49 protein-coding genes (2 of these 49 running past the window's edge) are annotated in these 57,671 nt (G+C 48.7%); 29 read left to right on the plus strand and 20 right to left on the minus strand.

The genetic code is table 11. The features are described from left to right. The 6 genes in view from MHM95_RS07120 to pelG are tightly spaced (at most 15 nt apart) and all read left to right on the plus strand, a layout consistent with a single transcriptional unit that may run on beyond the window. Positions 1-2,516 carry the 3' portion of a hypothetical protein gene (locus MHM95_RS07120; protein WP_239384868.1) on the plus strand. Its footprint begins 979 nt before the window's first position, so 2,516 of the gene's 3,495 nt are visible here — the last part of the coding sequence; its start codon lies beyond the left edge, outside the window; the stop codon is at positions 2,514-2,516. A gap of 15 nt (positions 2,517-2,531) precedes the next feature. Continuing rightward, positions 2,532-3,041 carry a hypothetical protein gene (locus MHM95_RS07125; protein ID WP_239384872.1) on the plus strand — a complete coding sequence of 170 codons (510 nt, stop codon included), beginning with the start codon at positions 2,532-2,534 and terminating at the stop codon, positions 3,039-3,041. A 7-nt stretch (positions 3,042-3,048) separates the two neighbouring features. Beyond that, complete coding sequence (locus MHM95_RS07130) at positions 3,049-4,416, plus strand: PelD GGDEF domain-containing protein (RefSeq protein WP_239384873.1); 1,368 nt, start codon at positions 3,049-3,051, stop codon at positions 4,414-4,416. Beyond that, positions 4,379-5,359, plus strand: coding sequence for a hypothetical protein (locus MHM95_RS07135; protein ID WP_138548389.1), 981 nt, complete (start codon positions 4,379-4,381; stop codon positions 5,357-5,359). Before MHM95_RS07130 ends, MHM95_RS07135 begins: the two co-directional genes overlap by 38 nt. Then, positions 5,346-6,851: a GT4 family glycosyltransferase PelF gene (gene pelF, locus MHM95_RS07140; protein WP_239384874.1), complete on the plus strand. Its 1,506-nt coding sequence runs from the start codon at positions 5,346-5,348 to the stop codon at positions 6,849-6,851. Before MHM95_RS07135 ends, pelF begins: the two co-directional genes overlap by 14 nt. After that, positions 6,839-8,206, plus strand: coding sequence for an exopolysaccharide Pel transporter PelG (gene pelG / locus MHM95_RS07145; RefSeq protein ID WP_239384875.1), 1,368 nt, complete (start codon positions 6,839-6,841; stop codon positions 8,204-8,206). The genes pelF and pelG overlap by 13 nt, the downstream gene beginning before the upstream one ends. A gap of 12 nt (positions 8,207-8,218) precedes the next feature. On the opposite strand, the gene MHM95_RS07150 is transcribed toward pelG, so the two are convergent. Next, positions 8,219-9,043 (minus strand): endo alpha-1,4 polygalactosaminidase, encoded by an 825-nt coding sequence (locus MHM95_RS07150; RefSeq protein ID WP_239384876.1) that lies wholly within the window; start codon positions 9,041-9,043, stop codon positions 8,219-8,221. A gap of 191 nt (positions 9,044-9,234) precedes the next feature. Here MHM95_RS07150 and glsB point away from each other — a divergent pair, with 191 nt between their 5' ends. Beyond that, positions 9,235-10,155 carry a glutaminase B gene (gene glsB, locus MHM95_RS07155; protein WP_022946966.1) on the plus strand — a complete coding sequence of 307 codons (921 nt, stop codon included), beginning with the start codon at positions 9,235-9,237 and terminating at the stop codon, positions 10,153-10,155. On the opposite strand, the gene MHM95_RS07160 is transcribed toward glsB, so the two are convergent. Both MHM95_RS07160 and MHM95_RS07165 read right to left on the minus strand, forming a co-directional pair. Beyond that, positions 10,152-12,086, minus strand: coding sequence for a methyl-accepting chemotaxis protein (locus tag MHM95_RS07160; protein ID WP_239384877.1), 1,935 nt, complete (start codon positions 12,084-12,086; stop codon positions 10,152-10,154). The genes glsB and MHM95_RS07160 overlap by 4 nt on opposite strands. A gap of 114 nt (positions 12,087-12,200) precedes the next feature. Then, positions 12,201-14,375, minus strand: a complete 2,175-nt coding sequence (locus tag MHM95_RS07165) for an EAL domain-containing protein (protein ID WP_239384878.1) — start codon at positions 14,373-14,375, stop codon at positions 12,201-12,203. 296 nt (positions 14,376-14,671) lie between these two features. Between MHM95_RS07165 and MHM95_RS07170 the strand changes: the two genes are divergently transcribed. Beyond that, positions 14,672-14,872, plus strand: coding sequence for a hypothetical protein (locus MHM95_RS07170; protein WP_045980600.1), 201 nt, complete (start codon positions 14,672-14,674; stop codon positions 14,870-14,872). Between the two features lie 2 nt (positions 14,873-14,874). Here MHM95_RS07170 and MHM95_RS07175 read toward each other — a convergent pair whose 3' ends face one another. Beyond that, entirely contained in the window at positions 14,875-16,419 is a 1,545-nt protein-coding gene (locus tag MHM95_RS07175) for a diguanylate cyclase (protein ID WP_239384879.1), read from the minus strand. A gap of 198 nt (positions 16,420-16,617) precedes the next feature. On the opposite strand from MHM95_RS07175, the gene MHM95_RS07180 reads away from it, so the two are divergent. From MHM95_RS07180 to dgt, 4 genes are all read left to right on the plus strand, one after another. Then, a complete protein-coding gene (locus MHM95_RS07180; protein WP_026111298.1) occupies positions 16,618-17,013 on the plus strand; it encodes a hypothetical protein in 396 nt (131 codons plus the stop codon). 130 nt (positions 17,014-17,143) lie between these two features. Then, entirely contained in the window at positions 17,144-19,273 is a 2,130-nt protein-coding gene (locus tag MHM95_RS07185) for a nuclease-related domain-containing protein (RefSeq protein WP_239384880.1), read from the plus strand. 195 nt (positions 19,274-19,468) lie between these two features. Beyond that, positions 19,469-19,981 carry a GAF domain-containing protein gene (locus tag MHM95_RS07190; protein ID WP_022946437.1) on the plus strand — a complete coding sequence of 171 codons (513 nt, stop codon included), beginning with the start codon at positions 19,469-19,471 and terminating at the stop codon, positions 19,979-19,981. A gap of 100 nt (positions 19,982-20,081) precedes the next feature. Continuing rightward, a complete protein-coding gene (gene dgt / locus MHM95_RS07195; protein WP_239384881.1) occupies positions 20,082-21,545 on the plus strand; it encodes a dGTPase in 1,464 nt (487 codons plus the stop codon). A 47-nt stretch (positions 21,546-21,592) separates the two neighbouring features. Here dgt and MHM95_RS07200 read toward each other — a convergent pair whose 3' ends face one another. Together MHM95_RS07200 and MHM95_RS07205 are read right to left on the minus strand one after the other, a co-directional pair. Continuing rightward, the gene (locus tag MHM95_RS07200) at positions 21,593-23,329 is read right to left on the minus strand and encodes a methyltransferase domain-containing protein (protein WP_239384882.1); all 1,737 of its coding nucleotides are present in this window, start codon (positions 23,327-23,329) and stop codon (positions 21,593-21,595) included. 107 nt (positions 23,330-23,436) lie between these two features. After that, positions 23,437-23,799 carry a hypothetical protein gene (locus tag MHM95_RS07205; protein ID WP_151173910.1) on the minus strand — a complete coding sequence of 121 codons (363 nt, stop codon included), beginning with the start codon at positions 23,797-23,799 and terminating at the stop codon, positions 23,437-23,439. A 249-nt stretch (positions 23,800-24,048) separates the two neighbouring features. Between MHM95_RS07205 and MHM95_RS07210 the strand changes: the two genes are divergently transcribed. The 6 genes from MHM95_RS07210 to MHM95_RS07235 all read left to right on the plus strand — a co-directional run bounded on the left by MHM95_RS07210 (position 24,049) and on the right by MHM95_RS07235 (position 29,782). Then, positions 24,049-25,998: a sensor domain-containing diguanylate cyclase gene (locus MHM95_RS07210; RefSeq protein WP_239384883.1), complete on the plus strand. Its 1,950-nt coding sequence runs from the start codon at positions 24,049-24,051 to the stop codon at positions 25,996-25,998. 81 nt (positions 25,999-26,079) lie between these two features. Then, a complete protein-coding gene (gene nudB / locus MHM95_RS07215; RefSeq protein ID WP_239384884.1) occupies positions 26,080-26,538 on the plus strand; it encodes a dihydroneopterin triphosphate diphosphatase in 459 nt (152 codons plus the stop codon). Between the two features lie 69 nt (positions 26,539-26,607). Next, entirely contained in the window at positions 26,608-27,165 is a 558-nt protein-coding gene (locus MHM95_RS07220; protein WP_239384885.1) for a diguanylate cyclase, read from the plus strand. A 1-nt stretch (position 27,166) separates the two neighbouring features. Continuing rightward, entirely contained in the window at positions 27,167-28,267 is a 1,101-nt protein-coding gene (locus MHM95_RS07225) for a beta-ketoacyl-ACP synthase III (RefSeq protein ID WP_239384886.1), read from the plus strand. Positions 28,268-28,269: 2 nt separating this feature from the next. Beyond that, entirely contained in the window at positions 28,270-28,950 is a 681-nt protein-coding gene (locus MHM95_RS07230) for an iron-containing redox enzyme family protein (RefSeq protein WP_053909584.1), read from the plus strand. Further along, entirely contained in the window at positions 28,943-29,782 is an 840-nt protein-coding gene (locus tag MHM95_RS07235) for a hypothetical protein (RefSeq protein ID WP_239384887.1), read from the plus strand. Before MHM95_RS07230 ends, MHM95_RS07235 begins: the two co-directional genes overlap by 8 nt. Before the next feature lie 29 nt (positions 29,783-29,811). Here MHM95_RS07235 and MHM95_RS07240 read toward each other — a convergent pair whose 3' ends face one another. Further along, positions 29,812-30,840 carry an NADP-dependent oxidoreductase gene (locus MHM95_RS07240; protein ID WP_239384888.1) on the minus strand — a complete coding sequence of 343 codons (1,029 nt, stop codon included), beginning with the start codon at positions 30,838-30,840 and terminating at the stop codon, positions 29,812-29,814. Between the two features lie 149 nt (positions 30,841-30,989). Here MHM95_RS07240 and MHM95_RS07245 point away from each other — a divergent pair, with 149 nt between their 5' ends. After that, positions 30,990-31,349, plus strand: coding sequence for a MerC domain-containing protein (locus MHM95_RS07245; protein WP_239384889.1), 360 nt, complete (start codon positions 30,990-30,992; stop codon positions 31,347-31,349). 50 nt (positions 31,350-31,399) lie between these two features. On the opposite strand, the gene MHM95_RS07250 is transcribed toward MHM95_RS07245, so the two are convergent. Further along, positions 31,400-33,673, minus strand: coding sequence for a TonB-dependent receptor (locus tag MHM95_RS07250; RefSeq protein WP_239384890.1), 2,274 nt, complete (start codon positions 33,671-33,673; stop codon positions 31,400-31,402). A 130-nt stretch (positions 33,674-33,803) separates the two neighbouring features. On the opposite strand from MHM95_RS07250, the gene MHM95_RS07255 reads away from it, so the two are divergent. Further along, a complete protein-coding gene (locus MHM95_RS07255) occupies positions 33,804-34,712 on the plus strand; it encodes a histone deacetylase (protein ID WP_239384891.1) in 909 nt (302 codons plus the stop codon). Positions 34,713-34,768: 56 nt separating this feature from the next. On the opposite strand, the gene cyoE is transcribed toward MHM95_RS07255, so the two are convergent. The 6 genes from cyoE to MHM95_RS07285 form a co-directional block, all read right to left on the minus strand. Then, the gene (gene cyoE / locus MHM95_RS07260; RefSeq protein ID WP_239384892.1) at positions 34,769-35,653 is read right to left on the minus strand and encodes a heme o synthase; all 885 of its coding nucleotides are present in this window, start codon (positions 35,651-35,653) and stop codon (positions 34,769-34,771) included. A 16-nt stretch (positions 35,654-35,669) separates the two neighbouring features. Next, positions 35,670-36,026, minus strand: coding sequence for a cytochrome o ubiquinol oxidase subunit IV (cyoD, locus tag MHM95_RS07265; protein WP_239384893.1), 357 nt, complete (start codon positions 36,024-36,026; stop codon positions 35,670-35,672). After that, the gene (gene cyoC / locus MHM95_RS07270; protein ID WP_239384894.1) at positions 36,023-36,652 is read right to left on the minus strand and encodes a cytochrome o ubiquinol oxidase subunit III; all 630 of its coding nucleotides are present in this window, start codon (positions 36,650-36,652) and stop codon (positions 36,023-36,025) included. The genes cyoD and cyoC overlap by 4 nt, the downstream gene beginning before the upstream one ends. After that, positions 36,649-38,637 (minus strand): cytochrome o ubiquinol oxidase subunit I, encoded by a 1,989-nt coding sequence (gene cyoB / locus MHM95_RS07275; RefSeq protein ID WP_239384895.1) that lies wholly within the window; start codon positions 38,635-38,637, stop codon positions 36,649-36,651. Before cyoB ends, cyoC begins: the two co-directional genes overlap by 4 nt. A 2-nt stretch (positions 38,638-38,639) precedes the next feature. Beyond that, complete coding sequence (gene cyoA / locus MHM95_RS07280) at positions 38,640-39,506, minus strand: ubiquinol oxidase subunit II (protein WP_239384932.1); 867 nt, start codon at positions 39,504-39,506, stop codon at positions 38,640-38,642. A 389-nt stretch (positions 39,507-39,895) separates the two neighbouring features. Next, on the minus strand, positions 39,896-40,294 hold the full coding sequence (locus MHM95_RS07285) for a hypothetical protein (RefSeq protein WP_239384896.1): 399 nt from the start codon (positions 40,292-40,294) through the stop codon (positions 39,896-39,898). Between the two features lie 421 nt (positions 40,295-40,715). Here MHM95_RS07285 and MHM95_RS07290 point away from each other — a divergent pair, with 421 nt between their 5' ends. From MHM95_RS07290 to MHM95_RS07315, 6 genes are all read left to right on the plus strand, one after another. Beyond that, on the plus strand, positions 40,716-42,158 hold the full coding sequence (locus MHM95_RS07290; protein WP_239384897.1) for a hypothetical protein: 1,443 nt from the start codon (positions 40,716-40,718) through the stop codon (positions 42,156-42,158). 4 nt (positions 42,159-42,162) lie between these two features. Next, on the plus strand, positions 42,163-42,639 hold the full coding sequence (locus tag MHM95_RS07295; RefSeq protein ID WP_152441865.1) for a hypothetical protein: 477 nt from the start codon (positions 42,163-42,165) through the stop codon (positions 42,637-42,639). Between the two features lie 145 nt (positions 42,640-42,784). Beyond that, a complete protein-coding gene (locus MHM95_RS07300; protein ID WP_239384898.1) occupies positions 42,785-43,060 on the plus strand; it encodes a hypothetical protein in 276 nt (91 codons plus the stop codon). Between the two features lie 149 nt (positions 43,061-43,209). After that, positions 43,210-43,521: a hypothetical protein gene (locus tag MHM95_RS07305; protein ID WP_239384899.1), complete on the plus strand. Its 312-nt coding sequence runs from the start codon at positions 43,210-43,212 to the stop codon at positions 43,519-43,521. 69 nt (positions 43,522-43,590) lie between these two features. Beyond that, positions 43,591-43,983 carry a hypothetical protein gene (locus MHM95_RS07310; RefSeq protein ID WP_239384900.1) on the plus strand — a complete coding sequence of 131 codons (393 nt, stop codon included), beginning with the start codon at positions 43,591-43,593 and terminating at the stop codon, positions 43,981-43,983. Between the two features lie 59 nt (positions 43,984-44,042). Beyond that, positions 44,043-44,435, plus strand: a complete 393-nt coding sequence (locus MHM95_RS07315; protein WP_239384901.1) for a hypothetical protein — start codon at positions 44,043-44,045, stop codon at positions 44,433-44,435. Positions 44,436-44,581: 146 nt separating this feature from the next. On the opposite strand, the gene MHM95_RS07320 is transcribed toward MHM95_RS07315, so the two are convergent. From MHM95_RS07320 to MHM95_RS07345, 6 genes are all read right to left on the minus strand, one after another. Next, a complete protein-coding gene (locus MHM95_RS07320; RefSeq protein WP_239384902.1) occupies positions 44,582-46,072 on the minus strand; it encodes an OmpA family protein in 1,491 nt (496 codons plus the stop codon). Positions 46,073-46,203: 131 nt separating this feature from the next. After that, positions 46,204-48,753, minus strand: a complete 2,550-nt coding sequence (locus tag MHM95_RS07325; RefSeq protein ID WP_239384903.1) for a family 20 glycosylhydrolase — start codon at positions 48,751-48,753, stop codon at positions 46,204-46,206. After that, entirely contained in the window at positions 48,746-49,612 is an 867-nt protein-coding gene (locus MHM95_RS07330) for an ROK family protein (RefSeq protein WP_239384904.1), read from the minus strand. The genes MHM95_RS07325 and MHM95_RS07330 overlap by 8 nt, the downstream gene beginning before the upstream one ends. Then, positions 49,609-50,877 (minus strand): MFS transporter, encoded by a 1,269-nt coding sequence (locus MHM95_RS07335; protein WP_239384905.1) that lies wholly within the window; start codon positions 50,875-50,877, stop codon positions 49,609-49,611. Before MHM95_RS07335 ends, MHM95_RS07330 begins: the two co-directional genes overlap by 4 nt. 196 nt (positions 50,878-51,073) lie before the next feature. After that, positions 51,074-52,531 (minus strand): tryptophan halogenase family protein, encoded by a 1,458-nt coding sequence (locus MHM95_RS07340; protein ID WP_239384906.1) that lies wholly within the window; start codon positions 52,529-52,531, stop codon positions 51,074-51,076. A gap of 39 nt (positions 52,532-52,570) precedes the next feature. Beyond that, complete coding sequence (locus MHM95_RS07345; RefSeq protein ID WP_239384907.1) at positions 52,571-55,234, minus strand: TonB-dependent receptor; 2,664 nt, start codon at positions 55,232-55,234, stop codon at positions 52,571-52,573. A 255-nt stretch (positions 55,235-55,489) separates the two neighbouring features. On the opposite strand from MHM95_RS07345, the gene MHM95_RS07350 reads away from it, so the two are divergent. The 3 genes from MHM95_RS07350 to MHM95_RS07360 all read left to right on the plus strand — a co-directional run. Continuing rightward, on the plus strand, positions 55,490-56,356 hold the full coding sequence (locus MHM95_RS07350) for an AraC family transcriptional regulator (RefSeq protein WP_022944671.1): 867 nt from the start codon (positions 55,490-55,492) through the stop codon (positions 56,354-56,356). A gap of 183 nt (positions 56,357-56,539) precedes the next feature. Next, the gene (locus MHM95_RS07355; RefSeq protein ID WP_239384908.1) at positions 56,540-57,280 is read left to right on the plus strand and encodes a ferredoxin--NADP reductase; all 741 of its coding nucleotides are present in this window, start codon (positions 56,540-56,542) and stop codon (positions 57,278-57,280) included. Between the two features lie 14 nt (positions 57,281-57,294). After that, on the plus strand, positions 57,295-57,671 hold the 5' portion of the coding sequence (locus MHM95_RS07360; protein ID WP_239384909.1) for a nuclear transport factor 2 family protein. 139 nt of this gene lie beyond the right edge of the window; 377 of the gene's 516 nt are visible here — the first part of the coding sequence; its start codon is at positions 57,295-57,297; the stop codon falls past the right edge of the window.

Genomic DNA, 57,671 nt, shown 5'->3' on the forward strand with positions numbered 1-57,671 from the left:
CGCTGGTACTTGCAAAGCAAATTATTGCCACGCAACCTGACAAAGCCCTTCTGTGGCAGGGTGTCAGTGAAGCTTTAGCAGAGAGTGACCTATTTGCTTTGAGCGACTTTTACTATCAGCTAGCACTCAAAGACGAGCTCGATGATAGCACCCTAAAACAATGGGTCGACTTCAGTGACAAAGCCCTAGGCGCACAAACGACCCTCACGCATTTGCAAACGCTGCATCAGCGCTTTCCAACTCGAGAGTTTTATTGGTTCCAACTCGCGCGTTTTTATAATTTTGTCGGCGCACCAAAGCAAGCCACGGCCTTGTGGGCAACTTTGCCGCTTGAGCCGACATACGATTACATCAACTTGAATTACTTTGCGCAAAGCTTTGTCGCGATTGGCGAGGTAGATAAGGCGCTGATGCTACTTTATCGATACAGCGATGAAGAAGCCTTAGATGTAGAGCAGCTTACCAACTTACAAGAGCTGGCGACCTATATCGCAAACAGGCCATTGCAACAGCGTTTTCAGCGTGCTCGTGTGTATCGAGGCGACACCAGTTTGGACCCCTACTTACTGATTGCCACCCACAATAAGCTAGACCAACAAAGCTTGGATACCTTGTGGCTTTATTATGCGCAAACAAAAAGCATTGTGGTGCTCAATCATCTCCTAGAATACGGCCTCAGCGAGCAAAATACAGCGCTGATAAACCGTGCCAGCGACGCCTTAACAGCCGATCACAGTGGCGACAAACGCTTATCCGTGCAGCTATTGCGCGTGCGTTTAGCCATGTATAAAAAACACCATACTCGCGCCAAAGAGCTGCTAAGTACATTACTCACCCAGTACCCGCGTAACCCGAACGTGCAACAAAGTGCATTTTGGCTGGCGATAGACAGTCAAGACACCCCATGGCTGCGTGAGCTGTACTGGTATTTAGCACCACACAACCAGCAGACTGCGTCTATGTATCAGGCTTTAGCTTATGCGGCGCAACAACTGGGCGAATATACTCATGCTGATAGCTGGTATCGCAAGTTAGATAACGCCGAGTTAAGCACCGCCGCTGATAAATTAGCCTGGGCTTCGCTGTTGCAAAATCAAGGTGCTTTAGCGCAGGCTCAACGCTTGCGCGTGCAAGTGCTGACACAATTAAGTGCTGAGCTTCGCGCCCTCCAGGACGGCGAAATCAGCTACGTATCATTGCTACGCACCTTAGTATCGCCCGCCTATGCCAGCGCACAGCTCAATTGGCATCTGCACCAAGGCAACGGTGGCGCCGATATCAATGCCTTGTTTAGCGACCCAACGCTTGGAGCCTTGCAAAAGATAGCCTTGTTAAAAGCCCATCAAGTCATCGCTTCCGAGCAGTTCAATGACAGCATTTTATTGTCTTTAGCGCTGGCACAGCACAACCACTCGCAAGCGCGTACTTTGGCTTACCAATCAACAACACTGACCGCCACTGAGCGGGCCACAGCACTCTCGCAATTAGGTGATAATTTTGCCGCATGGCAACTGGGCCAACAAGCCCTTAATAGTGGTGTCGCCAAACAAGATTTAGCACCATTGCAACGCTTTTTAGCAGCCCAACACGACCGCCATGCCCATGGCGTGCGTTTTGAACACAGCCTGCTTGACACGTGGCAGCTAAGCACAGAGCAGCTTAGCTATTATCGTCCTCTGGGCGATGGTCATATGGCGCTCTCTTATCAATATGATAGTGGCGACCCCGCCTCAACCCTAATCGATCATTACCAAGACCAGAGTGTGAATCTAGATTGGCGGATACGCGCTCGACCGCGTTGGCAAGACCTGCACTTTGGTATAGCCATTAGCGAGCGCGATACCAACACGGTATTTGGTCAGCACGCAAGCGCAACGTGGCAATCAGATAGACGTCTAAGCCACACCTTGAGTGTGCGTCACAGCATGCCCTCGCAGCAAAGTGAAAATCTCTACATGCTCGGCAATGAGGATAGGCTCGCCTATCAACTGAGTTGGCAGCCAACGCGCTACGAGCAAGTAAATATAAATATTTCGCGGGCGCTGTTTCATTCCGACTTTGGTGAGCCTATCGGTCAACAATGGCAAAGCAGCGTGCGTCTGAGTGAGCAATTCAACTTTACTCCGAGTTGGCAGGTGTATGCGCAGTATGACCACCAAGAAAACACCTTGGACGAGCGGCCATTACAGCGATTAACAGCACACTTGCAGCGCCCAGAGCCAGTTAGAGCTGTGGATTTTCTAACCCCTAAATACCGACGTTTAGCGTTGGGCCAATCGTTGCTGCGTGGTGAAGTCTCACAACCTGGGCGAAACACCCCAGGTATGCGCTATTGGCTTGATACGGCCGTGGGTTATAACTTTATTGAGCAACGCGTCGATTATTCGGCTAACGTTGGGCTGGGTGTGCAAGCATTTGGCAATGATGAATTTTTCATAAAGGGTGTGTGGCAAAGTGCCGACCAAAATGGCCGTGAGAGCTTAACACTCAACGTGGGATACTTTATCGACTTTTGATGTGAGGATAAAATGATGAAAACAATAATGGCATTGGCTTTGGCCTTCATACTCAGTGGTTGCGCAACGCACTATGCCGGTGAAAGCCCGACGCTCAGCGCCAATCAACAGGTTTATATTATGCCCTTGGCAAATCAGTCAAATATGCCCATGGCGCAGGCTCAGGCTGAGCAACTGCTGGCATCTGCACTTGCTGAGCAAGGGTTGAAGGTAACACTCTACCCCAAGCAACAAGTGGGTGATTTACAGGCGAGCCTTGAGCCTGCCCAGCGTAATCAAGAGGCGCAGCGGTGGCTAAGTGAACAACAGCCGGGCTATGTGGTATCTGGTTCAGTGCAAGAGTGGCAATATAAGTATGGCTTAGATGGTGAGCCGGCTGTAGGGCTGACACTGACCCTTGAAGATAGCAGTGGCAATGAGCTTTGGCGTGGTTCCACATCAAAAACAGGATGGGGCCGTGAGTCGCTCTCGCAGGTCGGTCTTGAGGCCATCGATACCCTGATTGATGAACTAGACTGGGATTAGTCGCGCTATGCCTCACAATAAACGTCGTGGCCTTAATGCCGTTATCAGGCGCCTGCTTTTTGGCAGTGACCACCAGCCTATCGCCTGGTTTGAACTGGTTTTTATCACCTTTATTGCCCTGAGCATCTGGGTGTATCAAGCCAGCCTCGCTCATGAACATGCCACTGATTACTTTTATTGGCCGATGTTGGGGCCCCTTGTCATCGCCCTGCGCTATGGGTTTGGTCGCGGAATGATGAGCTTCGTGCTGTTACTTGTGAGTGTCGGTGTGGTCGATAATTTTATCGCCACCGAAGTATCGATTAGCCTATCTGTGTCTGTGGGCACAGCAGTGGTGACCATGTTGGTGGGCGAATTTCGCGATCACTGGCATGATATCAATCAGCGCTTTGAGCTAAACCACCGCTATATGGAACAAAAGCTAAAAAGCTTTACGCAAAATTATCATTTATTGAAGATATCCCACGACCAGCTTGAGCAGCGCGCGGCTGGCAAACAAATGAGCCTACGCACTGGCATTCAGCTACTCCAACAAGCGGCCTCCGGCCATGCGGAAAATCGCCTTGCCAACCTGGCCCAAAAGAGCCTCCAAGTATTTGCTGATGTGATTACCATGTATCAAGCAGGTTTGTACGAAATACGTGACGGCAAGCTGGTGCCCGGCGCACTGGCCACCATTGGCAGTGAGCATGCCCTTATCGCCGATGATTTAATGCTACAAGATGTGTACACCTCTAAGGCTGTACTCTCTCCGGCGAACTTTATCGACAGCGATGAGTATAATCTCAATTATCAGTTGGTGATCCCCCTCGTTGATGTCAGCGGCGAGCTACAAGGGGTGGTGCTTGCAGAGAAGGTCAAGTTTGTGTCCCTCACGCAAAGTAATATTGCCCTGATTGCATTACTGGCCGGTTATATTGCCAACTTTATGTCACACCAGTTGTTCGCACCCATTCTCAAACCCGAACAACGCCAGCTGTTCCGCCAGTATTTGGAAAACCAACTGTGGTATAAGCGCCATTACGGTGCAGATAGCGCCATGGTAGTGTTTTACGACAACAGTGAAGCGCAACACCTCGATTTAAAGCATGTTACCGATTTTCGCCGTGGTGCCGATATTTACTGGTCTTGCGAGCGTGAAGATGGCCGCCAAGCATTGTGCGTGCTGTTACCGATGACCACAGTGATGGAAGCAGAGCAATTTGTGCAGCGGATCCGCAGCATCCTCGCCAATAATGCCCCCATTGCCGAAGGCGATTTAGACGTATTTGGTCCGCTGTTGGTATTTGAGCAATACCAGCAAGTAAATACCTTGCTCGAAGACTTAGGAGCGTTCGATGAAGATTTGGCTGATTCTTCAAACGATTCTCTTTGAGTCGGCAAGCCTTTACCTACTCGGCGAGCAAGACCTTAGTTTGCTCGGCTGGTTAAGTTATGCTGCTAGCCATGGCGCTGCTGCGGGAACCTTCACCTTAGTGTGTTGGCTGGCGCTGCCGCGACGCTACAAACAACCCGTTATCGGTGCTATTACCTTTATTTTTGTCATTGCGTTCAGTATGCCCATGGTCGGCATGCTGGGGTTGGCGACGATTTTTATCGTCGCCTTGTATTTCCCGAAGAAAAAGCAACCGGCACTATGGGAGCGCTCCGAAAGCTTGGAATTACCCCTGCACCCAGAGCAACTTGAACAAAGCCAGTTTGGTGCCGCCGCACTGAAAGATATTTTGTTGTTTAATCCCTCCGATGAGCGTCGCCTGATTGCGGTCAATGCCTGTCGCTTTTTACCAGAGCGCGTGGCGGTGCCGTTGCTTAAGTTAGCGCTCACCGATAAGGTCGATGACGTGCGTTTACTTGCCTACGCCGCCATCGAAAAAATAGAATTTGGTATCAACCGCAACATTGACGCATTGAAAAACAAACTAAGCGAAGGCGCACAAGCCTCGTTGCATTTTCAAATTGCTGAGCTGTATTGGGAGCTATGCTACCTTGGCATCGCTGAAGGGCCACTGCGCAATCACTATTTAGAGCAAGCGAAAAGTTACCTACTGCAAGCCGAGGCCCTCACCCCTTCACCGCGCAGTGAGTTACAACTCGGCCGGGTGCTGCTGGAATTACAAGAATATGATTTAGCCACGCAGTATTTAGAAAAAGCGCGTCATCGCGGCCTGTTATTAAAACAAGTGGCGCCCTATTTAGCCGAGGCCGCTTTTGCTCAGGGCGATTACGACCATGCCGCTTTATTAGTCAGCCACCTGCCCACCGAACCCGGTGATGCGCTAAATGAATTAAGGGAGTTTTGGCGCCGTGAAGCGTATTGATGTGTGTTTATTGTTAGAGGGCACGTACCCTTATGTGCGCGGCGGTGTATCAAGCTGGGTGCATCAGCTGATCAATGGCCTTAGCCACCTTAACTTTTACCTTGTATTTATAGGCGGAAGCCGCTCTTTTTATCAACAGCAACATTACACCTTGCCTGACAATGTGGTCGGCATGGAGACCCATTACTTGATGGATAAAGACGGCTTGCTGGCACCGCGCGCTCGACGCGGGAAAAAATCCGCCTTCAGTCTCTGGCAAAATGTCATCTCACGCTTTAAAAACCCGGAGCAAACCTTAGATGGTGAGCATTTACAAGGCTTGTTGGCTAACTTGGGTAAAAAACATGGCCTAAGTTATGATGACTTTTTATACAGCGAACGCTCTTGGGATGTGATTGTTGATTTGTATTTCCAACACGCACAAAACCAATCGTTTGTGGATTACTTTTGGACCTTTCGCAACATCTACAGCCCCTTATTCACCTTAGTCAAAGTGGCTGAAAACCTCCCCCCTGCGCGGCTATTTCACAGTATTTCGACCGGCTATGCGGGGTTTCTCGGCGCCTTGGCGAAACAAAAACAGCAGATGCCTTATTTATTAACCGAGCACGGTATTTATACCAAAGAGCGCAAAATCGATCTCACTCAAGCAAGCTGGATCAAAGACCGCCACAGTGCGCTGGACACCAGTATCCATAAAAAAATGGAGCAAACACGGCAAACCTGGATAGATTTTTTTGAGCAATTAGGGCGTACCGCCTACGACCAAGCAGATAGCATTGTCGCTTTGTATGAAGGCAATAGACAGCGGCAAATAAAAGACGGCGCACCGGCCGATAAAACTGGGGTGATTGTCAACGGTATCAGTATGGAGCGCTTCAGTGAGGCCTACGCCAAGCGACCGCAACAGGCGCCTAAAGTCGCGGGGTTAATTGGTCGCGTGGTGCCCATTAAGGATATTAAAACCTTTATTCGTGCTATTCGTGTGGCCCTTAATAGCGAACCAGAACTACAAGGGTGGATCATTGGCCCCACCGAGGAAGATCCAAGCTATGTTCGCGAGTGCGAACTGCTGGTTAATAGCTTAGGACTGCAAGACAACGTGCTGTTCTTGGGCATGCAAAATGTTGCCGAAATTCTTCCCAAACTTGGCGTGTGTATGCTCACCTCCATCAGTGAGGCACAACCTCTGGTACTACTTGAGGCCATGGCCGCAGGTATCCCCTGTGTGGCCTCAGAAGTTGGCTCATGCCGCGAAATTCTCGAAGGTATGAACGAACACGACCAGCAACTTGGGCGCTGTGGCTATGTAACAAATATAGCCGACCCCAACCAAGCCAGTGAAGCCTTGCTGGCGCTATTGGAAGATGACCAGCGCTGGCGACAAATGGGTGATAACGGCTACCGCCGAGTGCAAGCATATTATCAAGAACATACGATGTATGAGCGCTACCAAACGCTGTATGAGGAGCACTTAGCATGGCAGGAATAGGCTTTGAGCTACGCCGAATATTAAAGAAAAACACCCTGCTCTCTTACCTCGAAGCATACGGTTTGGCGGCAGTTGTGGGCTCAGGGCCCTGGGTGCTCTCCATTTTAGCGCTGATGATCATCGGTATGATAAGCATCGGTCGAGTGTTCCCCAACACTCTGATCATACAGTACCTAGTGCTAGTCACTTACATGATGGCTGGCTCACTGATCCTCAGTGGTATGTTCCAACTGCTACTAACACGGTTTATCTCCGACCGGCTATTTGAAGGCAAAGATCACAAGGTAACGCCAAATTTATTAGGCTGCATGTTACTTGTTTCGGCGCTTGGCACAGCCATTGGTATTGCGGTATTGGCCAATACATCGTTAGATGCAGCGGTGAAAATGGCGTTGTTATGCGGCTTTGTGGTGCTGTGCAACCTGTGGTTAATCATCGTATTCCTAAGCGGTATGAAGCAGTATTATCGGATTGTCGCCACCTTAGCGATTGGCTACACCCTGATGGTGCTGGCTTCATGGTCACTGCCACCTTACGGTATTTTGGGGCTATTGATGATCTTTGCCGCGTGTCAGGGGCTGATCACCTTTGTTTTGCTCTTTTTTATTTTACGCAATTACAGCGCTGGTTCGCTTATCGCCTTTCAGTTTTTAAACCGCAAGCAAGCTTTTTACTCATTAGCATTATGTGGGTTGCTTTATAACTTGGGAGTGTGGGTAGATAAATTCGTATTTTGGCTACACCCCGAGGTGTCTTTTGCCGTTATCGATATGTTCCGCGCCTCATATATTTATGATTTGCCAATCTTTATCGCGTACCTCGCCATTATTCCTGGCATGGCAGTGTTTATGCTGCATATGGAAACCGATTTTGCCGCCTCAAACGAGCGGTTTTACCAAACGGTGCGCGAAGGCGGCACCTTGGAGTCGGTGTACTTACTTAAAGATCAAATGGTATTGCACTGCAAAGACAGCTTATATCAAATTTTTAAAGTGCAAGGGATCACCCTCGCATTGCTGCTGTTGTGGAGTGAGGAAATTCTCACACTGCTGAAAATAGACCTCGCGTATCTACACTTACTGTATGTCGATTTAGTCGGCGTGTCTTTGCAAGTTATTTTGATGGCCATACTCAACGTCATGTTTTATTTAGATAAACGTTATCAGGCCACGGCCTTGGTGACGGTGATGACCCTCGCCAACTTGATGCTCACTGAGCTCTCCATTCAGCTTGGGCCTGAGGTCTATGGCTACGGTTTTGCTTTAGCCATGCTGATCAGCACCGTCTTGGGGTTAGTGATGCTAAATCGTCAGTTTAACCGCCTCGAATATGAGACCTTTATGCTGCAACGCTAATAAGTAAAGCGCTCATTGCTCGCTACAGCTAAAGCGATACGCGTCATTCAATGCCGTGGGCAGCACCAAGGTGGAAAAGCCCAGCGGCTCGGTTTGTGCACAGACTCGCTGCAGCTCACCGCTGCCGACTTCGGCTACTGACAAATATTCCACATGAAAAATCGCCTTTTTAGCATCAACAAAAGGGGCTAGGCGTGCACACTCATTAAAGCGAAAGCACGATTCATTGACCGCAAAATCAAAGTAAGGCTCCAAGGTTTGCGCCAAGCCAACATTGTTTTTAAGACCCACATACAAGCCGAGCGAGCGCGCATACTCAGCAATAAACTGGCTGTAATTAATGCTGTTCTCACGAGTGAGTGCAAAACCGGTGTTATTAATATGACCATCAACATTATCTGGCTCCACCGCATCACAGCCTTTGGCAGCGGCCAAATCCATCCGCGCGCGCATGATAGCGCGGACATTGCTACTGCGCGTGTCCAGCCAACGCTCGTTAGCAAAATTGGCCAAGGTATTACCAAGCTCGGAGTCTAAAAACTCGCCGGCATCCTCACGGTAAGATTCATAACTTCCGGCTGAAAAATAACAGATGACGAAGCGCCCTTGCTGTTGGAGGCTAGCAATGGTCTCGGCTGCGGTATTAAACAAATCAATGTCGTAAGCGAATACATCGTACTCGCTATTGAGCGCCCCCAATAATTGCCATTGCCATGTACTACCTTGCGGTGGATACGGCGGCGGCCCTGCAGGCGCTTGTGAGCCGGAGCTTGACCCACCGCAGCCCACCAACATACCCATACTTAGCAGCAATGCACTGCTTAACCGTCTTATCATTAATGACTCTCTTTTCTCTGCTTAGCAGTCCATTGCGCTGTTATTGTTTATTAATTGTGTGCCTCATGAGTCCATACCCTGAGGCCAAAGCACTTGGTTATCTAAAAGCGGCCATCATTTGGGGCAATGCTGCGCTTTCGTATAGGTGTTATATTCCGTATCATTGGGTTTTAGTCAAGTGAAAGAAGCGGATGAATATTCAACAGGTTATTGACGACATTAACACCGATGTACGTTCACGATTGTCGCAGTTCGAGGGCGCGGTGGCCAGTTATATTCCGGCTTTGGCTGAGGTCGATAGTGAGCAGTTTGCGATGGCGGTGCATACGGTGGATGGGCAAACCTTCAGCACCGGCGATGTGGACGTGCCTTTTACCATTCAATCGGTCTCCAAAGTACTCACTCTCACCTTAGCGCTGCAACGCTATGGCAACTCGTTGTGGCACCGCGTTGGCAAAGAGCCTTCGGGCACTGCGTTTAACTCGCTTACCCAGCTTGAATTTGAACAAGGCATTCCGCGCAACCCGTTTATTAACGCCGGCGCGATTGTTACCTGCGATGCGCTTTACTCCCGCTTAAGCGCACCCACTCACCACATGTTAGAAACGGTGCGCTGGCTCAGTGGTAATCCTCGGGTGTGTATCAACCAAACAGTATCCCGTTCAGAGTTTCAACACCGCCATCGTAACGCTGCCATGGCGCACTTAATGACCTCGTTTGGCAATTTTGAGAATGATGTGGAAGAAGTGCTCAAGGTTTATTTTGGCTTTTGCGCCATCGAAATGAACTGCCAAGAACTGGCGCGCACCTTTGGCTATCTCGCTAATCGTGGTGTCGACATCGCCTCGGGTGAGCGTATTCTGACTAGCAAACAAAACTCGCAATTGAACTCACTGCTCTTTACCAGTGGCCTTTATGACGCCGCTGGCGATTTTGCATATCGCGTTGGCATGCCCGGTAAATCCGGAGTAGGCGGTGCCATTGTTGCCGTTGTTCCAGGACAGTTTGCGGTCTCGGTGTGGTCACCCAAACTCAATGCCTTTGGCAACTCCAGCGCGGGTCTTTATGCACTGGAGCAGTTCGCCGATAGACTTTCGCTGCATCTGTTCTAAACCTTAAATTGACTTACCAAATCGCGCAGGTGCTGCGCCCGCGCTAACAAGCTTTGCGTTGCGCTTTGCTGCTGCTCGGCATAAGAGTGAATGCTGCTGGCACTGTCTGATATTTCATGGGCCGACTGGTTAATGTGCTCAACCACTGTGCCCTGCTCTTCGGTGGCGGCGGCAACCTGATGATTGCCTTGACTGATCTCCTCAAACTTTTGCTGAATCGCGCGCAGCGACGCCACCGCCGTTTGCGTGTGCTCAGTGACTTGGCGGCTACTTTCTGTGCCTCGTGCGATGGCCTCTTGTGATTGCGTCGAGGTGCTTTGCAAGCGCGCCACTTGATCGCGGATCTCTGAGGTAGACTTTTGCGTACGCTGCGCCAGTGAGCGCACCTCATCCGCAACCACAGCAAAACCGCGCCCTTGCTCACCAGCGCGAGCAGCTTCGATAGCGGCGTTCAAGGCTAATAAATTCGTTTGTTCGGAAATGGCATTGATCACTTCCACCACCGAGTTAATTTCTGCCGCCTGATTAGCAAACTCACCCACGCTGGTATCCACATTATTGAGAATATCGTTGAGTTCTTGCATGGTTTGCGCGGTGAGCGTCATATTGTCGTTGGTGGTGGTCGTTTCACGCACCGCTTCTTCGGTATCACTGGCGGTACGGTGGGCAATATCAGATACCTCGGTAATCGTTTGCCCCATTTCAGTGATCGCTGTCGCGACCTGATCCGTCTGTGAGCGCTGGCTTTCTGTGGCGCTGAAGGTTTTATCGGAAAAATCAGCCAGCTCAGCAATGCCCTCGCGCATCGCTTGTTCGGTGACACTGATTTCATCCACCAGCTCAGCGACTTTGGTAATAATGGCGTTAAAGCCCTTGGCCAGATGCCCCAACTCATTATCAACGCTATCATCAAGGCGCGTACTTAAATCGCCTCCTTGCCCAGACATGGCAAGGAGGTCATCACCCACGGTACGAATGCGGCTGCTTAGCCAATTGGCAAAATACATGGTTAGCACCAAGAACACCACTGCAAGTACCACGCTGGCAAGAACCGACGTCCAAATAACCGAATTAATTGCGCCGGAGATCTCATGCTCTGGCAGCACCGCGACCAGTTTCAACTCGGTGCCTTCAATGGGCATCACCGCACCATAAACCGCCTCGCCATCGAGCTCAGTTTCATTGAGTACAAAGCCACTGCCATTGCTAGAGAGAGCCGAGCTCAGTGGTGTTAATTGGTTAACATCGGCCACCGTTTTACCAATAAAGCGGCTGTTTTCATGAGCAATAATACGCTGTGTGTCATCAACCAGGAACAGATACCCTTGCTCACCGACTTTACGTGAGGTAACCATATTGGCAATTTTCGACACATCATAACCCAGTCCCGCGACTCCTGCGCGCTGGCCATCAATACTCACTAAGGTATTAACGTATAAAGTCAGTTGCCCACCTTGCTCACTGGCATCCAGCGCCAACTGTTGCTGTGCACTGCTGGAAATGAAATCAAAGAACCAGCTATCCCGTGATTCACTGCGCGATACCTGCTTAAACAGCCCACCCTCGGTGTAATAATTCAGACTTTCTCGGCTTACCCAAAATACCGATGTCGCACCGGATTTTTGCTGTAAGTCGCGAAAGTAATCAAGCACCAGTCCATGCTGAGCACTCCCTTGCTCGCCATCGCGCACCCATTGATGCAACATCGCGTTTTGCGACAGCGTTTTTGAAACCGTAGTGGGATACATCAGTTCAGCTCTAATTTCATTTGCTACTCGCCCAACAGTATCTGGTAATAACTGCGTTTCAGTTTGCCGATAATAAAGGCTGGAAAACTGCCCAGTATTAATGAGTGCGGTCACTAACGTAACCACAAACAGGGCGACAAACACAAAACCAATGAAAATGGTTTTGAGGGTGAGGTTCTGCATGGTGTAGCTCCTAAAACATCGGTCTTATTCACTATGGCACAAGATTGTTAAATTGCGATTAAAACGCTGCTAATCGCTTCATTTTTAACACTTTTTGAACCTATATTGGAAAATTCATTGGGGCCGTTGTACATCGCCATTATGCTTGGCTAACAGCACCATCGCCTCTTTTAAAGGAACTGCAGGAGAGTAATAATAACCTTGGCTAAAGTGACAACCATACTCACGCAATTGTTGCTGTTGCTGCTGTGTTTCCACGCCTTCGGCAATCACTTCCATATCCAGCTCTGAGGCAATACGAATAACGCTGGCAATCACCACTTGGTGTTTGTGTTCGCTGAGCATTTGCTGGGTAAAGCTCTTATCGATTTTAATATAATCAGCATGTAGGTCGATAAGGTGACTCAATGATGAATACCCTGTACAAAAGTCATCCAAGGCCACCATGACTCCTTTGCTGCGTAACTCATTAAGCACCCCTTCGGCTTGCTTTCGGGCATGAATGGCCACCGACTCGGTCACCTCAATGGTCAAACAGCTGGGCTTTAAGTTATAGTCAGCCAAGGTATCGAGCACCGTATCAACGGGATGCAATACATGGTTAAATTCTGAGGCTGAACGATTCACTGCCATGCTGATGTCGTTGTAGCCTTGGCTATGGATCCATGCCAAATCGGCCAGCGCTTTGCGCAGCACAAACTGACCCAAAATAGCCACAAGTCCGAACTCCTCAGCGATGGCGATAAACTCATCGGGACGGATCACCCCAAGCTCTTCATCGCGCCAGCGTGCTAGGGCTTCAAGCTTAACAATACGCCCGCTTTGGTTATCGATAACCGGTTGGTAGGCCACATCTAAGCCATCAAAGCGCAGTAGCTTATGGAGTTTGTCGCGCAGTTTTAGTTTACGCAGGTAAATGGCTTCAATCTCTTGGCTGTGTACGGCAATGCTATGAGACTGAGCGCGCTTAACACTCAACATGGCATGATTGGCGTTGCGAACGAGGACCGTGGCGCTATCGGTATCGCTATGCATGTGAGCAATGCCAATACTGCAACTTAGTTCAATGCTTAAATCACCCAAGCGTATGGGCTGGTGGATTCGCTCCAACACTTTCTCAGCGCAGCGGTGCGCGTGCCCAGGTTTGGCATCGGCAATCAAAATAGTGAATTCGTCACCGCCATAGCGGCTGATCACATCATGATTACGCACACAATTTTGCAGCCGCAACGCCACCGCAATCAGTACCTTATCGCCAATTTCTGGACCATATAAATCGTTGATATCTTTAAAGCGATCGAGGTTTAAAAACAGCACTGACGCGTGCTGCTCCTGAGCGCGAAACAACGAAATATGTTGCTCCACTTTCTCTAAAAAACTGCGACGATTAAAAAGCCCAGTTAAGGGTTCTTGACTGGCGTAAAACCGCAGTTGGCGCTCACTTTCTTTCCATTGGCTAATGTCACGAAACAAACCAATATAATGGGTAATTTGCCCATTAGCACCACGGTTAACAGTGATCGACAGCTCTTCTGGGTAAATTTCACCATTTTTACGACGATTATAAATCTCGCCTCGCCAATGGCCCATCTGCTCGAGCTGCCGCCACATTTCATGATAGAACTCTGGAGGATGCTGACCTGAGGAAAGCACTGCGGGTGAACGCCCTTTTAGTTCACTCTCACGATAACCAGTATACAACTCAAAGGCGGGGTTAACCCGTAGGATGCGGTTATTGTTATCGGTGATCATGATGGCTTCTTTGCTTTGCTCAAACACGATGTTACGCAGTGATAGCTCAGCTAACAGCTTATCCTTTCGCGCCAAATCAGCATCATGGCGAGCTTGAGCAGCAACGATAAATGCCAAGTCCTTGAACCACTGCTCATCAACTTGGTCAAACGTTCGCTGTTGTTCAAATAGCGCCACCAAAATACCAATGGGTTGGCGTGATACATCGCGTAGCGTCACACCGATGTAGGCTTCAATCCCCAGCTCTGCAAGCATGGTATCGTCAGGAAATAAATCAGCCACATTATCGCCAAAAGCACACACATCGACACTCTGTAATGCATCGGCGCACGGAGAGCCAGCCAGAGGATATTGGAAATTTGCGCGTACGGCACCGTCTTGATGGTAGGCCACAGTCTGTACTTCTGTCGCGTTGGCGCATAACTTACCAACAAAGCAATGGGCTGCGCCAAAAGCTTCATCAATCATACTCAATGCCAGCTCATAGGCTTGCTCGCTGCAGCTACATTGGTAAAGCGCGTTAAAAGACGATGTCATATGATTCTTGTAATTTTGTATACCATTTCATAAGAAGCTTAGCACAGTATCAGGAACAGGCTTTGAGGGAAATTCTGGTTATTGGTTAGCTGGCGAATGTATGATTCAAATCAATAAATTACAAGAGTTTAATTGTTACTTTCCAACAGTTTAACAGCTGTGATCGGCGCACATGCTAGCCGATGGTGAAACTTTGCTCATCGCATCTTGGATTCAGTCGTTAAGTTACAAAGTGAAGGATGATCAGCGCCCAGAAGTTGATATACTATCGGCAGTTTCTAAAACGGTAGGTGTGCATGACTAAACAGGCGAATAAACGCAAAAATACTTTACTGAGCATTTGTGTGTTTTGTTGCATTGTGCTGAGCCTAAGCTGGTTGTTTATTAATGACTCGGCGCTGCTATTGGTGATCACACTGCTGATGATTTTGCTGTTAGTATGGGGCATTGCGCAGCGCCTATTGTCGCTTTGGGATAAACAGCAACCACGTAAATAACTCTAGCCCAGCAACTCCACCTCGCAGCGATTGCGGCCTCGTTGTTTCGCCCGATACAGCGCATTATCAGCAGCTTTAAGTACCGCATCCACCGAGCAACCTGGCTGCCACAAACTCACGCCTAGAGACACCGTTACTTGCGGTACTGGTGTGAAATCATGAGCTTGGATAGCCACTCGCAAGCGCTCTGCCAGCTCTAACGCAATGTCTTTACCTATGCCCGGGAGAATAAGTAGGAACTCTTCGCCACCACTGCGACACACGCCATCGTACTCTCGACAACTGCTCTGCAATAGCTTCCCTAGCCCTTGTATAACGTCATCACCCACATCGTGGCCATAGTTATCATTGACACGCTTAAAGTGGTCAATATCCAAGGTGATCACCGCAAAGGCTTGTTCATCGGCGACCATAGATTGAATAAACACTTCCATATAACGACGGTTACCAATGCCGGTGAGCGGATCGGTTAAGCTTGCTTTATTCAAGTCATTAATACGCTGGTGCTGCTCATTGCTGTAAGTTCTCAGTGCATTGCGTAGCGTTTTCGCTTCAAAAAACCAGGTTGGCACATCATCATATTCTTTACTTGAATCAGCCACGCGTTGCGCAAGCTGTCGCAGCGGAGCACTAATTAAATTCGCTAAATACCAAATCACTAATAAGGTGATCACGGTCACTGGAGCAGCTTTGGCAAGCACATTCATGATGGTATTGCCGACACTCTCAACGACTTGGTCGCGCTCAGTCCCCACTAGCACCACCCAATTCGCTGCGCGCACAGGTGCATAGCCCACTAACATAGCGCCAACACCTTCGCTGCCACTTTGCATTTGCGCTTTGGCAAACGCAGGCCACAGTGGCGAAGCGGGCGTTATTTTGGAACCCACACGCTGGCGTTGAGAATGATAAATAACACTACCATTTGCGCTGAGCACCATAATATTGGCTTTATCGTTGTGAAAGTGCTGCCCGAGTAGCCGCGAGAGAATATTGTCGCCATGCAAATAAATGGTGCCAGCAATGTAGCCTTGATATTGCTCATCGGCGCTAAAAATGGGGTGTGAGGGGCTCACTATTAAATTGCTAGCCGGCGATACAAACGGTTGAGGAATAGTAGGTGCTTGTGCGCGCAAAGATTGCTTAGCACTGTCGCTTTCTAACCTCACACCTTTAACACCCAAGGTTAATGGCGCAGTGCTGGTAATAACGCCTTGCTCGTTCACCACCACCACAGAGTTGAAAGACGCGGTTTGCTCTAATAAGCGCAGCGTTTCTTGCTGCTGTGATTTTAGGGTGTTGTTATCAGCTAATCGCGCAGCGCTATAGCGCAACTGCATTTGTAAAGAATTGAGGAACTGTTCGGTAATATCAGAGAGCTTACTGGCATAAGCCTGATTGGATGCCAAGGTATGGGCCACCATTTGCTGGCCGTGTACTCGGTAGTTAATAATGAACTGATTACCGAGGGTGACCATCACACACAGCACCGCAAACCCGAGAATAACTTGGCGTAAGTCAATCACACCAAAACGGGAAAACTTCATATACACAGCCCAACTACAAGCACTACCTACTACTTTATGAGTATAACAATAGCACTAATCATCAAGCTTGTGCTACATCAAATGATCTTCCTACTGCGATGCCCCGTACTGCTCGGTAGAGAACTATGTATCACCTTAGGTGCAATCGTTTAACTACGGTTGTCGAACAACAATGCTATTGCTGACACGGCTGTAACTATGAATCAACCAAGCGCACATTTAGATTTAGCCGAACTCACTGAGCTGGAACTGTTTACCTTATGGCTTTGCCTGCATGCAGACAAAAGCAAAGAACAGGTTTTGGCACAATTACAACCCATGCTTGGCAGCGCTTTTTTATCGCCGCAAACCATGGCGCAGCGTTGGCGTGAGGATGTTTACAGGCAACTTATGCACAAAGGTATGGCCACAGAGCAGCGCCCGGCAAAGCCTGGGTTCGCGGATTATCTATTTTGCCTGTTATCAAAAGTGCCTGATGTAGAAACGCATTATGCCAAAGAGCTGGCGCTATTGGAGTCCATTATTCAGCACCCAGAGAAGTATCAAAACAATCCAACCATCATTCAGCATTGGTTGGAATCCCCTATTCACTGACCTGAAAAACAGGCGAAAAATTCATCAACTGTTCAGTATGATTGCGAATCGCGCTTTTTGGCTATAGCTAAATGTGGCCACAAGCTTTAGACTACGTGTAGATAACACCTTGTTTACCCATGTTTATAAAATGAGATTCGCGTATTTCGTCTTATTCCTAACCTTGAGCCTTGCGAGCACTCAAAGCAGTGCCCGCGAGTATAACAGTGCCATGTGTATTCTTTTGAAGCAGCAAATGGCGCAGTTTGATCACTCTCGCACGCACCCAAGTTATCGCAGTGCCAAACGAGATTACGATGCCAATTGTAAGAATATAGAAAAGCGCACACCGCAAGCGAAAGCGACCTCAAAACCCGAAAATGACCAATCTCAGCCTCAGGAAGTAGCCAGCAAACCTAAGAAGGTATTAAAAGAGCAAAGACCTGAGGCCGAACCAACAGTTACCACCTCTGAGCCGCAACTTACTATTGTCGAGCAGCGTGCCGCCGAAGAGGCTGCAAAACAAGCGAAGGCAGAAAAAACACAAACTACCGCGCCAAAAACAGCTCCGGTGACAGCGAAAAAGGTGGCTCCAGCCCCAGTACAAAGCCAACCTTCAGAGCCGAGTTCACCTTTCGTTGGCTTGATTTTCCCTGCATTAATAGCCTTGGTGCTTATTGCCATGCTAATTACGTTGCTGATTTTTATTCGCAGCAACCGCAGCAGCCAAGGTAAAGCTGTGAAGCCGAAAAAGACAGCGGCTATCAAAGCTATTCCTGTGCCGAAGTTGCCTAAGAAACATGTTAATTACAAAAAGATGTGGCAAAAGGTCACCGGTAAACAACCTGACACGCTCGACCCACAAGTTTATAAACGCTTTTCTTCGGTCCCTGTACTGGTGGGTCCAAAAGCCAAATCATCAGCCATCGAGCAGTTATATATTAGCCCGTACGGCGTGTTTATCGTGGCGCGACCAAACCAAGAAGGCGATATTTTTGGCGGCGAGCACGCTCAAGAGTGGACCGCCCGAAACGGCGATGAAGAAGTCAAGTTTGATAACCCCATCACTGAGCTCAAGGCCCAGGCTGGCGCGCTAGCCAAAGTACTGGACATACAAGAGCAACAGGTTAACTTACTGGTACTGTTTAGTAACAACGCTTTATTCAAATCTGATTTGCCTCCGTTGGTGATGCAGCGTGAAGACTTGGTTGACTACATTCTTAGCTACAGTGTTGAAAGCTTCGACGCCCAACAATGTTCTAACTTAGTCGACAAGGTGAAGCAATTGCTTGCTCAGGGAAGCAACGCCGCGCTAGGCGCGTCTTCAACCAAACCGTTAATTGAGACGCCCGTGCAGCCACCAAAATCAGAGCCGCGCACTGAGCCTACGCCTCAACCAAGCGCTGCACAAGAAGAGACACCTCGCCCTGAGGTGCCCGCAGAGAACGTTGCGCCGATGCCCAAACCTGCCGCTGAGCCTCGCTCCAGCGATCCGGAAGGAGCAAGCAAGAGCGCAGAAATTCACCCGTTCAAACGCAAAGACGACGCACCCAACTCGGACGATACAGCGCACTCTAGTAAAGATTCAGCACCCGCGCCGACTCCCAAACCGACACCTGCAACGGAGCAACAAGAGCAAACTCCTCTGCCCAGCAGTGACAGCAGTAGCAAAGACTGGTCGAATATGAGTGATGAGGAGTTTATGGCGTTTTTAGAAGCCGCCAATAAACGTGCAGGTGGCGAGTCCGACCCAAGCTCCGATGAGCAAGCATCATCCACTTCTGCCACAGAGCCGCCTGCATCAAGCTCGCCGCAAAGCCAAGGAGATGATCCGTTTGACGACTTTGACCCATCACAACCCTTGTTAGAGACCTCTGAGCCTGAGCCTGAGCCTGAGCCTGAGCCTGAGCCTGAGCCTGAGCCTGAGCCTGAGCCTGAGCCTGAGCCTGAGCCATCAATTATTGAGCCCCAAAGCACAGCAACACAAGCGCAAACATCATCAAGCGATGAAGAGTTGGCGCTTGATATTGACGATGGTAACAGTCAAAGCCTTGATGACGCGCTTGCGGAGTTAGAGTCTGCGCTTTCAGAACAAGACCAGCAAAGTGAAGAAGCTCGCACTGATGACTCAGAGCCGGAACAAACGAGCGCTGAAGACAAAGACAAAGACAAAAAGTCGAACCCTTTTGCTAATCTTTCGCTAGACCCTGACTTTAAGCCAAGCGAAGAAAAAGTAGATATTGGCGCCGGCCCGCTCGATGACGAGAAACCAAAACGTTAGTGCCTGCGTATTATTTACTGGTGCGCGTGGTATTGAGCGAATGTGCAAAAATAGTCAGGCTACAACGCCGTGTGATGCCTATAATAAATAATTGCCAGTGGCTCACACTGGCGCAGTAAAGCTCCAGTTACGTATCTAGCGTACGGAGCAAGATTGGGCATAGTCACAACGTTTTTGTTGTGAGGAGAGTGGCAAATGGTTGATTTATTTCAGCTTAACTTGGCTTTAACTAACCCAGGTTTAAGCCACATAGAAAAGCTGCAAAAGATAGTTCACACTGCAGCAGAGCATGTTCCCCAAGCCGATGTCGTAAGCCTTTGGGTGGCCAATGAAAACACCTCAAGTATTGTGTGCATCGCTAAATTTGATAAACACACCGGCGCCTATTCTGACGGCGGGGTTATTGGCCAAGATACAGCCCAGGCTTATTTTTCTGCACTATTCAGCCATGATTTTCTTGCCATTGAAGATGTGCGTCACCACCCGTTTACCAAACATATGGTCGCAGGCTACTTTGAGCCATGTGGCTTTTACTCTTTGCTTGATTACGTGCTGCACGATAACTTCGAGCCAAGAGGGGTGCTTTGCTGTGAAAGCCGCACGCAAGTGCCGCAATGGCAGGACCAAGAAAAAGCAGCATTGAAGCGCATTGCCAATATGAGCTCGCTGTTCTTCGATTTGCCCACGTACCAACGTGCCGTGGGCTAGTTTATTTACTGATAAGTGCTATCACTCACACCGAAATAACACATTGATTTGTGAACTAAAGCTGCTAATTTAGACGCAGGTCAATTATCTAGGAGTGATGATGGCGCACATCGATTTTACTACAAAAATAAACACCGCACGCCAAGTGAACCCGCTGAAAACTTTGCATACCAGCTTAGAGAGCGATCGCGGCCGCATCATCAACTCCTCCGGCATACGTCGGTTGCAGCAAAAGACTCAGGTGTTTCCACTAGAGCGCAATGCCGCCGTACGCTCACGCCTCACCCACTCTCTTGAGGTACAGCAAAACGGCCGCTTTATTGTGCAAAAACTGTTTTCTAAGCTCAATGCACAAGAGCGTGCACACTATGGCCTCACCGACATGGAGCGGCCCTTTGAGACCTTAGTGGAAATGGCGTGTTTGATGCACGATATAGGTAATCCGGCCTTTGGCCATTTTGGTGAGGCCGCCATCAACCACTGGTTTAGCCGCTACCTGCAGCAACGCTTTGGCCCGTTGCCGACGCTTGCGCAAACACACCCGCTAAAGCACCAGCTAATGCTTGATTTACAAAGCTTCGAAGGCAACGCGCAAGCGATCCGCGCAGTTCACTCGCTGTTAGCGCTGAACTTAAGTTACAGCCAAATAGCGGCCATTCTTAAATACACTCGCCCCGGCACTATGGCGAAAGACGCTCGCCCTGAAGATAAAAGCTACCTTATGAAAAAAGTCGGCTTTTACCACAGCGAGGCCGCGTTCATCGCTCAATTGGGTGATGCCTTAGAAATGGATAATGGCTGTCGTCACCCCGCCAGCTACATTATGGAAGCCGCCGACGACATCGCTTATTGCTTAGCCGATATGGAAGACGCGGTAGAAAAAGGCATACTCTCGGTGGAGAAATTGGTGCACTACTTAGATGACGCTTATCGCCAGAGACTGGCCGCACTGGATACCGCAGAGCAAGGTAACAGCAACCTCGTGGCCAAAGCCTGCGAGTTTGCCCGGCAAAAAGCAGATGAGGCCGAGTTCAACTACAACAACACCTTTTTCATTTATCTGCGTGTAAAACTCTTACATCCATTGGTCGAGCATGCGGCAACGCGCTTTAAAGACAACATAGAGCAGGTGTACGCGGGCACCCTCAACGCCTCATTAATCGAAGATGGCAGCCACCACCAAGCCATTACCGATGCCTTGAAAACAGTCGCTCGTGAACGCGTATTTTGTCACCCCGAAGTTGAAAAGCTCGAGCTACAAGGCTATAAAATCATCTCCGGCCTGCTTGATGAATACCAAGTGCTACTCGATTTAGAGTATGAGCAATTCACCCAAGTGCTCAGCCACCACAAAGACTTTTTAATTGCCACACGCATGGTGAAGAAACTCTCGGGAAAATACCTCAACGTTTATGAAAAAGCCGTTGCTGCGCTGAATAAACACGCCGAACACTTTCACCTGTACGAGTTTTACCACCGCTGTCGACTCATTCAAGACCACATCAGTGGCATGACCGACCAATTCGCCTACGATGAGTACCGTACCTTAAAGATGGTGGAATAAGTAATGAAGATAAAGCTTCGAGCTTTATAAAATCTAAAAGTAAGGCATCACCATTCTTGAAGCTGTTGCATTTCTCGTAAACGATCACGCTGCAACACTAAGGCGTCGAAAAGATCATCGACTGAGGTGTTATTAATATCTAAATTCGGCAGAGCCAGATTAGCCTCTGCAAAAAACCGTTGCTTTTGTCGATTCGCTGCATCGCCAGTATTAAGCCAAGCACTACGCCACCAGTGCTTTATTAAACCTTCTTGAGCTTCTAGGCGCTGCACACTTGGCAAGCGGTCACGCTTTTCGTTGTTGGCTTGAGCTGATGCGGGAAGCAGATTCCACAGGTCATTATTGGGCCATCGCGCAAAGGGCATGCAATGATCAATATCATACTCTCGTTGCAGCTTGCGGGTTGTCCAGACACAAGATAAGCTCTCACCTGCATGGCGCAGTTGGTCAAAGCGCTGGCGTACCTCGGTTGTCGTTCTTTTCGGTTCCAACCAACTCAATGCTTCCATAAAGATATGACGCTTAGTGGGGCACTGGTACTGGTTGTTGCCCTGATAGGATTGCATGGTTTTAGCCCACTCATTGACTAAAACAGGCTCAATCCAACAGGCATAGCGATTAAGCGCTGTCCAAGTGTGCTCAGGCAAAGAGAACTCGCCCCATTTGCATAACGTTTGAAAATCAAGAAATAGTAAATCAGTAGCTCGCACTACCGAACTGCTGAGTTCAAACACGCATTGCTGCGTATTAGGGAAAGTAATGTAACGACAGGGCATATCACGAATGTTACTCACCGCATGCGACAACGTGCGACACACAGATTTTGCCTCTTCTCCTTTAAAACCGTTCCCGACTTTCAGATCTGAGGCGGTGAGGTGGCCTAATTTGTGCCAACCATTTTTCTTCATAAAACCCATATTGGGGCTTTTATTGGGCGTTTGATAAAGGCTGTAGTGATCAATTAAGGTTTTATATTGATGGCACCAATAAAGAGCAACTAAGCCAGCTGGCAATATCACGCGATTATCCTCGCGCCGTATTACAGCACCGGGGTGGCCATCGGCAATACGCAGTAGCACTCGCATTAAGGCGAGCTTATGTGTCGCTGACTTACCATCATTTAACGCCACATGGCGGATCAGCGGAAATGCACCGGAACCATCATCTGGTAAACGAAAAACCAGCGTTTGCCAGCTTACTTGTTCACGTTTTAGCTTATCGCCCTCACGTTCAGTACATAGAGTGCAACTAAGGCCCAAACTGCGAGCCATCGCTTTGAGCGAATCGGCGCAAACTTGATACATAGCTCGCTCGTTACGCTCATGCTCACCTTGACCATAACGCAGGGAAATAACAATTTGTCCACCTGGTTTAAGTAAGTTGGTCAGTTTACGCAACGAGCGCTCGCGTTGAGACTCCGGAATGTGCATCCAAACGGCGCTAAGTAAAATAAGATCGAAACTGATTTCTAATCTTGTCACGGCGTGAAGTGCTGGTAATGAGTCCGTGAGCCAGGTCACAGGTAAGCCTTGCGTATGCTGCTCACCGAGCTGAGCTAACAGTTCCGCTGGCTCCACAGCATAGACTTGAGTTTGGTTACCTTGTTCAGCAAAATAGCGCGCGTCACGACCTGCTCCAGCACCAATATCAAGGATCCGAGCGCGAGCCTTGCTCAGTACCGGCACAATATATGGCATACACTGCTCATGTACCTGCTCAAAGTCAGTGCTTAGATACTGTTCAGCTAAGCGCTCAGCATGGGTGTTGTAAAAGTCGCTACTCACAAAAAGCTTTGTTATTTATAAAGTTAGTTAAAAGCTATCATATAACAAACAAAAAGTAATGAAGTGCTTTGCACATAAAAAACGCCTCACTAAGGCGTTTTTAAAAATTAATGTCTACGGCTGATAATCTCAACTATTTCTAGGCTGTTCTCTAATAGTCGGAACACATCGCCGTGCATATCCACAATCACGTGGCCGTGGCGGTCGCGACGCAGTACCTTGCCGTGACGGTATACGTCATAATCAATATGTCGGCCTATACGCCAGTAGTCATCGTCGTATCTATGGCTGTAATGATCACAGTGATGATGGCGCTCATAGCGCTCTTTGTGTTTGTGTTTATGTTTTTTGCCGTGGTGCATTTTCTTCGCATGGCCTGGGGGCGTGAAGTGTTCAGGCTTAGCCATTGCCTCACTCATAGGAAGGGCACCGGCCAGTAACGTAGTTAAGCATAAAGCTGTCAGTCGCATAGCAACCTCCTTAATTGGTCTGTTGACCATTTCGCAATAACTTTACTGTAAATGTGCGCCAATGAACCCAAGCTAAACGTATTGAGGGCAAAAATATTGCGGTTTTCTCATTTTTTAATCTAGTAACGCACTAAAAATAAATAGCTTTTAATAATTAGCCTATACTTTTGTATGAGCTATCGAAATAAATACACTCTAAAGTATCGGTACCTTAAATAGGTCATTGTTTTGGCTAAGGAAGGAGGCACTTTGCAGACACAGTCGCACACATCACTGCTTATTTTCGACTCGCAAGGAGTTTGCAGCGCTGCGCACCCCGCTCAGCTTGAGCGCTATGTAGGTCTGCATTTTGATGATTTTTCATTTTTTAACAAACAAGATGTGTGTGTGTTCACAACGTTTTGCAAACAAGCCCCCTACATTACCCTGCAAGTTGAACTTGAACAACGTACGTTTATTGCTACAGCGCAGTGGTGTCAAGGCAACCAAAGTAGTTTAGTGGTCTCATTGAGCGAACATTTTGAGGGTTATCGACAGCGCTCCAATGCTGAGCGTTTGGAGGCCTTAATCGAGGGCACTCAAGCCGGCACGTGGGAGTGGAATATGCAAACCGGCGAGGTTGTGTTAAATGAGCGCTGGGCCAATATTATTGGTTATACGTTGGATGAGCTTTCACCCATTTCAATTGATACTTGGCTGCTCTACGCCCATCCTGAGGACTTACACGCATCAGATGCTGCCTTTGACCGCCATTTCAGCGGTGAAGACCCTGTTTATCAATGTGATGTGCGCATGAAGCACAAGCAGGGTCATTGGGTTTGGGTTCGAGATTGCGGTAAAGTGGTGACCCGCACCGCAGATGACAAACCCGAGTGGATCTCTGGCACTCATATCGATATAACCCAACGCGTGCATGACTTGGAGCAGCTCACGCAAGTAAGAAACGAGCTTAAAACCATCATCGACAGTGTCCCTGCCGCTATTTATAAAGCCCCCTTTGATGAGCCTTGTTGTTTTAGTTTTATTTCTTCGCAGATAAGCCACATTACCGGCTATAACCGCATAAATTTCGTACAAAGCCCGCACTGGTGGCGCGAACATATTCATCCTGAGGATTTAGATGCACAGGACACACAAACCCGCCACTGGCGCAAAGAAGGGGCACAAGGGGTGTTTAAATCCGACTTTCGGTTTCGCCACAAAGACGGCCACTATATTTGGCTCACCAACTACAGCCAACGAATGCAAACCACGGCGAATAATGGCCAAGATTACTTAGTGGGCTCGCTCACCGATAAAAGCGAAAATGTCAGCCTCTCGAATCGACTGGATGCGTTTGCACAAGTGCTTCCTGGAATGATTTATCAATTTGCGCTAGCGGCTGAGCGCTCTTGGCACTTCCCTTACATAAGCGAGGGATGTACGCGCATCTTTGAAGTCGCACCCGAAGCAGTGCAACAGGACCCCGCCTCGTTGCTTACCAAAATCGCCCACGACGATCGTCAGCGGGTGGTGCGTTCTATTTTAAATTCCGCGCAAAGCCTAGATGACTGGGAGTGCGAGTTTAAAGTGGAGCTTGAAGACAATGAAGAAAAATGGTTATTCGCTCATGCTATTCCCAAGCGCCAGCTCGATGGCACAGTGTTATGGTCTGGCATGGTGATTGATATTACCGATCGTAAAACCTTGGAGCTCACTTTACTGCGCGAATCAACAACCGACCCTCTCACCGGGCTATATAACCGCCGCCATTTCAATGAACAATTGCAGCAGCAACTAGCTCGCGCAGAGCGAGATAGTACCCATGTATCGCTGATGATTATCGACTTTGATTTATTCAAACAGATTAATGACCAATATGGCCATCATGCCGGTGACATAGTGCTCAAAGAAGCCACCATGCAGATCAGCGCCATTTTACGTAAGTACGATATTTTTGCTCGCATTGGCGGTGAAGAATTCAGTGTTATTTTACCCAATACATCCTTGGCACAGGCCCGCCATGTGGCAGAAAAAGTACGCCGTCAGGTGGAGCATTGCCACATTCAAGCGCACGAACACAGCATTTCGGTGACCACCACAATAGGTGTTGCCTCTACTGAGCAAACCACCGCCCACCCCGGCGCACTTTTAAAACAAGCAGACAATTGTTTGTATCAGGGCAAGCATCAGGGTCGTAATTGCGTAGTGAGCGACTAGGCGTTGGCCTACGTATCAGCACCATAGACAACACTTAAATCTTAATGCACCCTGTGCTTTTAATTGCAGTTATCAACGAATATGAGCCTACGCCAACCTTACTCTGTACTCGTAGTTATCTACACCCTCGAGGGCGAATTTCTGTTACTACAACGGGCTGATGACCCTGACTTTTGGCAATCGGTTACCGGCGGTATTGATGAGGGTGAGCTCCCCTGTGCTACCGCAGCTCGCGAAGTGTTCGAAGAAACCGGCATTGATATTAGCCAGCAGCAACTCAGGCTGGTGGATGAACAGCGCTGCCACCGTTACGCTATCCGCGAGCAATGGCGCTATCGCTATCAACCGGGGGCAACGGTGAATACCGAGTATGTATTCTCATTGTGCTTGCCCAAGCGTTATCCAATCCAACTGGCCGCCGACGAGCACCTTAGTTACCTGTGGCTTGATGCCAATCAAGCCAGCGCCAAAGCGTGGTCTGACAGTAACGCGCAAGAAATCCGCACACTCGCCTCGAAGCTTGCACATAACAGCCGTTAAACACGAATATTTGTTCCGCCTTTAGCTGCTGTGGTAATCTTTGCTTCCTAACATGGAAGTGTGAACGCTATGGATACTGCACAGATACTGATCAACCTCTTACTCTTCGTTTTTTTACCGCTATGGGGCATTGCCGGCTTCATTGACTGGTGTTGTCACCGCGCAACCGATATCGAACATACCTCTGGGTTAAAAGAGTCATTAATGCACTCGGTGATGGGCATCCAAGTGGGTATCCCTATCCTGATGTGTTTGCTATATCGCGTAAATGTCTTGGTGCTGCTGATATGTTTGGCCGCTTGGCTACTGCACGAGGTGGTGGCCCATTGGGATGTCTCGTACGCGACGGGTAAGCGCCACATCAGCATATGGGAGATGCACGCACACAGTTACCTGGCGACCTTGCCGCTTTATATGTTGGCGCTCATCGCAGTAGTTAATTGGCCGGTGGTGGTCGATTTAGTCACCTTCAATTGGCAAGGCCAAATGCAGCTTACCCCAATGGAATACCCTCATGGTGGCTCTTGGTTCCTACCCGCTTACTTAACCTTTATGGCAGTGCTGTGTGTGTTCCCTTATTTAGAAGAAAATATTCGCTGCTTGCGCAGCAGTTTGAAAGGACTTTAACGTGAGCGTTTATATCACCAGCACAGGTTTCCACTTGCCGGGCCCGGCCATTAATAATGACCAAATTGAGCCGCTTCTGGGCTATGTGCACGGCAAAGCAAGCCGTCTAAAAAAGCGCATTTTACAATCTAATGGTATTAAAACACGCCATTACGCCATTGATAGCGATCACAACACCACTATTTCTAACGCCGAAATGGCCGCTAAAGCGGGTGCCGACTGCCTTGCGCAAAGCTACCTTGATAAACATCAGCTTGGCTTATTGTGCGCTGCCACCAGCCAAGGTGATTTGGTGCTGCCCGGGTTTGCCTCTATGGTGCAAGCCGAGCTGGCACTCAGTGATGTAGAAATCCACTCCAGCCACGGCATTTGCTCAAGCAGCTTAATGGCATTAAAGAATGCCTATTTACAGCTGTTGGCTGGCGAGCACGAATCGGCCATGGTGGTCGCCAGTGAACTCACCTCGCGGCTGTTCAAAGCCAGCCGTTATGAGGCGGCAGACGCGCAGCTAGATTTTAACGCCGAGTTTTTACGCTGGATGCTCTCCGATGGCGCGGGCGCCCTCATGCTCGAGCGCCAACCTCGTGGAACCTGTTTTAAAATAGAGTGGATCCGCAGCTTTTCGCACGCCGATGCCTACCCCGTATGTATGTCGGTGGGTACGGCGGATAAAAGCACTAAGCCATGGCAGGATTACCCGAGCTACCGCGATGCCGAGGCCGCAGGGGCTATTTTATTACGCCAAGATGTGCGCTTACTCGATAACATCGTCAAACTGGGCGTGGATGGCTTTTTACGGCTATTAGACCAAGGCCGTGTCCAAGTCGACGAGATAGACCATTTGCTGTGTCACTACTCATCCGACTATTTTCGCCAGCCCATCTTCGACATGCTTAAGCGCGCTGGCTGTCATATTCCCGAGCATAAGTGGTACACCAACTTGTATGAACGCGGCAACACCGGCTGCGCCTCTATTTTTATTATGCTTGATGAGTTTCGTCGCACTCAGCAGTATAGCGTAGGCGATACCATTATCTGTATGGTGCCGGAAAGCGGCCGCTTTAATAACGCCTACATGAAATTAACCGTGGTACAGGAGTAAACATGGAACATTATGTATTAAGTGAGCACGGCCAGCAGTGCCTGCAAGGGCTAATGCGCATTTGGTTCGACTTTGAGCGCCAACTTGGGCGTGTCGACATTATTGCGCGCCTACAGCGTGGTCAGTTTACAGTGCACGACTACCAAAAATTACTCCTTAATCTGCGCCAGCAGGTGGTTGAGGGAGCCCGTTGGATCACCCGCACCGCTTCAAGCTTTGATAGAGACTATGCCGATGTACGCGCCGTGGTCATTGGTCATGCCCAAGAGGAGCACCGCGATTACGAGGTGTTAGAGCAAGATTACCTTGCCACCGGCGGCCAACTTGACGATATTCTCAGCGCCCCTCGCAACGCCGGTAGCGAGGCCTTGCATGCGTTTTTAATGTATCGCGGCTCGCAGCCCAACCCGGTGGATATGATAGGCGCGATGTGGATCATTGAAGGCCTAGGCCACAAGATGGCCAGCGATTGGGCAAAGCAAATAGAGCAATGTGTCGCGTTAGAGGGTGAATACACTCGCTTTATGCGCTACCACGGCGAAAATGACGATGCCCACTTAGAAAAGCTTTATCAATTAATCGACCGGGTGTGTCAAAACGAGTCTCAAGTGCAAGCTATTTTACGCACCGCCAAGGTTGTCGCTCGCCTTTACGCCCTGCAATTGGAGGAAGTCGATGGCTAATAATAGCGCCAATAAAAACGACTCAGCGCTGTTGCAAGCGCTGGCCGTTGATAACTCCATCCCCATTGAGCAAGCGGCTGTGGATTTATGGCTTAAAGACTTAAACAACCCGCTGCGCTGGTTAGTGCGCCCGCTTTTTCAAGGGCTATTCGCTATTTTGCTGCATTTGGTGTGGTTATTTAAACGCTTACCGCTGCCCCAATTTAGTGCCCATGGACTACTACAAAAGCTGATTTGCTGGTTTTGTCGCCACTTTGTAAGTGTGGAGGCTAATTTGCTGATTTTGCGCCACTATGCCACCGAGTCTAACATCTTGAATTTTATCATCGCCAATAGTGATAAAGCCGATGTTGAGCCGGTGCCGCTGTACCCAAAAACCATTGATGATATGCGCCATGCCAGCTTTGTTGAACATGATCAGTGCTTGTTTAAAGCCTTTGCTCAACTCGGCCACTGGCAACCGCTATCACAGCCTAAAACTGAGCTTGATTGGCACCATTGGCAAGCGGTTAATATGGCTGATTTTCAGGTGGAAAAGCGTTGGAGCCAGTTTTTAGACTTTGAAAGTGCTCATGCACTGTTTATGTGCCTGTTTTGTTTACTGCTCAAACGCGACGAATACCGCGACGCCATTAATGGCTTTAACCTAGACCAATCTATGGCTATTCGCATTGGCCAAATGATTGGCGAACCTAATCTCACAGAAATGGCTTACAACAAACATCCACTGTATTTAGTTGGGCCATGGAACCTCAGCCAACGTTTTTTAATGCATGGCTTTTTTACCGAGTATATGTACGCACGCTTGGAACAGCTGCGCGATAAAGTATAGCCGAGGCAAGCGCCTCGGCTCGCTTTCCGTTATTCAGGGTTGTTTATTTTGACGACCATTTTGCCAAAGTTACGCCCTGCCAAAACATCATTGAGGCCTTCAGGTGCATTTTCTAGCCCTTCAATTAGGTGTTCCTTATACTTAATTTTTCCCTCTTGCACCCATTTTTGCATGTCGGTGGCAAACTCTTCATAGCGATGAGCGTAATCATCAAAAATGATAAATCCTTTCATGGTCATACGTTTAGTAAGGATTTTCCCCATCAGCAATGATAAGCGATCAGGCCCCGGTGGTAATTCGGTGGCATTGTATTGCGACACAAGGCCACACACAGGAATACGCGCACCGGTATTTAATAACGGCAATACAGCGTCAAACACTTTGCCACCGACATTTTCGTAATACACATCAATACCGCTGTCGCAAACCTTGGCTAATTGCTCAGCAAAGTCATCGGCTTTGTGGTCGATGCAGGCATCAAAGCCGAGTTCATCTTTAACATAACTGCATTTTTGCGCGCCACCGGCGATACCAATGACCTTTGCCCCTTTTAGCTTGGCGATTTGCCCGACATTAGCACCTACCGCGCCACTGGCCGCAGCAACCACGACGGTTTCTCGCGCTTGTGGCTTGCCAATATCAAGTAGCCCCATGTAAGCGGTAAATCCTGGCATGCCCAAAACACCTAAAGCATAAGATGGGTTTTGTGGCTGGGGGCCTAGGTTAATAACGCCTTCACCATTACTGATGGCGTAATCTTGCCAGCCATTCATTGATAGTACCCAGTCCCCTGCTTTAAATCCTTCAATATGAGATTCAACAACCTGGGAGACCGTACCACCGACCATCACCTCATCGATAGCCACAGGATCGGCATAAGACTCGGCGTCGCTCATGCGCCCGCGCATATAGGGATCAAGAGATAAATAAATCGTGCGCAGCAGCATTTCCCCTTGCTTCGCTTTCGGGGCGTCCACCTCTTGCAGGCGGAAGTTATCTGCTACGGGCTCACCTTCAGGGCGAGAGTTCAATACGATCTGGCGGTTTGATAATGACATAGTCACTCCTTTTTGAATAGCCGTTCAAATTTAAATTGGGACACGCCGATGAATTTCAATAGCTGAGCGTCGATTTATTTTGAAGATGCGAAGATATCAATACAGCAGAAAATGTTATAATATAACATTTGAAATTTAAGGGAGGACCTATGAAAGATAAATTAGCTATTTTTTTCAGTGCTTTTTGCCTAGTCCATTGCATTGTATTGCCCGCAGGCTTTTTGCTATCGACATCTATTTTAGGGCAGTTTTTGTTCTCAGAGCGCATTCATCAAGGACTTTTCCTCGTTATTGCAGTCTTGGCGCTGTGGGCTCTTCCTCAGGGGTTGCGTCAACATCATCAACCACTGCCATTACTGCTCGCGTTGATTGGCTTGTCGCTGCTTGGCACCGCGTTATTTGTGCCAAGCTTAGAGGTGCTTTTCTCCGTTGTCGGCAGTTTATTGCTGATGGCTGCGCATCTACGCAATTTTTGGTTGTTAAAAAAAGCCAAGCCACTGTGTGTATAGTGCTTATCTGACAGTATGTACGAGGGGCTTAAACGCCCCCCGGCGATGAGTTAGAAGCGCGCTCGCAACCCAAGGGCTATGCTGCGACCTGGCAATGGAGCAATAAAGCGTAAGTAACTTTGGTGCGCACGGGCATCTTCATCAGTGATGTTATCGATATTGACAAATAATTCCCCGCTATCTCCTAACCAAGGTTGCACAACACTGGCATCAAAACCTAACAAGGCATAGCTTGATGAAGGCCTTTCATGCTTACCGACATTTTGTTGTTTGTCATGATGTGTGTAATTTACAGTGAATCGCAAGCCATCATACTGCCAACCTAGCTTTAGGCCCGTTCTATTCGCTGGAGTTTTAGGTATGCTGTCTCCTTCCATAGTGCGCCGCCAATATTCAGCTTCTTGTGCTTTATCTGGGTTTAGGAAGTTATCTAGTTCAAAAGGATCGTAGCTGCCATCAAACTGATAGCGAGGCGTATTTTTTACACTGTCTGTGAAAGCAGATAGCGTTATTACGCCCCAGTCTGTAAAGGTATATGAATAATCTAAAGTAATTTCATAGCCTTGATTATCGGTATCAGCCTGACGCCACTCTTGAACATACACACCCCCTCTGTTTACGCCAGTATTTCCTAGATAAGTGAAGTCGGTGTATTCATTATCAAACCATGTCGCCGCCAATTGTAGGTCACCCAAGGTAACGCGCGTCCCCCATTCTAACGCTCGGTTTTGTTCGACATTTAAATGCGTATTGCCTTGCTCTTCAATTAATAAAGCCAAATGGGGGTTACTTGCGTAGAGCTCATTAATTGCAGGTGCACGCTGCGCATCAGTGTAGCTAGCATGTAGGGACCACATAGGCACGGGATGATAATTCATGCTTACACTGTAGTTTTGCAAGTGAAACTCACGTTCCTGCACGTTTGCTCCTTGACCACGTCCGGGCACATAACTCCCTTCAAGATTCGGCTTATATTGAATATGGTCATACCTTGCGCCAAACTGCAATTGCAATGCTTGCAAGTGCAGGTTTTGAAGTATATACAGCGCCTCTCGTTTGCCCTCGATCTCAGGTAAATAGTTATCGCTCCCCTCGCCTCGGTGTTCACTACGCTCTATCTGTAACCCAATTGAGGCCGGTGCTTGGTCGTGCCATGTAAAGCCAATTCGTGGGTTGAGTTGCAAAGCATCTACTTCGAACAGGTTAACGGAGGTGCCAGCTAGCGTCTCGTCATCTCTTTGTTGAGAATAAGAGCCGTTAATTTCAAGATAGTCTAGGTAGCTTTGGGTATTGAAGTGTTGACTGTAGCGGCCATCAACACGATGAAAAGAAGAGTAAATGCGAATATCCGCTGCTTGACCTACTTTTGGGGCCGTCGCAGACCCTAGATGCATAAACCCAGGGATCCCTCGGTTAGCTTTACCAAAGCTGTATGCAAACCCGAGTTCTTGATGCTCTGAAAATAGCTGGCTTCCGCCAATTGAGCCAGAGGTTTGATAGCTACTAGAGTTGCTAACTTTCCCTTGGTCATTGAGGCCATAGTGACTAATTATCTGCTCATCAATGGGGGTAATATCAACCCATTTTTCACCGTTAAACTGCCACTGGGGCGACGCTAATTTAACCTGACAGTGGTCGGCTAGGCGCACATCGGTCACTAATTCTGACCAGCTTGCACACACTGGTGCCTTGGCGCTGTCTGGCACTTTGTAATCACCTCGTTGACGCACAAGAATATTGGCATTAAAGGCGAAGCCTTGTTGCTGCCCTTGAGTTTGCGCTAGCAATGAGCTGGCACTATTGTAGCCACTTTGCAATTCGACTTTTTCTTGCGCTTGCCAAGCGCTTAGTTGTTTTGGAATACGGCTATCATCAACATCGACAACGCCTGCCATCGCCTCACCGCCAAAAGGGATCACCGCAGTGGCGCCTTTAATCACACGGATATTGTCGGCAAAGAAAGGCTCTATCGGCACGAGTTGATCCGCACTGATAGAAGACATATCACGCACAGCCATCGCATTGGTCGCTAAGACCACACGTTGAGCGCCGAACCCCCTTAGTTGTGGACGACTAGCAGAGGGGCCAAAGTGGCTTGCGCTCACCCCTGGCAGTGTATCAAGAGTGTCGCCGAGTGTAGGCGCTTTTAACTCGTTTAATTGGGCACCATTGAGTTCAATATTTGCGCCAATCAATTCACTGCTTACAGAAGGAAGTTGATGCTGCCCGCTGACTTCGATGTGCTCAATGGCACCACTCACATTGTGGCTGCTGGCTAACGCTAAGGAGATAAGAGAAAGTGAAAGTGAAAGTGAAAGATTCATGATTTACTGTAAAGTTATGATACAACATAACATTATCACCACAATGATAGTTCCTTTTCAAGGAAATTAGACAAACTCTAGGTTCTTTCGTTACGCTTAACTTCTCGTTATCGCTAAGTCTGTTTGCTGTATGGCCTTGAACCCGCATTTACCTTTGGTTTATCACCCCAATTACTCGTTTAGCTTTGACCCCAATCATCGCTTTGTGATGAGCAAGTTTGCCCGCCTGTACCATCATGTAAAAGGCTTGGGCCTGGTCGGTGATAACCTTGAGCAACCGCCGCTCGGAACCCCGGATGATCTCAGCTTAATTCACTGCGATAACTATGTGCATGACCTATGGCATAACCGCTTAGATGCCAAAGCGATGCGCCGTATCGGCCTACCTTGGTCACGCAACTTAATGGCGCGTACCTTCACCGCGCCTTTGGGGACGCTGCAAACAGCCCGCCTTGCCCTTAATCATGGTGTGGCTTGCCATTTGGCAGGAGGCACTCACCATGCTCATTATGACTTTGGCTCTGGCTATTGCATGGTTAATGATTTAGCGTTCACGGCGCAAACGCTAATTAATAGTGGCGAGGTCACCAATGTGTTGGTTTTTGACCTTGATGTACACCAAGGCGATGGCACCGCCGCGCTGCTGCAACATCAACCCTATGCTTTTACCTGCTCCATTCACTGTGAAAAGAACTTCCCGTTTCGCAAATGCCCCAGTGATTTGGACGTCGGTCTTACTAATCACATAAGCGATGACGAATACCTCGGCGTGGTCGATGACACCCTAGTGCACTTACTCGACAGCCTGAACCCCGACTTAGTGTTGTATGACGCGGGCGTTGATATCTGGCAGCAAGACGGCCTAGGCAAGCTGGATATCAGCTGGCAGGGGATCGCACAACGTGATCGCTTAGTGCTCAAGCGCTGTGCACAGCACAATACCCCAGTGGCTACGGTGATTGGCGGCGGCTACGATAAAGACCATGAACGCCTAGCAGCACGCCATGCCATTGTGGTTGAGCAGGCTGCACAACTATAAGAAAAAAGGCCCTTACGGGCCTTTGGTTAACTTTGGGAAAATGCTGCTAAAAGGTGCTAATTAAGCACCAGCAACTGTGGATTGGCAGCGTGATAGTCCACAGCCATGGTGATGCTCAACACGGTGATATTAACAATGGAAAAGGCAAACACTTGGCGTGCCCAGCCATGCATATCAATATCGCGGCGATAGCCACGTAGGGCCATCAGCAACCACCAAAAACTAGTCGTGCATGCCACCGCCATAAAGGCGAGCCCGGTGTAGCCACCGAGCGGCAATAGCATGACCACCAAGGCATACAAAGCAATGTAGAAAACAATATGCCGCTGCGCCCGGGCTAAGCCCTTTGCGACCGGGAGCACCGGAATATTAGCGTCGCGGTAATCCTGATAACGAAAAATCGCAATGGCATAGGAATGCGGCATCTGCCATAGGCAAAACATCAGCAACAAAATGGCTGCCCCAGCATCAAATTGGCCGCTGACGGCGCCATACCCCACCACCGGAGGCACAGCCCCAGAGAGGCTGCCAACCAGGGTGCCATACACGGAGTGACGTTTCATATACAAGCTGTATATGCCTACATAGATGATGTAGCCAAAGGCAGCAAAGCCCACCGCCAAGGTATTGGTGTAGTAGATTAATGCGCCAAAACCACATACCGCCAATACCAAGGCGTGGAGCAGTGCCGCCGACGCCGATATTTCGCCGGTGACGGTGACGCGGCCTTGGGTGCGCGCCATTTTGGCATCAATGTCACGGTCAATAACATTGTTTACAACGCACCCCGAGGCCACCACCAACGAGAGCCCCATGAGCGTAGCCAGCATAAGTGGCCTGTCTATCTCGCCGCGTGCGGCCAGCAAGAAGCCCCCCGCCACAGAGATAAGATTGCCGATGATGATCCCCGGTTTAGTCACCGAAAAATAACGACGAAACATAAGCACGACCTCGACGTTAGTACATCATCATGGCGTTGGACTCATAAATGATCCACACCGATAAGCCAACCACCATAACGATGATAAGGGCACTAAAAATAAAGGAGATACTATTTGCTTTGCCTTCTTCACTAACAAAGTTAAGGTGCAAAAAGTATTTTAAATGCACACAAATTTGCACTATGGCTGCCACCACCACAGTGGCCAAGGTACTGGTTGTCGACAACATTCCACTACTCACCGCCCAAAACGGTGCACCGGTAAGTAATACCGAGAGCACAAAACCAATGACATAATCCTTAGCGTGATTAACTAGGCCTTGCTCTGCGACTGCCTCAACCTTATCCATCACGTGAGTTTCACTGTGACTCATGACATCACCCCCATTAGATACACCACGGTAAATACACAAATCCAGACAATATCCAAAAAGTGCCAAAATAAGCTTAAACAGCTTAATCGCGTTACCGTTTGCCCCTTAAGCCCACGGCGCAGCACCTCAATCATCATCACGCTCATCCAAATCAACCCCGCACTCACATGCAAGCCATGCAGCCCCACCAAAGAGAAAAACGAAGTTAAAAACGCACTTTGTTGTGGGCCATTGCCAGCGGCAATTAAGTGATGAAACTCATACACTTCCATAGCGATAAACACCGCCCCTAGGGCAAAAGTAACCGCCAACCAGCTCAATGTAGCCGCCTGTTTTTGCGCCTTAGCGGTTATCATGGCAAAGCCAAAGGTAATACTGCTGAGCAACAAGGCCGCCGTTTCTAAGGCAACAAAGTCAAGCTCAAAGATATCTTTGCCGGAAACCCCGCCGGCGGTGTTCATGTACAGCACCGCGTAGGTGGCAAAAAATGACGCGAATAACAGGCAATCGGTCATCAGGTATAACCAAAAACCAAACACGGTATTGCTTGATATATCGTGGTGCGCACAATCGGGGTGATGCGCCTCACCTAAGGTGTGAATAGCGGTTGATGTAGTGGCACTCATGAGCGACCCTCCGCAGTTGCATGGTGGATATGGGCTGACTCGATGGCTTCAATTTCAGCCACCGGCACATAGTAATCAACGTCATTGCTGTAACAACGCTTAATAAACACGGTTATAGCGGCGCCAAGGCCGGCAATGGCAAGCCACCAAATATGCCAAATCATGGCGAAGCAAAATGCCGTAAGCGCGGCGCTCATAAGCACGCCAGCTGAGGTGTTTTTCGGCATGTGGATGGGCGCATAGTGTTGCCCTTGCTGGTAAGCCTGCCCCTGCTCTTTGGTGTCGGTCCAAGCGTCAATATCACGTACCACCGGAGTGTTTGCGAAGTTGTAGTACTGGGGCGGTGATGCCGTAGACCACTCTAAGGTATGGCCATTCCAAGGATCGCCGGTGGTATCTTGCAATTGCGCACGGTTTTTATAACTCACCACCAGTTGGATCACCTGAAATACGATGCCAAACATAATGATCACAGCACCGACAAAGGCAATGTACAGCCAGATGTTCCAATCTGGGTTGTTGGTGTGGTTTAGGCGTCGCGTCATACCTAAAAAGCCCAGTACATACAGCGGCATAAAGGCAACAAAGAAGCCCACCAGCCAACACCAGAGTGACGCCTTACCCCAACGCTCATCCAATTTATAGCCCATGGCTTTGGGGAACCAATAAGCAAAGCCGGCAAGGTAGCCAAACACTGCGCCACCAATAATGGTGTTGTGAAAGTGCGCAATCAGAAACAAGCTGTTATGAAGCACGTAGTCTGCCCCGGGAATGGCGAGCAACACGCCGGTCATACCGCCCACGGTAAAGGTGATCATAAAGCCAATGGTCCACAGCACCGGCACGGTGATGCGCAGACGCCCTCGGTACATGGTAAATAGCCAGTTAAACAACTTCACCCCAGTAGGCACCGCAATGACCATGGTCATCACCCCGAAGAAGGCGTTTACATTGGCACTGGAGCCCATAGTGAAAAAGTGATGCAGCCAGACGATAAAGCCCAAAATAGAAATCGCACCACTGGCATAAACCATGGACTTGTAGCCGAACAAACGCTTGCCAGTGAAAGTCGAGATCACTTCCGAAAAAATGCCAAACGCTGGCAAAATCAGAATATAAACCTCTGGGTGGCCCCATGCCCAAAATAAGTTGATATACATCATGGCATTACCACCTGCTTCATTGGTGAAGAAGTGGAAATCCATGTATCTATCTAGGGTGAGCATGGCCAGCACCGCTGTTAAAATGGGGAACGATGCGGCAATAAGAATGTTCGCCCAGGTACATGCCCAAGTAAAAATGGGCATCTTCATCAAACTCATGCCCGGCGCGCGCATTTTAAATACCGTCACCAGGAAGTTTACCGCCGTTAGCAAAGTACCCAAGCCTGATATCTGCAACGCCCAAATATAATAATCGACTCCCACACCGGGGCTAAAGGATAACTCTGATAGCGGCGGATAGGCGACCCACCCAGTCTTAGCAAATTCGCCAAGCCCTAGGGATAAATTAATCAGTATTGCGCCGCCCGCCGTAAGCCAAAAGCTCAGGTTGTTTAAAAATGGGAAGGCCACATCGCGGGCACCGATTTGCAGTGGCACCACAATGTTCATCAACCCAATCATAAACGGCATCGCCATAAAGATAATCATGATCACGCCGTGTGCGGTAAAGATTTGGTCGTAGTGCTCAGGGGGCAAGTACCCGGCTGCCCCGCCGGTAGCCATGGCCAGCTGAGTACGCATCATAATAGCGTCAGCAAAACCACGGAATAACATGATCAGGGCAAGGGTTATGTACATCATGCCCAATCGTTTATGGTCAATGGAGGTGATCCAATCTCGCCATAGCACGCCCCATTTTTGATATTTTGTCATCGCTGCTGCAAGCAGCAGACCCAGTACAGCCACAACCGCCAAAGTCACCATAATAATGGGCTCGTGGTATGGAATGGCCTCAATTGATAGTTTTCCAAATAGATTCATTTTCACTCCTCGACGCGATGTTGGTTATGCGCCGCATGCTCGGGCTTGGCGTAGTAATTCATTTCACCGTGACCTTGCATGTACTTCATCACAATGCTGTGAAACAGCCCCTGTTCCACCTCGCTGTAATAGCTCACCGGATGGTATTCACTGGGTTGGGTTAACGTCTCGTAGCTGTGTTGGTCTAACTTAGTCCCTTTGGCTTTGACATTGGCAACCCAGGTATCAAAGTCGGCCTGTGTGGGGGTGGCAATGGCATTAAACTTCATGCCGCTAAACCCGGCGCCACTGTAGTTGGCTGAAAAGCCTTTGAATGTGCCAGGCTCGTTGGCAATCAGGTGTAGCTGGGTTTCCATGCCCGCCATGGAGTAAATTTGGCTTCCCAGTTGGGGAATAAAAAAGGAGTTCATGGTACTTTGCGAGGTGATTTTATATTCCACCGGCACATAGGCTGGAAACACCAGCTCATTGACCGTGGCAATACCCTGCTCAGGGTAGATAAATAGCCACTTCCAATTTAACGACACCACCTGCACGGTTAAGTGCTCCCCTTTACCAGCCAGCGGCTTGTATGGGTCAAGTGCTTGTGTGGAGCGCCAAGTGATCACCCCAAGTACAATGATAATAACGATGGGAATGGTCCACACCGCCGCTTCTATTTTGCTAGAGTGCGCCCATTTCGGGGCATAGATCTCATGGTCGCGACCATCGCGATATTTCCAGGCAAAATACAAAGTCATGATGATCACCGGGATCACCACAACCAACATCAGAACGGTGGCAATAATAATGAGATTTTTCTCATCAATGCCAATTTGCCCCTTGGGGTCCAGCACTCCGCCACTACAGCCACTGAGCGCCAACACCATAAGAGCGAAAGCGAATGAAAAGAGTTTTCGAGTTAACAAAACACTACCCTACAACCTAAAGGTTAAACCTCGCCACAAAGTGGCCTGAGCTACTTCAAGCGCATAAATACAGCGCTTAAAGAGCGAAATTCGCGGTTAAGGGAGCATTTTTAAGATGCAAAAATGCTGCTTTGCCAAAGGTTCTCTGCAGCCGCAGCATGGGCGACTGAGTCAGCGTAAAGCTTGACCTTCACTGAGATAGAGTGTGCAGAGATAGATTAGCATTGCTGCCCAAGGCACCGCGAATAACACTGCGGTGGGTTGACTGTGGTCAGTGACAAAAATTAAGCAGACGCACTGAGGTCGCTACCGAGGACACGCATTTCCTGGGTGGTAGCAACTAAAAACAATCAACCGGCAAATGATGGAGGAGCGCGGCACCCATGCGCGCCTTGAGGATTCTGGCAACGGGTGGGGGCGACAAAGTCAAACGCCGCTTTACGCAGCGAAATGGCTGCGCGCCTAGGCGCAAAAAAGTGAAACAATAACCAACATAAACCAATTAACAACTGGGCGCTAAGCACCGGCTGGGCAAAAAACTGCATCGCCGCCACCAACCAAGGCTCTTGGCTTAAACCTTCGCCCATTAGCGCTTCAAGCTCAATGGCATCTCCAAGGGAGCCGCTGAGCAACAACGCCGTATTAAGCGCAAAGAGTACACAAGCAAGCACAACACCACGACCAAAGCACGCGCCCAACACCAGCGGTTGCGTTAGCAAGGTTGAATTGTTCGTGTTAGCTGAAAGCACTGTGTACATCCACTTCGGGTTTAATTACGAAATATTGGTTAGGAACTTTCACTACTTACTGAAAGTTCGCGCCGAGTATAACAAAGGCATGCTAGGTTGCAACTAACAAATCACCTAAGCCCGCGCATTAAAGTAAGGCGCTAGTTCTCTAGCCACGAGATAGACGCGATTGTTATTTTTTTAAAATAAAAGTGATCGCTCTATTTATAAAGTTCCGTAAAAGCGTGCGAAGGGTTTGCAATTGCAACCACCTTTTGTTCCTCTCTAATTGGATTCAAACAGGGGGTGTGCATAGGAATTGGCCCCCCTTCACCATAGCGTAGAATAAGCGCCCTGACTGGGCGCTTTCTTTTTATTGTGCTTTTTTTTAAGCATCATATCGGGTAATATTGTCGCCAGTTAAAAACAATTTATGTGTGCTATGGAAAGCTCTAGTCTCGTCAAGGATTACAACCCAGTAACGCCTGCGGCATTCGCTCGCGGTTACATTGTGTATTGCAGTTTTGGTCATCCTCATTTGGTGTGTCGCCCTGAACATATTCCCGATGATCCTATGCTTCCCCATCCCATCTATGCATTTCGGTCCGGGCGTGTATTCGCCGAGCAGTTTTTGCATGATCTCGACCCATGGCGCAATAGTCAGTTTATTATTAGCACCTTGTTCGACTATTTACATATCACCAGCTTCGGCTCAGGCTATAAGCCAGTCACTTCACAGCTTAACGAGGTGGCCGAAGCTTTGGTGGATGAACGCTTAGTGATGTTCGAATTGTGGGATATTGCCGAGCACCCTAACGTGGTTAAACAACAGCTGCAAAAATCAGATAAAACACGCAGTAGCGATGCCGCTGGCTCAAGCGCACCGAAGCGCAGCAGCGGCGCCGATTTGGCAAGCCCAGAGAAAAAGACACCCGCACCCAGTTCCACAAGCTCAGCGCCAGTGGTCACCGGCGCAGGCAAAAAAGCGGATACCAGCAAAGCAAGCGAACCGCAAGCAAGTGAAGCAAGCACTAAAAAAGCGCCAGCACCGAAAAAGGCCCCACCGCAAAGCATGGAAGAGTGTGTGCAGCGCCTGGCTGATGCGCGTAAACGTCTAGAAGAGACCGGCGAATATCAACCTAAATATTCACAGAGTGAACTTACGGAATTAGCCGAAAAAGGTGAACTAAACGACCGTTTCTTTGTGAGGCTAATCTTCGGTGATGTAAGTAAAGCGGAAAACACCAGTCTTGGCTTCCCCAGACCAGATTCAAAAAGAGCTCCATATTGGGCAACTACTTTCGATCAAATGGAAAATGCGGATACAGACCCAATGCTACTGGCCGCCTTATTCGGTATTGATCATAAGGAGATATCCCCAGATCAAGAGTTTACTTTAGCCATCATCGACTCACACTCAATGCCGCCAAAAGCCGAACGGGAAACCTTTATTCCTACGTTCGAGAAAATGAAAGACTTTAGCAAACGCGAGCTAAAAGGCGACTTGAAAGAGCGGAAAATCCCCCACGGGGTAATCGATGAAGTGCTAAGTGAAGAAGGTGCCATTGAGTTTGAAAAGACTATTGAAACATATAAAGAAAAAGGAGGTAACATATTTGACGAGCAGGATTTTAAAGAATTTTTAGAGATTGAAAACAATAATAATCAAAATCAAAGTTTGGCTAGGTTCAGAATTATGAACCAATTTGGCGCCAATCAACTGTTTAGTGGTAACGGCTTAACGAAAATCGATAAGTCCTCAGATTGGGGTAGCAAAACTAAAGGTAACTACGGCGTGGTTGAATCTTTCACGTTTGAAAGAGACCCTCTTGAAATCAACCAACTTGAAAATGCAGTTAAGCTTATTAAAGCTCCAAGAGTGTAACGGTATGAAATTATTAAATCCCTTTGACTTGCCTTCTGACATGTGTGTTGTATTCAAAAAAGGCTCGCCTGATTCAAAAAAACATTTTCTTATTATATCGAGCGAATCTATAGATGTACTCATTAATCTATCTCCCCCGAAATATGGCAAACCGGATATCCCTGACTTTTATGTTAACCAAGTTGAATTCCCAAAACTTACTCTTCCTTTAATTGCGAAAACAATAGAAGAAAAATTCTGGAGCAGCTCTTCAGAGGGAGGTCTACCTTCCGGAGTAAACCGAACGGATATCTTTGTAAATGGCGAAAAGGTAACTATTTATAGAGAAATGAACGTTGGCGCACCACTTAGAAAGGGTTTTAGGATCACTAACTTTAGCCGACCCAGCCGCAAATTTAAGGAAAACTTTCAAGACTTCTGGTTGACCGATGATGAGCTTTTAAACGAAGGTGTTCTGCAAGCTTTTAAAGAATGCGCTTAAGCATCACAATGAGTAGGGCTTTAGATATTTGAATATACCAATGGAACGTCTCCAATAAATTGCAGGTCTATTTCTACGCTGCAAGAAAGTACAGCAAAACCCATGGACAACGTTTGCGTTTGTTTTCGAGTTTAATGAGGGCCATATGGCCAACTCCGGCTTTTTATATAATGGCGACGAAGTTGAACCCGCAACAGCCAGAATAGAAGAGGACATGTTGCTACTTAGCAATACTCTTCGTGAATTCCGTGAGGAAGTTTATGAGCAATGCGACTGGCGTTTTATAAAGTTATTGTTCCAAATGGAAAGCGAAACCGGGCGCTTTAAAATCGACTTTGAGTTTGAAGATAAAAGCCGCTGGGAAATCCACCCAGGTAATATGATGGAGATGCGAGAAGAGCTGCGCCCTCATTTCGATTGATGCCTATTCTGATGTGCCTACTACAGGTCTTCGATTGCGAAAAGTATCAGCCAATTAGTCTGGTACTTTTCGTACAGCAGAACCGTTGGCATTGTTAATCACCTCTTAGAAATTTAATAAAAAGGCCTTGTTATTTAATGCCTTGTGAAATGACAGGATCAGATATCAAAGCCCAAGGCACTGGCACAATGAATTTCATAAGACTTGAGAGCGCGACTCAAAATGCGTTGAGGTTACTCAAGCTGGAAACGGATGACTCAACTGCCAGCGTTAAGCCTGAGATAAAAGCGCAACTGGCGTTTATTTTGGCCTGCGCTCAATATGAGAAGAACCCTAGAGACGAGCTTCCTGAAGGAAAGACTTTTACTTTTGGAGTCCTAACTTCCAGATATTTTACCGCACCAATCCATAACGAACTCTTAGCAAATATCGATATTATCTTCGAAGAACTCTTAACGTAAACCATGCTTTGATCTACCTAACTTTGAGCTCAATTTAGCAAGCCCCGAGAGCACTGATACGAGAACAATATGAATATACCAGCAGAACGACTCCAATATATTGCCGATCTCTTCCTGCGTTGTGAGGACGTAGCAGAAAACATATGGACAGCGTTTACGTTTGTTTTCGAATTCAATGATGGCCATATAGCTAACTCCGGCTTTTTATATAATGGCGACAAGGTTGAACCCGCAACAGCTAGAATAGCAGAGGATATGTTACTGCTTAGCAATACTCTTCGTGAATTTCGTGAGGAAGTTTATGAGCAATGCGACTGGCGTTTTATAAAACTGCTGTTTCAAATGGATGGTGAAACAGGGCGCTTTAAAATCGACTTTGAATTTGAAGATAAAAGCCGCTGGGAAATCCACCCTGGCAATATGATGGAAATGCGTGAACAGCTGCGCCCTCATTTCGATTAATCGCTATTTTGGCGTTGGTTGTCGATTTTATGCATCAAACGCCTACAGAAGGACACAGTATGAATATACCAACAGAACGACTCCAATACATTGCTGATCTCTTCCTACGCTGTGAGGACGTAGCAGAGAACCTATGGACAGCGTTTACGTTTGTTTTCGAATTCAATGATGGCCATATGGCCAACTCCGGTTTCATATATAACGCAGAGGCAGCACGCCCTGCCTCTGCGGAAATAGAAGACGATCCTTTGCTGTTAGACGACACATTGCTCGAATTCCGTGAGGAAGTTTATGAGCAATGCGACTGGCGTTTTATAAAACTGCTTTTTCAAATGGATGGTGAAACAGAGCGCTTTAAAATCGATTTTGAGTTCGAAGATAAAAACCGCTGGGAAATCCACCCTGGCAATATGATGGAAATGCGTGAACAGCTGCGCCCTCATTTCGATTAATTTACGCTCTGCCAATATTATTGAGTCTTTGGTTCTGGCCCAGCACTTTTTGTATAACTGACCAGTGCTTTTGTAAAACAAGGCCACAGAACAACTTATATTCAACCATAGCGCCCTGCAACCTGAGGCAGGGCTTAACAGCTTGGTTATAGGAACATGGGTGCTTTGAGTACCAATTCAACGCGACGGTTACGCTGCATATTATCGTCATTATCGTTTGCAGCCAACGGAGCGACTGGCCCGACACCCACCGCTTGCAATCGCTGTTGGGTTATTTGGTAATCACGAACTAGGGTGTTCACCACTTCTTGAGCGCGTCGACTCGCTAAGTCTTGGTTGTAGTCATATGCACCTTTATTATCGGTGTGACCAACCACATACAAAGAAACATCAGCCCTTTGCGTTAAGAACTTTGCTATTTCATCCAATTGCGCTTTTGAGCTAGGTTTAATGGTGTGTTTATTAAAATCAAACTCAATACCATACAAAGAAACACTGCCTGTGTTTTGTATTTCTTTTAAAAGATTATCACTGTCGATATTTAAAGCTACGTGGCTAACTCCTTTTTCTTCAATAATATCAACCACCAACTGTACACTTTCCTTAGCCCTTCGTTGTAGGCTGTACATCGATGTGTATAGCTTGCCATGAGGTGTGTCTTTCTCAGCTGTGAACAAGTAAAAGTTGCTTTTTTCAGTCATGTTATAGATATCAGAATCATGACGCTTAGCAAAAATGGTATCGCGGTAATTATCACGCAAGATATAGTTACCACAACTACGTGCTTGGCACTCATAAATAATAGTGAACCCAGCTTGGGTCAGTGCATTCATGTAGTTTTTATGAACTGCATAAGGTCCAACCGTTTTATCAATACGGTAATTTAGCGTGGTCACTTTACCGCCTACGGTGCGCACCGGAATTGATTTTTTATACTGACCTACAATTAACGGATAGGGTTCATAATCACTCACGCCGCTGCTTTTGATATAACTGCCAGGGAAGCGCTCGATTAATGGGTGATCAGCACTGCCTTTTGCATCTTTTTCCTTGGCTTTTAGCTGACTAAAATCCAACGCATCAATCTCAAAGTCTTGCTGCACGCTAAGACCCGCATCAGGCATAGGCAACGATGCAATTTGTTCATAGCCTAAGGAAAGCCCTCCGCTGCGTTCTTGTTTAGCAAACAGCATAACTGCACGTGGCTGCTCATTCACTGTTTTCATCGCTGACAGATAGCCAAATCGGTTTTCCTGAACATTGTAATAACCTAAGCGATACAACACTGTATCGCGAAAGGTATCATCAATTAGCCGAGCGTAAGTGCGTTTATCACACTCCTGAACGCAATAAACCTGTATGCTAAAACCCTTAGCCTCCAGCTTGGCTTTAACATCAGCAAGTAGGTGTGAAAAGCCGAGTTTGGCGCTAGGCTCAATCTCCTGCATGTAAGCGCGATACTCCCCCGCTAACTCTATACGTTGATCACCTTTGCCTAGCACTAATACAGGCATATAGCTGTAATGGGCGTCGGCCTTGGTGCGGCCGCCTTTGTATTTGTCGACGAATAGATTACTTTGCGCAAGGCTAGAAGTGGTAAGTAACAGTAAAGCGAAGGTAAAGAGCAAGCGAACCATTATTTTCATCCTTAAATATAATTAGCCTTATTAATACTTATTACCGTATTTAAATCAACTAGTTTCAGTAGCGAAAGCAAAAAGGCGGTGATCACCGCCCTGCTCTTGCCTTACTGGTGTGAAATCTTGGTTTACTGCAAACTCAACGCCCTGCCTCGGCGCTGGGTTAGTGGCGATCGTGCTCGTATCGCCCGCACCGGGCCATAGTGCTTGTTGCCCTTGAACGGTTGCCACTGGCCATCCGCCGCTTGTACTTCAATGGCAAACCCGGGAAGTAAAGTAAAGGCATCGATATAGCCTTGTTTAGTGGTGCTTGCCGCCACTGTGGGAATGCGATAAAAACGCCCGTACTTTTCTAATTTAGCTATTTCCCGTTCGCCAACTAAATAAGCAAAACGCTGCCAGTCCTGCTCTCGTTGCTGTTGGCGTTGCGCATCGAAAAACTCGGTGTCGGCACTGTAACTGCGACCGGCCACATAAGGCAGTGCCCACTGCGGTTTGTGCCAAGCACGCTCTGCTAACGCCAATAAGCGTGGATACAGCATGTACTCGGCTTGGCGGTCTGTGCGCAGCATCTCCGACCAAAGGTGTCCTTGCACACCGGCAAACTGCACACCGGGTTGCAAAGACGAGTCACTGTCATCGGCGCGGTACGGCTGATTTTTAACACTGCGCCATATCTCTGCATGTGCGGGCAGATTATCAGGCATAAACTCAAACACCTTGCGCGTATCAACAGCCCGACTGGCCCAGTGATTACCACGCTCTTGTGGGTGCGATTGATATGGAAAGTCAAAATAAGTGACATCTGGGCTGGAGATCACCACATCCCATCCTTGATTGGCATGCTGATGGGCAACCTCATGACCATTGTCACTCAAGGTCGCCCAGGCGTTACTTTGCACGTGAGCTGGCATATTTGCTAAGCGCACATCGCCCATGCCATCACTCCAACCACCTACTTTAATGCCTTTATTAGCCAAAGATTGACTAATCTTTTCAATAAAATAACCATTGAATGAGCTAAAATCCGCGACCTTCTCTTTGAGCTGTTGGCATGCCGGTGACGCCAGCCAGGCTCCGGCCGTTTCATCGGCACCAATATGATAAGTGTGCAACGCCACCCCAGCTCGCTGATGTAAACGCTGTACTTCCAGCAGTACCTTATCGATAAAGCGATAGGTTGACGGCAAACAAATATTTAAGGTGTTGTCGTTATAATGCTGAATAGAGCGGTATTGCGTACGGTCTTCTGGCTCCACTAAACGGTACTGACGGGCGCGCTGTTTATCGCCTTGCGCCAGCAAACGCTGATAACGAGCCTCCATCGCTTTAATAGCGGCACGCGAGTGCCCGGGCATATCCAGCGAAGGCACCACTTCAATATGATGGGCTTGGGCATAACGCAAAATATCAACATAATCTTGCGCGCTATAAAAACCATTCACCCCACTATTACTAAGGTGGCCGGCGCCCAACTGGGGCAACAAGCAGCGCTGCTCTGCTAAATCTAAACAACGTGTTGCCGCCACCTCGGTCAGCTCCGGTAAACCATCAATGGCAAGACGCCAGCCTTCATCATCTGCCAAGTGCAAATGCAGCTTGTTAAGCTTATACGCCGCCATTTGCTCTATAGTATTAAGAATAAACGCTTTAGTTCGAAAATTACGTGCTACATCAATGTGTAAACCACGAAAGCCATAATGCGGCGCATCTTCTATAGCGACCCGCTCCAGGCTTAAATCGTCACTATTCAATAACCCAGCCACACTTTGCAGCCCGTAAAAGGCCCCGGTGGCACTGGGCGCTTGAATAACAATGCCCTCACCACGCACATTGAGTTTATAAGACTCTGGCGGCGCGCCTGCTTGCTCGCTAACATGAATTTCAATACTCACCGCAGCTTGGCGCTCATGAACGCCGAGGGTTGCTAATCGTTTTAACGCCGCCTCGATAGCGCCTCGCTCTATCCCCTTTAATTGCAGTGTAAAACCTTTGCTTAGCGACAATCGCCCTGGCGCCTTACGCGCAATGTGCTGTGGCTGTGGCACCAAACCCAATACGGTATCACGGGGCTTAGGGCGTACTTGATGCTGATATAAATACTCAGCCCCCATCCAGGGGGTTTTATCATCATCACTCACTCGTAATTGCTTGATGCCGGTGAAAGCCTGTAAATAGGGTTGCTGCTCTAAGCCTGTAGTGTCATCAACAGCGCTTTGCGTGCTGGCGATCACCTGTGGCTCAAGGCGATGCTCAACATCGCTTATCAGGTAGTTGGGCATAAATTCCGAGCGGGTGATTTGCGATTGTTCAGTGTAAAAACGCACGCTTACGTCCGCCTCACCAAAGCCGGTAAACTGCGAAGTGGCACGGATGCGGTGTAGATCACCATTAACATGCTCAATAGCGAGCTGCTCCCCCTGCACCGCGTAGATAGGCATCAGCTGGCTAAAATAGATGGCCCAATCGCTTAGTGGCTCTAAATCCTCGGCGCTGGCTAACGACAGTGTCAGTTCACTGAGGTAACACGCCTCTTTTTGCTCAGGACAACTATCAGGGTTGGCATCAATCAAGGTGTAATGCACTTGTAGTTGCTGCGCCAAGCGCTCAAGCTGCAACGCCGTGATCGCTTGCGCGTTGGCTGCGAAAACAAGCAATAATAAAATTAGGTTACGCACAATAAACCTCCTTGTGTGGCAAATGGGTGTGACGTTCGAATAACGCATATGCCCCCAACAGCGGCGCATATTCCAACTGCCCGGGGCTTATTTGCAACGCTTCAACTAAAATGGGGTGAGCCTGCTTACTGAGCGCATGCCACATGGTTTCAGCAAACAGTGAGTAAGAGCGTGCCACGGAGCCGCCAAGCACGACTTTGTCTGGGTCAAAAGCCAGCATCACCTGCGCCAAGGCATAACCTATGTGTGTACCTAAATCAGCAAATAGCGCCTTTGCATGGGCATCGCCTTGTTGCGCTAACAGTGCCTGCGCGCCCCCCTCTAAACCTTGGCGCTTAAAGAATTGCCCGCTGGTATAGTGCTCAATGATACCATCTCGATAGGGAAAGCTACCAAACTCGCCGGCCGCCGCATGTTTGCCGCTATACAAGGTGCCATCGATGACAATGCCCGCGCCAAGGCCGGTGCCTAAGCACACACCCACGAGGTTTTGCACTTGATGGCCGCCATAACAATACTCGCCCATGGCAAAACAGTTGGCATCATTGTGCACCACCACTGGTAACTCAAAGTGGGTCTGTAACAATTGCTGTAAAGCAACGTTGTGCCAACTGGGAATATTCACGGTTTCCAGCACCCGACCTGATTGCATTTCCACCATGCTCGGAACGCCAATGGCAATGCCTTGACTGTGCTCATCAATGGTACTGCGCACTAACTCTAAGACAAATGCATTGATTTGTTCTTTCTCCCCTTGGTAGGGCACCGCGCGACGAATCGGGGCGCTGAGATTCACGCCATCAACACGCGCTGCCAGTGCTTTGGTGCCTCCCAAGTCGATGCATACAACATTTTTCATGAAGGACTCTTTAACTCTTCGTTGGAAACGGATTTTTTAAACAGATTAAGGGTGTGATTGCGCACCAGTGGACGCGCCCAAATACCCACGCTAAAGATATAAATCAGCGGTACAAACAGCACTAGAATGGCGATTTGTAAGCTCCCTATACCTTGGCTGATTGCGCCAATGATTGGCGAGGCCACGGCGCCGCCAATAATGCCAGTGCAGAGGATCCCAGCCACAGCGCCATGCCCGGCTTTAAAAGAGTTGAGCGCCAAAGAGAAAATCACCGACCACATAATGGACAAGAAAAACCCACAAGCAGGAAACGCCAGCACCGCTAGCGATTGGCTGCCAAACAGCGCTACAATTAAGCAGAGCGCGGCACCCACGCTAAAGAACATCAATAACTTTTGCGCATCCACACACTTAAGTAGCACTAATCCGAGTAAACAACCCAGGGTTAAACTCAACCAAAAATGACTCACCACCGCTGCGCCCTCAGTGTTGGGCTCTAAGCCATGTTGTTGCTGTAAAAACACCGACATGGAATTGGCAATGCCTTGCTCAAGGGCAACATAAGCGGCGATTGCAAAGAAGAACTTAATGGCCGTTGGGTTTTTAAAGTATTGCAGGCTTTGCTTGGCGCTGAGCCGCTCACCGGCGTTGCGCTGGGCTCTTTTAATGGGCGTTAGCGCTATCCATACCAGCATGGCCACACTTAATGCCGCAAACAGCCAATACATACTCAACCACCCCATATTCGCGGGAATACTCGGCGCTATCATGGCTCCAACACCTTGCCCAGTTTGCGTTTGCTCAAGTAATTGTGAATACACCAAAGGGGACAACGTTGCAGCGCCACCAAACATCAGCTGCGCCAACACTGACAACAGCGCAAAATGCTGGCTACCGCCGCTTGCGCGCAATAATGGGTTAACCGCCACTTGCAGTAGTGCCATAGCTGAGCCGAGCAAGAACAGCGCTGTCATTGCAACCGCAAATACCGGCATAAGCACAAACGCCATAGCGCCTAATGCAGCGAGTAAAAACGCCAACAACATCACGTGCTTCTCGCCCCAAGATTGCACTAACAACCCCGCCGGAATGGACATCACTCCGTAGGCGATAAAGAATGCGAACGGGAAAAACCCCGCTAGCGTTAAGCCAATATCAAAGCTATCAATAAGCGCCGGAAATATCGGTCCGAGGATATTGGTAATAAACGAAATCATAAAAAAGGTCGCGAGTACTAATACGACCACAGGGATATTAGTTTTCATTGTTTTTCCCTCTGTGCCTTAAAATAAAAGGGGTGATGGTTTATACGAGCCGGCTTGTGGGCAAACAAACACAATGCTCAAGGGGAACCACGACCATCACCCCAAATGGGTTATTAATGCTCTTTGTATGCGCTGCCAGTATCGCAGCCTTTTGCCACCACTGGCGGCACAATTCAGTGCCTTACCGATACTATTCTCACAGCCTTAAAACCTGCTCATGGACGCCAAAATGAGTCTCGCATAGTGTTTTTACATAGGCCTTGGCGGCGCTGTCGATATGCGCCGGGGCGCACTCAAAAGGCTGGGTGAGGTGCGTGTCGCGATAATCCATGCCCGCTAACAGGCAATACCAGCTGGCTCGGTTATAAGCCTGCTGATGACGATGCTGATGCAACCACTGGTCGATATCTCCACCGCTGCGCCAACGCTGTAACAGCGGCGCAATTCGCGGGCTTTGTGCGGCTATTCCCGCACTGGCTAACCAATAGGGCGTATCGACACGACGGCTGGTGGCGTAATGGCCGAGAATATAATCTTTCACGCCCAACACGAGGGTGTGTAATTCATCATTAAGGTGCTGCGCACTGACCTGGCCTTCAATAAATTGACTCAGTAGTGTGATGCTGTGGCCAGTGATCATCAGCGCGGTGGCCTCCAAAGGCTCGATAAAGCTCTGCGCTAGGCCAACGGCCATGACATTACTGACCAGTGCGCGGCGCATCATGCCCACTCGCATGTGCAGATGTTTAGCGCTGCTATGATACTCACCCAAGGCTTGGCGCAACTGCTGTTCAGCCTGCTCCGCACTTAGATATTGGCTGCTGTAGACATAGCCATTGCCACAGCGGCTTTGCAGTGGAATGTGCCAGCGCCAACCACTCGGCATCGCTTGAGCATGGGTGTACACCGGCGGGTTAGGCAACGCCTCAGTGGCGAAAGCCACGGCGCGGTCATTGAGTAACTCATCGTTAAAGCGAATAAAGGGCTCTTGCAGCGCCTTTTCCACCAGCAGTGATTGAAAACCACTGGCATCAATGTAAAAGTCTCCCTGTAACGTGCGCCCATCCGCCAAGGTGACATGCTCAATACGCTGGCGACCTTGTACTTGCGAGACTGTTCCGCTGATGTGCTCAACGCCACGAGCGCAGGCATAGGCGCGCAGCCAATCTGCCAGCTTTTGCGCATCAAAATGATAGCCATAGTGCAGCGGCCGCGCTAATGCACTGAGCGCTTTGGGAGCACGATTTTGCGCCGCCAACTGCGCCGCTAAAAAGTACCCATCCGGATGGGCGGGCACAGCAGCTCCGCGACGCCTGGCATTGGCGTTAACAAAAAACACCTCCGCCGTTTTTTCATCTAACTCACTAAAGAAAGGGTGAAAATACTCACTGTCATCGCCATTCCAGTGACTAAAGCGGATCCCTGCCTTATAGGTGGCGTCGCAGGCACGCATCCAATGGCTTTCTGTCACCCCTAAGTCGGCCATAAACTGTTGCAGGTGTGGCGTAGACCCTTCGCCAACACCAATACGACCAATGTGTGCAGACTCTATCACCCGCACCGTTTTATCTCGGTGGTGCTTACTCAGATAGGCGGCGCACATCCACCCGGCCGTACCTCCGCCCACTATCGTGATGGTATTAATGTTATTCATCGCCCTGTTTGCCCAGCGCTGAGGCTGGGCCCTTGATAGTTAGAACTTATAGCTGGCACTGAGGTAGTAGCGAGAGCCAAACTCAATGGTGTTTTGCGTTAAGTCATAGTTGGTATCGTAAGATTGAATGACCTCATTGGTAAGGTTCACCCCCTCTAAGCTGATATCAAGATTTTCCATGGCGTGCCAAACAATAGATGCATCCCATTGCTGATAATCATCATTGCGTACCGCTTGTGCGGCGCCCACACCTATCCACTCACTGCGCCAGTTGTAGGCGATGCGCGCACTGATGTGATCGTTCTCGTAGAACAGCGAGCCGTTAAATGAGTTTTCCGATACCCCAGGAACCATTTCTGTAGCGCCATCGGGGCGGGTTGTTTCACTATCAACATAGGTGTAGTTACTGACAAAGCCAAAACCATTGGCAAAGGTATGCTGCAATTGCAACTCTAAGCCGGTGACATCACCATCGCCATTACTGCGAGGTCGGGTGACTCGGCAGCTATCATATTCTGAAGGTTGAGCACCACAGCCATCGACAAACTCGACCTCTTCAGTGAGAAAGACAACGTTGTCAATTTGTTTCACAAAAGCAGCCGCTGAAAACAGCGATGCCTCGGTAAAATAGTATTCAATCCCGAGGTCAGCTTGGTCGGCCTCATAAGGTTTTAGATAGGGGTTGCCGCCGTTGGCAGAGCCAAAGTTTTCTTGAATGGCTAAGCCGGGCTTCAGGTCGCTGTAATTCACCCGTGACATCACACTGGATGCGGCGGCGCGCACAATAACGTCGTCGCTGACATCAAAGGCGATGTTGATGCTTGGCAACCAATTATCGTAGTCCACCGTTTCTTTAAAGGCTTGGCCATCGGCATAGCCAGACGAGGTTTGCTCGGTGTCCACATAACGTAAGCCCACGTTTCCTCGGAAGTATTCGCCGCTGAAATCACTTTGCACATAAAGCGCCAGCATATCTTCATCCACGCCGAAGGTATCGCCCAAGGCTGGTGTTTCAATCAGCTCTCCCGCTTCATATTTGCCACTGATAAAATCCCACCACTGGTCTTCATCAAGCTTGGCATAGGAATCAAGAATATGGCCGCTGCTTTGCGAGTGAAGATCAGTAAACACGCCATCACTCCAATTGCTTAAATTGCCATTGGGAACAAAGCCAATCACATCGGCTGGGTTACGATGAATCGCTACGCGTGAGAATTCACTGCTATTGACCTTCACCCCTGCTTCAATACTGGTAAACAAGTCGCCGCTGAGCAGCCATTTGATATCTGCTTGGGCGTAGCGGATATCATGCTCTTGTACGGTAGTTTGAAAGTTGGCCTCTTGGGCATGTTTAAACTGACTGGCATCAGTGGCATCGAGTGAGCTCAGCCATACTTGATAGGGGCCGGTCGCATCATAGGTAAAGCCACCATCGGTGCTATTTTGACCATTTGCAAATGCCGGGTCGCCGATTTTATCACCCTCGTCAGTCGCCGGTATCCACCAACTGGAGGCGCCGAACTGCGTACCGCCATCGGAGGTAGACTGACCCAGCACGGCACTTACTTCATAAGTATCACCGATATACTTACCCGACAAGTTCAGCACATCGGCTTTCATATTAACGGCATTGCGCACCACCGGATTATAAATAATCGAGGCGTAGGCAGGCGTAATGGTCGCTCGCTCCGTGCCGCCAAGGGCATTATTTTGCACGTTTTCAGAGCCGCTGCCGCGCCCGCCGACGGTCAAAAAGTTATGGTTTACATGAGGGTTATCAAGCTCGAAGCGAAAATAATCAAGCACAAACTCGGTATTATCGGTAGGCGCAAATTGCGCGGTTAGTTGCGCACTGGTACGCTCGCGCTCAGCTCGAAAAGCCTGCGAGCCTATCGCCCACGCGCCTACTGTCGATTCTTGCCCTGTGCCTGGGTCAGCGGCAAAGTATTCATAGTAACTCCCGATAGACTCCAGCACATGGCGCCCGGAGGTCAGTTGCTCGATGGAGTAAGAAGCGAGAATACCAAAGCGCTCTTGCTCATCTTTCCAGCTCGCTAAAAATGCACCACCCGCGTCGGTTTCATCGTACAGAGACCCACGCGCTAGCTCAGCGGATACCATCAGGGTGTTGGTGTCTAAGTCTAACGGCTGGCGCGTGGTCAAATCCACGGTGCCGCCTAAGGCCCCTTCCTCGATGGAAGCTTTGGGTGTTTTGTACACTTCCACCGCCGATACTTGCTCTGCAGAGAGTAATTCCATATTAAATGTACGTGTTGCAGGGCCTAAGTCGTACCATGAGGTGCTGGCCACTGATTGGCCATTTAACAACACTCTTGATTGTTCAGGCGCTGTACCGCGAATGGTCACTCCGCTAACTTCACCGTATTGGCGGTCCACGGTAACCCCAGAAATACGCTGTAAGGCATCACCAATGTTTTTGTCAGGGAATTTACCAATGTCTTCAGAGGTAATGGCATCGACCACGGCATTGGCAAAGCGCTTAGTATTCATGGAGGCTTCCAACGAGCGGCGAATACCCCTCACCTCAATGGTTTCCATTTGCTGGTCATCTTGCGCTAACTGCTGTTGTGCATAGACGCTGGGAGTAATAGCCATGCTAGCGAGTAAACTTGTTGTCACGAGTGCAGCCACTCGGTTGATTTTAAAGCGGCGTTTAGGTGTTGTTTTCATTGTTATGCTCATCTTCTTCCTTACTATTTTTGGCCTATTCAGAGTAAAGGCATGAGCGTTTTTTAAGCGGTACGATTCTATGCACTGATCATACTTTTCTCGCAGTGTTGCGGTTAAGCTGTCAAAAAAGCGTAAAACCAAAGCACTATAGCGGCAAACGAATGATAGGTTAGTATTGAAGTGTGAGAGAATAGGCGCACACAAGCGCTGGGGAGTTGCTGAAATAGCAAAACAATTAACAAGGACAATAACAGTGGAGGTTAGCGCGTGCGTGCAATGTGTGAAAAGGTGATCCCCTCACCAAACTGCTCTTGGCGTTATTGCTTGTATCGCTTGCCTGAAATCCCATTTAATTGGCACTATCACCCCGAGTACGAAATATGCTTAACCCTCAATAGCCGTGGCGTGTGCCATATCGGCGACTATATTGCCCCCTATGGTGACTACGACTTGGTGTTGCTTGGTCCCGAACTGCCCCATACTTGGCAATCGAAAATCAATACTGACTTATCTGAGCAAATTGTCCATGTGGCACAAATACCGGCGCCGTGGCTAGAAAGCATGGTGGCTCAACACCCTGAGCTGCAACAACTGGAGGAGTTACTCAGTGGTGCTCGCCGAGGCCTGCGCTTCTCGCAACAATTAGCAAAGCAATGCCAGGCCTTGTTCGAGAATATGGAGCAAGCCAGCCCGTTACAGCGCTACGTACTGTTAATGGATATGCTAACGCGCATGGCACAATCCCAGTATGATTACCTTTCCAGCGCCGGTTTTCGTTTTGATTATCGCCAAGACCCAGCCAAAGACAAGTTTGACCGGGTGATCTCCTTTATTTATGACAACTACACGGAAAAGCTCAGCGCAGATATGCTTGCCGAGCATGCTCACATGAGCACCAACCACTTCCATCGCTTTTTTAAAAAACGCACCGAGCGCACCGTGACCGAGTTTATTAATCAGCTACGCATCGCCAAGGCGTGTAAGCTACTCATTAATACCTCTTCGCCGATTACGGTGATCTCCGATCAATGTGGATTCAATAACATTTCTAATTTTAACCGACGCTTTCAAACAATAAAGAACTGCACCCCAAGCCAATTTCGCGCGCGGCTTCAGCAGCGCGCACTGATCTAAACATCGGAACCTTCTTCCCGGCGCTAGAGCTTTACACACAACCACGCCAGAGCAGCCGCACAACGCTATACTGATACTGTTGGCGCTTTATAGCAACTGTACCAAAAATTAAAACTCATTGACTTTATAGCTCACAGTTGCCACAGTTAACTTATTGAGTAAAAAGACATTACTGGAGGCGAAATGGCTAATTGGCTGAGCGCAAAAGTGACCCGAGTGAAGTGGTGGAATGATAAGTTATTCTCGCTGGTGGTCCATGCCGACATCGCCCCTTTTACTGCGGGGCAATACACTAAGCTTGCGTTAGAGGTAGACGGTGAGCGTGTGGCCCGAGCCTATTCGTTTGTAAACCCTCCTAGCAGTGATGACCTCGAGTTTTACTTAATTAAGGTTGACGATGGTGCCCTATCTGAGGCGCTGGCCAACTTACAACCCGGTGATGAGGTACGCATCGCCGAGCAGAGTACGGGCTTTTTCACACTTGATGAAGTGCCCAGCAGCGAGCAAGTGTACATGCTTAGTACCGGCACCGCGATTGGCCCGTTTTTATCAATACTACAACAGCCCCATGTATGGCAAAAGTTTACTCACGTGGTGTTGGTACACTGCGTAAGAGAGCAGCAAGATTTAAGCTATCAAGCATTGGTTAAACAGCTGCAACAGCAGTATCCACAACTACACTATGTGCCCGTGGTCACCCGCGAAAATGTCGATGGCATGTTGAGTGAGCGTATTCCCGGGTTAATAAAAAGTGGCAAACTTTTTGATCATGTTCAGCTCAGTGCCAGCCCAGATGTGGCACAGTTTATGATCTGCGGTAACCCTGAGATGGTAAAAGACACCAGTGCCTGCCTTCAAGAACTAGGCTATAAACGCAACCGACGGCGCACGCCAGGGCAGATCACCGTAGAGCAGTATTGGTAAAAAAGGACCAACAAATGAAATACCTAATTGTGTCATTGCTATGCCTAAACTTTATTGGCAATGCCTACGGCGAACAAACGCCGCTTGAGAAAGACCCAGGGCAGCCACAAGCGCTTGAGCAAGCCATCAAAAAAGCCGAAAAGAAAGCGGTTAAAAAGCTCAGTAAAGAACAACAACAAGCGGTTGCAGTCGTGGATGCCTTAGTGGATGCCTATAACAACAAAGACATCGACACCTTCATTAGCTACTTCGCTGAGGATGTGGCGTTTTATATGTTCCCCAACGAGTTGATGTTCACTGGCAAAGAGCAACTCATAGCCCGCTATGGCTTAATGTTTAAAAAATTACAGTGTGTAAATACCGCCCCTATCAAGCGTATTGTTCATGGTAG

It is taken from the genome of Pseudoalteromonas sp. CnMc7-15, assembly GCF_022347925.1.
Taxonomy (GTDB): Bacteria; Pseudomonadota; Gammaproteobacteria; order Enterobacterales; family Alteromonadaceae; genus Pseudoalteromonas; species Pseudoalteromonas ruthenica.

Coding starts and splice junctions, on each gene's coding strand:
- MHM95_RS07355 (WP_239384908.1), top strand. CDS start 56,540: ATGGCTAATTGGCTGAGCGCAAAAGTGACCCGAGTGAAGTGGTGGAAT.
- MHM95_RS07345 (WP_239384907.1), bottom strand. CDS start 55,234: ATGAGCATAACAATGAAAACAACACCTAAACGCCGCTTTAAAATCAAC.
- MHM95_RS07150 (WP_239384876.1), bottom strand. CDS start 9,043: ATGATAAGACGGTTAAGCAGTGCATTGCTGCTAAGTATGGGTATGTTG.
- MHM95_RS07130 (WP_239384873.1), top strand. CDS start 3,049: ATGCCTCACAATAAACGTCGTGGCCTTAATGCCGTTATCAGGCGCCTG.
- MHM95_RS07160 (WP_239384877.1), bottom strand. CDS start 12,086: ATGCAGAACCTCACCCTCAAAACCATTTTCATTGGTTTTGTGTTTGTC.
- MHM95_RS07315 (WP_239384901.1), top strand. CDS start 44,043: ATGAATATACCAACAGAACGACTCCAATACATTGCTGATCTCTTCCTA.
- MHM95_RS07335 (WP_239384905.1), bottom strand. CDS start 50,877: ATGAAAACTAATATCCCTGTGGTCGTATTAGTACTCGCGACCTTTTTT.
- nudB (WP_239384884.1), top strand. CDS start 26,080: ATGAGCCTACGCCAACCTTACTCTGTACTCGTAGTTATCTACACCCTC.
- cyoC (WP_239384894.1), bottom strand. CDS start 36,652: ATGAGTGCCACTACATCAACCGCTATTCACACCTTAGGTGAGGCGCAT.
- MHM95_RS07170 (WP_045980600.1), top strand. CDS start 14,672: ATGACTAAACAGGCGAATAAACGCAAAAATACTTTACTGAGCATTTGT.
- MHM95_RS07250 (WP_239384890.1), bottom strand. CDS start 33,673: ATGAATCTTTCACTTTCACTTTCACTTTCTCTTATCTCCTTAGCGTTA.
- dgt (WP_239384881.1), top strand. CDS start 20,082: ATGGCGCACATCGATTTTACTACAAAAATAAACACCGCACGCCAAGTG.
- MHM95_RS07240 (WP_239384888.1), bottom strand. CDS start 30,840: ATGTCATTATCAAACCGCCAGATCGTATTGAACTCTCGCCCTGAAGGT.
- MHM95_RS07235 (WP_239384887.1), top strand. CDS start 28,943: ATGGCTAATAATAGCGCCAATAAAAACGACTCAGCGCTGTTGCAAGCG.
- MHM95_RS07290 (WP_239384897.1), top strand. CDS start 40,716: ATGGAAAGCTCTAGTCTCGTCAAGGATTACAACCCAGTAACGCCTGCG.
- MHM95_RS07135 (WP_138548389.1), top strand. CDS start 4,379: ATGAAGATTTGGCTGATTCTTCAAACGATTCTCTTTGAGTCGGCAAGC.
- MHM95_RS07320 (WP_239384902.1), bottom strand. CDS start 46,072: ATGGTTCGCTTGCTCTTTACCTTCGCTTTACTGTTACTTACCACTTCT.
- MHM95_RS07180 (WP_026111298.1), top strand. CDS start 16,618: ATGAATCAACCAAGCGCACATTTAGATTTAGCCGAACTCACTGAGCTG.
- MHM95_RS07190 (WP_022946437.1), top strand. CDS start 19,469: ATGGTTGATTTATTTCAGCTTAACTTGGCTTTAACTAACCCAGGTTTA.
- MHM95_RS07245 (WP_239384889.1), top strand. CDS start 30,990: ATGAAAGATAAATTAGCTATTTTTTTCAGTGCTTTTTGCCTAGTCCAT.
- pelG (WP_239384875.1), top strand. CDS start 6,839: ATGGCAGGAATAGGCTTTGAGCTACGCCGAATATTAAAGAAAAACACC.
- cyoB (WP_239384895.1), bottom strand. CDS start 38,637: ATGAATCTATTTGGAAAACTATCAATTGAGGCCATTCCATACCACGAG.
- cyoA (WP_239384932.1), bottom strand. CDS start 39,506: ATGGTGTTGGCGCTCAGTGGCTGTAGTGGCGGAGTGCTGGACCCCAAG.
- MHM95_RS07220 (WP_239384885.1), top strand. CDS start 26,608: ATGGATACTGCACAGATACTGATCAACCTCTTACTCTTCGTTTTTTTA.
- MHM95_RS07230 (WP_053909584.1), top strand. CDS start 28,270: ATGGAACATTATGTATTAAGTGAGCACGGCCAGCAGTGCCTGCAAGGG.
- MHM95_RS07330 (WP_239384904.1), bottom strand. CDS start 49,612: ATGAAAAATGTTGTATGCATCGACTTGGGAGGCACCAAAGCACTGGCA.
- MHM95_RS07205 (WP_151173910.1), bottom strand. CDS start 23,799: ATGCGACTGACAGCTTTATGCTTAACTACGTTACTGGCCGGTGCCCTT.
- MHM95_RS07300 (WP_239384898.1), top strand. CDS start 42,785: ATGGCCAACTCCGGCTTTTTATATAATGGCGACGAAGTTGAACCCGCA.
- MHM95_RS07165 (WP_239384878.1), bottom strand. CDS start 14,375: ATGACATCGTCTTTTAACGCGCTTTACCAATGTAGCTGCAGCGAGCAA.
- cyoE (WP_239384892.1), bottom strand. CDS start 35,653: ATGTTTCGTCGTTATTTTTCGGTGACTAAACCGGGGATCATCATCGGC.
- glsB (WP_022946966.1), top strand. CDS start 9,235: ATGAATATTCAACAGGTTATTGACGACATTAACACCGATGTACGTTCA.
- MHM95_RS07305 (WP_239384899.1), top strand. CDS start 43,210: ATGACAGGATCAGATATCAAAGCCCAAGGCACTGGCACAATGAATTTC.
- MHM95_RS07175 (WP_239384879.1), bottom strand. CDS start 16,419: ATGAAGTTTTCCCGTTTTGGTGTGATTGACTTACGCCAAGTTATTCTC.
- MHM95_RS07310 (WP_239384900.1), top strand. CDS start 43,591: ATGAATATACCAGCAGAACGACTCCAATATATTGCCGATCTCTTCCTG.
- MHM95_RS07125 (WP_239384872.1), top strand. CDS start 2,532: ATGAAAACAATAATGGCATTGGCTTTGGCCTTCATACTCAGTGGTTGC.
- MHM95_RS07340 (WP_239384906.1), bottom strand. CDS start 52,531: ATGAATAACATTAATACCATCACGATAGTGGGCGGAGGTACGGCCGGG.
- MHM95_RS07185 (WP_239384880.1), top strand. CDS start 17,144: ATGAGATTCGCGTATTTCGTCTTATTCCTAACCTTGAGCCTTGCGAGC.
- MHM95_RS07255 (WP_239384891.1), top strand. CDS start 33,804: ATGGCCTTGAACCCGCATTTACCTTTGGTTTATCACCCCAATTACTCG.
- cyoD (WP_239384893.1), bottom strand. CDS start 36,026: ATGAGTCACAGTGAAACTCACGTGATGGATAAGGTTGAGGCAGTCGCA.
- MHM95_RS07295 (WP_152441865.1), top strand. CDS start 42,163: ATGAAATTATTAAATCCCTTTGACTTGCCTTCTGACATGTGTGTTGTA.